The sequence below is a fragment of the Longispora albida DSM 44784 genome (genome assembly GCF_000379825.1).
GTDB lineage: Bacteria > Actinomycetota > Actinomycetes > Mycobacteriales > Micromonosporaceae > Longispora > Longispora albida.
In genome coordinates, this window is record NZ_KB903813.1 from 645,368 (window position 1) to 702,905 (window position 57,538).

The 57,538-nt window shown below is 70.5% G+C and carries 52 protein-coding genes (2 of these 52 cut by a window edge); 37 read left to right on the forward strand and 15 right to left on the reverse strand.

All coding sequences use genetic code 11. The annotated features are described in order from the left end of the window. On the forward strand, positions 1-259 hold the 3' portion of the coding sequence (locus tag A3G1_RS0103140) for an iron chaperone (protein ID WP_018348009.1). The gene continues 182 nt to the left of window position 1, outside the view; only the last 259 of its 441 coding nucleotides appear in the window; the start codon falls outside the window, past its left edge; the stop codon is at positions 257-259. Between the two features lie 69 nt (positions 260-328). Here A3G1_RS0103140 and A3G1_RS0103145 read toward each other — a convergent pair whose 3' ends face one another. Continuing rightward, on the reverse strand, positions 329-2,566 hold the full coding sequence (locus A3G1_RS0103145) for an ATP-binding protein (RefSeq protein ID WP_245563425.1): 2,238 nt from the start codon (positions 2,564-2,566) through the stop codon (positions 329-331). 165 nt (positions 2,567-2,731) lie between these two features. Between A3G1_RS0103145 and A3G1_RS0103150 the strand changes: the two genes are divergently transcribed. Continuing rightward, complete coding sequence (locus tag A3G1_RS0103150; protein WP_018348011.1) at positions 2,732-3,187, forward strand: carboxymuconolactone decarboxylase family protein; 456 nt, start codon at positions 2,732-2,734, stop codon at positions 3,185-3,187. Between the two features lie 16 nt (positions 3,188-3,203). After that, on the forward strand, positions 3,204-3,674 hold the full coding sequence (locus tag A3G1_RS0103155; RefSeq protein ID WP_245563426.1) for an iron chaperone: 471 nt from the start codon (positions 3,204-3,206) through the stop codon (positions 3,672-3,674). A 6-nt stretch (positions 3,675-3,680) separates the two neighbouring features. On the opposite strand, the gene A3G1_RS0103160 is transcribed toward A3G1_RS0103155, so the two are convergent. Next, a complete protein-coding gene (locus A3G1_RS0103160; RefSeq protein ID WP_018348013.1) occupies positions 3,681-4,286 on the reverse strand; it encodes a response regulator transcription factor in 606 nt (201 codons plus the stop codon). Positions 4,287-4,363: 77 nt separating this feature from the next. On the opposite strand from A3G1_RS0103160, the gene A3G1_RS38045 reads away from it, so the two are divergent. The 6 genes from A3G1_RS38045 to A3G1_RS0103190 all read left to right on the forward strand — a co-directional run bounded on the left by A3G1_RS38045 (position 4,364) and on the right by A3G1_RS0103190 (position 10,685). Continuing rightward, the gene (locus A3G1_RS38045; protein ID WP_018348014.1) at positions 4,364-6,178 is read left to right on the forward strand and encodes a sensor histidine kinase; all 1,815 of its coding nucleotides are present in this window, start codon (positions 4,364-4,366) and stop codon (positions 6,176-6,178) included. A 46-nt stretch (positions 6,179-6,224) separates the two neighbouring features. Beyond that, entirely contained in the window at positions 6,225-6,515 is a 291-nt protein-coding gene (locus tag A3G1_RS0103170) for a hypothetical protein (protein ID WP_018348015.1), read from the forward strand. Positions 6,516-6,621: 106 nt separating this feature from the next. Beyond that, positions 6,622-7,089 carry a carboxymuconolactone decarboxylase family protein gene (locus tag A3G1_RS0103175; RefSeq protein ID WP_018348016.1) on the forward strand — a complete coding sequence of 156 codons (468 nt, stop codon included), beginning with the start codon at positions 6,622-6,624 and terminating at the stop codon, positions 7,087-7,089. 87 nt (positions 7,090-7,176) lie between these two features. Next, positions 7,177-8,586 carry an ATP-binding protein gene (locus tag A3G1_RS0103180; protein WP_018348017.1) on the forward strand — a complete coding sequence of 470 codons (1,410 nt, stop codon included), beginning with the start codon at positions 7,177-7,179 and terminating at the stop codon, positions 8,584-8,586. Between the two features lie 68 nt (positions 8,587-8,654). Further along, positions 8,655-9,149 carry an acyl-CoA thioesterase gene (locus A3G1_RS0103185; RefSeq protein ID WP_018348018.1) on the forward strand — a complete coding sequence of 165 codons (495 nt, stop codon included), beginning with the start codon at positions 8,655-8,657 and terminating at the stop codon, positions 9,147-9,149. A gap of 18 nt (positions 9,150-9,167) precedes the next feature. Further along, complete coding sequence (locus A3G1_RS0103190; RefSeq protein ID WP_157640872.1) at positions 9,168-10,685, forward strand: hypothetical protein; 1,518 nt, start codon at positions 9,168-9,170, stop codon at positions 10,683-10,685. Here A3G1_RS0103190 and A3G1_RS0103195 read toward each other — a convergent pair. Next, entirely contained in the window at positions 10,669-11,406 is a 738-nt protein-coding gene (locus A3G1_RS0103195) for a TIGR03089 family protein (RefSeq protein WP_018348020.1), read from the reverse strand. The genes A3G1_RS0103190 and A3G1_RS0103195 overlap by 17 nt on opposite strands. Positions 11,407-11,524: 118 nt before the next feature. On the opposite strand from A3G1_RS0103195, the gene A3G1_RS0103200 reads away from it, so the two are divergent. The 4 genes from A3G1_RS0103200 to A3G1_RS0103215 all read left to right on the forward strand — a co-directional run bounded on the left by A3G1_RS0103200 (position 11,525) and on the right by A3G1_RS0103215 (position 15,488). Beyond that, the gene (locus tag A3G1_RS0103200; RefSeq protein ID WP_018348021.1) at positions 11,525-12,283 is read left to right on the forward strand and encodes a CoA transferase subunit A; all 759 of its coding nucleotides are present in this window, start codon (positions 11,525-11,527) and stop codon (positions 12,281-12,283) included. Between the two features lie 15 nt (positions 12,284-12,298). Next, positions 12,299-12,928 carry a CoA transferase subunit B gene (locus tag A3G1_RS0103205; RefSeq protein ID WP_018348022.1) on the forward strand — a complete coding sequence of 210 codons (630 nt, stop codon included), beginning with the start codon at positions 12,299-12,301 and terminating at the stop codon, positions 12,926-12,928. 237 nt (positions 12,929-13,165) lie between these two features. Continuing rightward, entirely contained in the window at positions 13,166-14,287 is a 1,122-nt protein-coding gene (locus A3G1_RS0103210; RefSeq protein WP_018348023.1) for a glycosyltransferase family 4 protein, read from the forward strand. 124 nt (positions 14,288-14,411) lie between these two features. Then, complete coding sequence (locus A3G1_RS0103215) at positions 14,412-15,488, forward strand: mannose-1-phosphate guanylyltransferase (protein WP_018348024.1); 1,077 nt, start codon at positions 14,412-14,414, stop codon at positions 15,486-15,488. Here A3G1_RS0103215 and A3G1_RS0103220 read toward each other — a convergent pair. Then, positions 15,457-15,750: a hypothetical protein gene (locus A3G1_RS0103220; protein ID WP_018348025.1), complete on the reverse strand. Its 294-nt coding sequence runs from the start codon at positions 15,748-15,750 to the stop codon at positions 15,457-15,459. The two genes, A3G1_RS0103215 and A3G1_RS0103220, sit on opposite strands and share 32 nt — an antisense overlap. A 292-nt stretch (positions 15,751-16,042) precedes the next feature. On the opposite strand from A3G1_RS0103220, the gene A3G1_RS0103225 reads away from it, so the two are divergent. Next, positions 16,043-16,618 carry a Uma2 family endonuclease gene (locus A3G1_RS0103225; RefSeq protein WP_026211764.1) on the forward strand — a complete coding sequence of 192 codons (576 nt, stop codon included), beginning with the start codon at positions 16,043-16,045 and terminating at the stop codon, positions 16,616-16,618. An 8-nt stretch (positions 16,619-16,626) separates the two neighbouring features. On the opposite strand, the gene A3G1_RS0103230 is transcribed toward A3G1_RS0103225, so the two are convergent. Genes A3G1_RS0103230 through cofD form a run of 3 tightly spaced genes read right to left on the reverse strand, consistent with a single transcriptional unit; the run spans position 16,627 to position 19,345 of the window. Continuing rightward, positions 16,627-17,148 carry an NUDIX hydrolase gene (locus tag A3G1_RS0103230; RefSeq protein ID WP_018348027.1) on the reverse strand — a complete coding sequence of 174 codons (522 nt, stop codon included), beginning with the start codon at positions 17,146-17,148 and terminating at the stop codon, positions 16,627-16,629. Next, positions 17,145-18,443: a coenzyme F420-0:L-glutamate ligase gene (locus tag A3G1_RS0103235; protein ID WP_018348028.1), complete on the reverse strand. Its 1,299-nt coding sequence runs from the start codon at positions 18,441-18,443 to the stop codon at positions 17,145-17,147. Before A3G1_RS0103235 ends, A3G1_RS0103230 begins: the two co-directional genes overlap by 4 nt. Beyond that, positions 18,437-19,345 carry a 2-phospho-L-lactate transferase gene (gene cofD, locus A3G1_RS0103240; protein ID WP_211216203.1) on the reverse strand — a complete coding sequence of 303 codons (909 nt, stop codon included), beginning with the start codon at positions 19,343-19,345 and terminating at the stop codon, positions 18,437-18,439. The genes A3G1_RS0103235 and cofD overlap by 7 nt, the downstream gene beginning before the upstream one ends. Before the next feature lie 81 nt (positions 19,346-19,426). On the opposite strand from cofD, the gene A3G1_RS0103245 reads away from it, so the two are divergent. From A3G1_RS0103245 to A3G1_RS0103255, 3 genes are all read left to right on the forward strand, one after another. Then, positions 19,427-20,512: a hypothetical protein gene (locus A3G1_RS0103245; protein WP_018348030.1), complete on the forward strand. Its 1,086-nt coding sequence runs from the start codon at positions 19,427-19,429 to the stop codon at positions 20,510-20,512. Between the two features lie 179 nt (positions 20,513-20,691). Next, positions 20,692-23,157 carry a bifunctional FO biosynthesis protein CofGH gene (locus A3G1_RS0103250; RefSeq protein ID WP_026211767.1) on the forward strand — a complete coding sequence of 822 codons (2,466 nt, stop codon included), beginning with the start codon at positions 20,692-20,694 and terminating at the stop codon, positions 23,155-23,157. A 350-nt stretch (positions 23,158-23,507) separates the two neighbouring features. After that, a complete protein-coding gene (locus tag A3G1_RS0103255) occupies positions 23,508-23,765 on the forward strand; it encodes a WhiB family transcriptional regulator (RefSeq protein ID WP_026211768.1) in 258 nt (85 codons plus the stop codon). 4 nt (positions 23,766-23,769) lie between these two features. On the opposite strand, the gene A3G1_RS0103260 is transcribed toward A3G1_RS0103255, so the two are convergent. Continuing rightward, positions 23,770-24,135 carry a metallopeptidase family protein gene (locus tag A3G1_RS0103260; protein ID WP_018348033.1) on the reverse strand — a complete coding sequence of 122 codons (366 nt, stop codon included), beginning with the start codon at positions 24,133-24,135 and terminating at the stop codon, positions 23,770-23,772. Between the two features lie 280 nt (positions 24,136-24,415). On the opposite strand from A3G1_RS0103260, the gene A3G1_RS0103265 reads away from it, so the two are divergent. From A3G1_RS0103265 to A3G1_RS0103345, 17 genes are all read left to right on the forward strand, one after another. Beyond that, entirely contained in the window at positions 24,416-24,787 is a 372-nt protein-coding gene (locus A3G1_RS0103265; RefSeq protein WP_026211770.1) for a DUF3499 domain-containing protein, read from the forward strand. 217 nt (positions 24,788-25,004) lie between these two features. Further along, on the forward strand, positions 25,005-27,275 hold the full coding sequence (locus A3G1_RS0103270; protein ID WP_026211771.1) for a hypothetical protein: 2,271 nt from the start codon (positions 25,005-25,007) through the stop codon (positions 27,273-27,275). Between the two features lie 66 nt (positions 27,276-27,341). Beyond that, a complete protein-coding gene (locus A3G1_RS32905) occupies positions 27,342-27,998 on the forward strand; it encodes a GNAT family N-acetyltransferase (protein WP_018348036.1) in 657 nt (218 codons plus the stop codon). Between the two features lie 20 nt (positions 27,999-28,018). Next, positions 28,019-29,416 carry an aldehyde dehydrogenase family protein gene (locus A3G1_RS0103280; RefSeq protein WP_018348037.1) on the forward strand — a complete coding sequence of 466 codons (1,398 nt, stop codon included), beginning with the start codon at positions 28,019-28,021 and terminating at the stop codon, positions 29,414-29,416. Positions 29,417-29,482: 66 nt separating this feature from the next. After that, the gene (locus tag A3G1_RS0103285; protein ID WP_040477536.1) at positions 29,483-30,859 is read left to right on the forward strand and encodes a phosphomannomutase/phosphoglucomutase; all 1,377 of its coding nucleotides are present in this window, start codon (positions 29,483-29,485) and stop codon (positions 30,857-30,859) included. Between the two features lie 53 nt (positions 30,860-30,912). Beyond that, positions 30,913-31,107: a Trm112 family protein gene (locus tag A3G1_RS0103290; protein ID WP_018348039.1), complete on the forward strand. Its 195-nt coding sequence runs from the start codon at positions 30,913-30,915 to the stop codon at positions 31,105-31,107. After that, the gene (locus tag A3G1_RS0103295; RefSeq protein ID WP_018348040.1) at positions 31,104-32,300 is read left to right on the forward strand and encodes an SIS domain-containing protein; all 1,197 of its coding nucleotides are present in this window, start codon (positions 31,104-31,106) and stop codon (positions 32,298-32,300) included. Before A3G1_RS0103290 ends, A3G1_RS0103295 begins: the two co-directional genes overlap by 4 nt. Before the next feature lie 34 nt (positions 32,301-32,334). Beyond that, positions 32,335-33,264: a cation diffusion facilitator family transporter gene (locus tag A3G1_RS0103300; protein ID WP_018348041.1), complete on the forward strand. Its 930-nt coding sequence runs from the start codon at positions 32,335-32,337 to the stop codon at positions 33,262-33,264. A 12-nt stretch (positions 33,265-33,276) separates the two neighbouring features. Further along, the gene (gene manA / locus A3G1_RS0103305; protein ID WP_026211773.1) at positions 33,277-34,365 is read left to right on the forward strand and encodes a mannose-6-phosphate isomerase, class I; all 1,089 of its coding nucleotides are present in this window, start codon (positions 33,277-33,279) and stop codon (positions 34,363-34,365) included. Between the two features lie 524 nt (positions 34,366-34,889). Beyond that, on the forward strand, positions 34,890-35,426 hold the full coding sequence (locus A3G1_RS38050) for an NUDIX domain-containing protein (RefSeq protein ID WP_018348043.1): 537 nt from the start codon (positions 34,890-34,892) through the stop codon (positions 35,424-35,426). 40 nt (positions 35,427-35,466) lie between these two features. After that, positions 35,467-36,912 carry an adenosylhomocysteinase gene (gene ahcY, locus A3G1_RS0103315; RefSeq protein WP_018348044.1) on the forward strand — a complete coding sequence of 482 codons (1,446 nt, stop codon included), beginning with the start codon at positions 35,467-35,469 and terminating at the stop codon, positions 36,910-36,912. A 108-nt stretch (positions 36,913-37,020) separates the two neighbouring features. Next, on the forward strand, positions 37,021-38,391 hold the full coding sequence (locus tag A3G1_RS0103320; protein ID WP_018348045.1) for a CBM96 family carbohydrate-binding protein: 1,371 nt from the start codon (positions 37,021-37,023) through the stop codon (positions 38,389-38,391). Positions 38,392-38,498: 107 nt separating this feature from the next. Next, complete coding sequence (efeU, locus tag A3G1_RS0103325; protein WP_425411365.1) at positions 38,499-39,335, forward strand: iron uptake transporter permease EfeU; 837 nt, start codon at positions 38,499-38,501, stop codon at positions 39,333-39,335. Beyond that, positions 39,332-40,462, forward strand: a complete 1,131-nt coding sequence (gene efeO, locus A3G1_RS0103330; RefSeq protein ID WP_018348047.1) for an iron uptake system protein EfeO — start codon at positions 39,332-39,334, stop codon at positions 40,460-40,462. Before efeU ends, efeO begins: the two co-directional genes overlap by 4 nt. After that, on the forward strand, positions 40,459-41,709 hold the full coding sequence (gene efeB, locus A3G1_RS0103335) for an iron uptake transporter deferrochelatase/peroxidase subunit (RefSeq protein ID WP_018348048.1): 1,251 nt from the start codon (positions 40,459-40,461) through the stop codon (positions 41,707-41,709). The genes efeO and efeB overlap by 4 nt, the downstream gene beginning before the upstream one ends. A 236-nt stretch (positions 41,710-41,945) precedes the next feature. After that, the gene (locus A3G1_RS0103340; protein WP_018348049.1) at positions 41,946-44,450 is read left to right on the forward strand and encodes an FG-GAP repeat domain-containing protein; all 2,505 of its coding nucleotides are present in this window, start codon (positions 41,946-41,948) and stop codon (positions 44,448-44,450) included. A 49-nt stretch (positions 44,451-44,499) separates the two neighbouring features. Beyond that, positions 44,500-45,930, forward strand: a complete 1,431-nt coding sequence (locus A3G1_RS0103345) for an FG-GAP repeat domain-containing protein (RefSeq protein ID WP_083936710.1) — start codon at positions 44,500-44,502, stop codon at positions 45,928-45,930. 61 nt (positions 45,931-45,991) lie between these two features. Here the strand turns inward: A3G1_RS0103345 and A3G1_RS0103350 are convergent, their stop codons facing one another. Further along, a complete protein-coding gene (locus tag A3G1_RS0103350) occupies positions 45,992-46,987 on the reverse strand; it encodes a stage II sporulation protein M (RefSeq protein ID WP_018348051.1) in 996 nt (331 codons plus the stop codon). Between the two features lie 22 nt (positions 46,988-47,009). Here A3G1_RS0103350 and A3G1_RS0103355 point away from each other — a divergent pair, with 22 nt between their 5' ends. The 3 genes from A3G1_RS0103355 (at position 47,010) to A3G1_RS0103365 (ending at position 51,816) form a co-directional block, all read left to right on the forward strand. Beyond that, complete coding sequence (locus A3G1_RS0103355) at positions 47,010-47,882, forward strand: RDD family protein (protein ID WP_018348052.1); 873 nt, start codon at positions 47,010-47,012, stop codon at positions 47,880-47,882. Between the two features lie 122 nt (positions 47,883-48,004). Beyond that, on the forward strand, positions 48,005-51,217 hold the full coding sequence (locus A3G1_RS0103360; protein ID WP_018348053.1) for a lamin tail domain-containing protein: 3,213 nt from the start codon (positions 48,005-48,007) through the stop codon (positions 51,215-51,217). 92 nt (positions 51,218-51,309) lie between these two features. Then, the gene (locus tag A3G1_RS0103365; RefSeq protein ID WP_018348054.1) at positions 51,310-51,816 is read left to right on the forward strand and encodes a GNAT family N-acetyltransferase; all 507 of its coding nucleotides are present in this window, start codon (positions 51,310-51,312) and stop codon (positions 51,814-51,816) included. Between the two features lie 45 nt (positions 51,817-51,861). Here A3G1_RS0103365 and A3G1_RS0103370 read toward each other — a convergent pair whose 3' ends face one another. From A3G1_RS0103370 to A3G1_RS0103395, 6 genes are all read right to left on the reverse strand, one after another. Then, on the reverse strand, positions 51,862-53,157 hold the full coding sequence (locus A3G1_RS0103370) for a DUF58 domain-containing protein (protein ID WP_018348055.1): 1,296 nt from the start codon (positions 53,155-53,157) through the stop codon (positions 51,862-51,864). Further along, the gene (locus tag A3G1_RS0103375) at positions 53,154-54,206 is read right to left on the reverse strand and encodes an AAA family ATPase (RefSeq protein WP_245563428.1); all 1,053 of its coding nucleotides are present in this window, start codon (positions 54,204-54,206) and stop codon (positions 53,154-53,156) included. The genes A3G1_RS0103370 and A3G1_RS0103375 overlap by 4 nt, the downstream gene beginning before the upstream one ends. Before the next feature lie 8 nt (positions 54,207-54,214). Further along, entirely contained in the window at positions 54,215-55,666 is a 1,452-nt protein-coding gene (locus A3G1_RS41300) for a DUF4350 domain-containing protein (protein WP_018348057.1), read from the reverse strand. Continuing rightward, entirely contained in the window at positions 55,663-56,229 is a 567-nt protein-coding gene (locus tag A3G1_RS0103385) for a DUF4129 domain-containing protein (protein WP_026211775.1), read from the reverse strand. The genes A3G1_RS41300 and A3G1_RS0103385 overlap by 4 nt, the downstream gene beginning before the upstream one ends. Next, positions 56,226-56,993 (reverse strand): hypothetical protein, encoded by a 768-nt coding sequence (locus tag A3G1_RS0103390; RefSeq protein ID WP_018348059.1) that lies wholly within the window; start codon positions 56,991-56,993, stop codon positions 56,226-56,228. The genes A3G1_RS0103385 and A3G1_RS0103390 overlap by 4 nt, the downstream gene beginning before the upstream one ends. A gap of 135 nt (positions 56,994-57,128) precedes the next feature. Then, positions 57,129-57,538, reverse strand: the 3' portion of a protein-coding gene (locus tag A3G1_RS0103395; protein WP_018348060.1) for a FadR/GntR family transcriptional regulator. It continues 247 nt past the right edge of the window; only the last 410 of its 657 coding nucleotides appear in the window; its start codon lies beyond the right edge, outside the window; the stop codon is at positions 57,129-57,131.

Below are 57,538 nucleotides of genomic sequence, written 5' to 3' on the forward strand. Positions count from 1 at the left end.
GCACGCCATCATCAGGGCCAGCGCGCCCGAGCTGACCCCGAGGCTCTGGTACGGCATGCCGGCGTACACGAAGAACGACAAGATCGTGTGCCACTTCCAGCCCGCCGAGAAGTTCAACACGCGGTACGCCACCTTCCAGTTCAGCGACGTGGCCAACCTGGACGACGGCGCGATCTGGGCGACGTCCTTCGCGGTACCCGAGCTGAACGCCGAGGTGGAGACCCGGATCGCCGCGCTGCTGAAGCAGGCCGTCGCCTAGCCTCGCGCTTCGTCACCGGAACGGGAAAGGCCGCCTGGGGTCCACGATGGACCTGGGCGGCCTTCCGGCTTATCCGGCGAGCAGTGCCGTGCGGGCCTCGGCCGCGAGCCGTTCGTCGTTCGGCCGGCCGAGCTTCCTGGCCAGGTCGATCGTGCGGTCGAGCAGGGCCAGCGCCTCGCAGGTCAGCCCGGCGGCCCGGCAGGTCTCCGCGTACGTGTGCAGGAAGTTGATCTCCAGCTGCGCCTCGGCCAGCTGCTCGATCAGCTCCAGTGCCCGCCGGTGGTGAACGAGTGCCTCGTCGAGCGCGCCCATGACGCGCAGCGCCACGCCGAAGTAGTTGTGGCACCACGCCTGGTTGTGCGCCAGCTCGGCCAGCTCCAGTGCCTCGGCGAACAGCTTCCGCGACTCGGCCTCGTCCTCCCCGGCCAGCGCCACGCCCAGCGTGACCAGCCCGGTGATCCTGGCCGGCCCCGCAGCCAGCGCGACGGCCTGCCTGGCGATCGTGGCGGCCTCCTGTGGCTCCCCGAGGTGGAGTGTCACCCAGCCGTCGAAGGCCAGCGCCTGTGACTGCCCACCACGGTTCCCGGTCTGCCCGAAGAGTTCTTCCGCCCGGCGGAACTGGGCCTGGGCCTGCGTGAACTCACCGAGGTCCCGGAGCGCGAAACCGGTACGCAGTGCCAGCCCGCCCGCGAGTTCGGCGTCGGCTGCCGGGTCGGCCCGCGCGGCCAGCTCGTACGCCCGGAGCGCGTCGGTGAGCCGGCCGGCGGCGGCGTGCGCGAACCCGAGGTCGGCGAGCAGCGCGGCCCGTTCCTGGTCCCGGCCGAGCCGTCCGGCCGCCGCAGCCCCGGCTTCGAGCATGCGTACCTGGTCGTCGGTGCCCCTCCGCCGGAAGAACCACGCGCGCATCGCCGGCGGCAGCCCCGCGACGACCTCGTCAGCGCCGAGCCGGACGGCGGCGTCGAAGCACGCGATCAGGTTCGGGTACTCGGTGTCGAACCACGCCACAGCCTGCGCCGGGTCGCCCGGAACCCGGTCGGCCCTGCCCCACGGGAGCGTCCGGTCGTGGGCGACGGCCAGTGTCAGGTAGTGGTCCAGTACCCGGCGGACGGCCGCCTCGGTCTGCGGTTCCTCCTCGGCCGCGAGGTCGGCGGCGTAGCGCCGGATCAGGTCGTGCAGCCGGTACCTGCCGGGCGGCGACTCCTGGGCCAGGTGAGCGTCGACGAGCTCTTCCAGTACCGAATGGACAGTCCCTTCCCGCATGCCGGTGAGGGCGACGGCGGCCGCCGCGTCGAAGTCTGCCCCCGGGAGCACTCCCAGCAGGCGGAACATCCGGCGCTGCTCGGAGTCGAGCTGCCTGAGCGACATGCCGAACACGGCGTCGAACCGGCTGGTGTCGCCGCCGAGCCGCTCGGCGAGGATCGCGATCGTCCAGCCTGGACGGTGCCGCAGCCGCGCGCCGGCCATCCGCAGCGCGAGCGGGAGGCCGCCGCACTGGTCGAGTACGCGTGACGCGCCGTCCTCGTCTCCCAGGCTCACACCGGCCGCCCGGCCGAACAGCTCGGCGGCCTCGGCGGGGGACAGCGGCTCCAGGGACACCGGCGGGACGCCGTCGAGGTCGACGAACCGGTTCCGGCTGGTGACCAGCACGGCGGACTTCCCAGCCCCCGGCAGCAACTGGCGGACCTGTTCGGCCTCCGCGGCGTTGTCCAGCACCACGAGTGCCTGCTTGCGGGACAGCTCCGACCGCCACAACGCCGCCCGCTCGGCCGTACTGGCCGGAGGATGCTCGACCCCCAGCGCCCCCAGCAGCCGGCCCAGCGCCACCGAAGGCTCCAGCGGCTCCTGCCCGGGGGTGAACCCGAGGAGGTCAAGGTAGAGGCCACCGTCGGGATAGGACGGTGCGAGCCGGTGCGCGACGTGCACGGCGAGGCTCGTCTTGCCGACCCCGCCCATCCCGTCGACGACCACGGCCCCGGCCGACCTGAGGAGCTCGGCGACGCGGGCAGCCTCCGCCTCGCGGCCGGTGAAGTCGGCGATGTCGGCGGGCAGGTCGTTGCGGCGTGGGGCCGGCGCGGCTCCCGCCTGCATCGCCTCCGTCCACAGTGGCCGGAGCGGCCGGGGGTCCCGGCTCACGGCCCGGCACAGCGCGACCACGGCCTCCCACGGCGGCACCAGCTGCCCCGTCATGTACCGCGACAGCGAGGAACTGCTCAGGCCGGTCTGCCGGGCCAGCGCGCGCAGGCTGAGCCCGCTCAGTTCCCTGATCCGGGTGAGCTGTCCGACGAGGCGTTCCGGTGCGGTCGACACCCGGGACACGGTACCCGTCCCACCGTCACAGCACGGAACGTTGCCGTGTTCGCCCAGCCAGGCGGCCCGGGGCTGTCCCACGGTGTCCCGCGCGCGGTGCGGCAGGTGTCCCGCCGGTGGTGTCGTGGTTCCAGCGAGCGAGAAGCGAAGAAGAGGAGCGAGAAGATGCCCACCAAGCGCATGCCGAACCCCGCCAGCCTGGTCCCCGGCGCGATGGAAGGCCTGATGGCCGTCAACAAGGCCCTCGCGGGCTCCGGGGTCGGCGGCAAACTGCTGGCGCTGACCCACCTGCGGGTCAGCCAGATCAACGGCTGCGGGCCGTGCGTGGCCGGCGGTGCGTCGCAGGCCCGCAAGCACGGCGCCACCGACCAGCAGCTCGACACGGTCGCCGCCTGGCGCGAGACGCCGTGGTTCAGCGAGGAGGAGCGCGCGGCGCTCGCGCTGGCCGAGGCGGTCACGCGGCTCGCCGACCAGCACGACGCGGTACCCGACTCGGTGTGGGACATGGCCGCGAAGCACTTCGACCAGGAGGAACTGGCCGGGCTGCTGCTCGGCATCGCCGTCACCAACGCCTTCAACCGGCTCAACGTGTCGACCCGTCAGCAGGCGGGCACCTGGTAGCCGCCGGCTGCCTAGCATGAGAACTGACCCTGCCGGGAGAGGAGCCAGGCTGATGGCCGAGCAGAAGTACGACGGTTTCGACGCCGAGGAACGCGCGGCGATGAAAGAACGCGCCAAGGAGCTCAAGGCCCAGAAACGCCCGCGCGGCGGCAAAGCGGACGGCGAGGCCGACCTCCTGGCGAAGGTCGCCGAGATGGAGGACTCCGACCGGATGATCGCAGAGAAACTGCACGCGATCGTCCAGGCCGTGGCTCCGGAGCTCGGCGCGAAGACCTGGTACGGCATGCCGGCCTACACCTCGGGCGGCAAGGTCCTCTGCTTCTTCCAGCCGGCGAAGAAGTTCGGCACCCGGTACGCGACGCTCGGCTTCAACGACATCGCGAACCTCGACGACGGCACCATGTTCCCGACCGTGTGGGCGATCACGGAGATGAACGCGGCCAGCGAGGCCCGGATCGCCGAGTTGATCAGGCAGGCCGTCAGCTAGCCGAGGTCACAGCCAGCCCGACTCGGTGGCGATCCGGACCGCGTCGACCCGGCTGCGGGCCCCGAGCTTCGTCACCGCGGCCGCGAGGTAGTTCCTGACGGTCCCGTAGGACAGGCTGACCTGGCTGGCGATCTCCTTGGGGTCCGCGCCCGCCGCGTACCGGCGCAGCACCTCGCTCTCCCGGTCGGTCAGCGGGTTCGCCGGGCTCTGGAGGGCGGCGAAGGCCAGGGTCGAGTCGAGTACCCGGCCACCGGCCGCCACGGTCCGCACCGCCGCGATCAGCTCCTGCCTCGGCGTGTCCTTGAGGAGGAAGCCGGTCGCGCCGGCCTCGGTGGCGCGCCGCAGGTTCACCGGGCTGGCCAGTGCCGTCAGGATGAGTACCCGGCAGTCCGGGTGGCTCTGGCGGAGCTGGGCTGTCGCGGTGAGGCCGTCCATGCCGGGGAGTTCGATGTCGACGATGGCCACGTCGGCCCGGGCGCTGCGGGCCGTGGCGGCGACGGTGTCACCCCGGTCCAGCGAGGCGACGATCTCCATGTCGTCCTCCAGGGCCAGCGAGGCCTCGAGGGTCTCGCGCAGGAGCCGCATGTCCTCGGCCACCAGTACCCTGATCATGTGATCTTGCTCCTTCAGCTCCGGCCAGAGCGTGATCCTACTTGTCATGATCACTTCGCGCGTGTGCAATCAGCCACGTGCACCTGGTACCACGGCTGAGCGGCTACGCCTTCCTCGCCCTGTTCGTCCTGTCGACTGTGTCCGGTGCCCAGCACTGGGTGGTACCGCTGGTCTGCGCCGCCCAGGCCGCCGTCCTCGTCCTGGCCCAGCGGCACGGGTACCGGCTCTGGCTGCTCGCCGCGCAGGTACTCCTCGCGTACACGCCAGCCGTGTTCGACCCGTTGGCCCCGAACCTCGACTGCCTCCTGGCCGCGACCGTGCTGTGGTGCGTACCGGGCCGCTGGCGCTGGCCAGCCTTCCTCGTCGCCGCCGGTCTGTCCGAAGTGGCGCACGGCTGGCCCGCCGGCTCCGAGCCCGGGGTCTCCGCCGTGACCACGGCAGCGATCGGCCTGGTCATGTACAGCTTCCTGCGCCTGCCGCAGCTCGTGGACAGGCTGGAGGCGACCCGGGAGGATCTCGCCCGGATGACCCTCGACCAGGAACGCATGCGGGCCGCGTCCCGCATCCGTGCCGCGATGGGCGACGACCTCGACGCGGTGGCCGGCCTGCTCCGTGACGCGCGAGCGAAACTCCCCAGGGAACAGGAACACGCACGGGCAGCCGTCGTCGAAGCGGGCCAGGCCGTCCGGCAGATGATCGAGACCGTCCGGTCCACGGCCGCCACGCACGGCACCGACGCCCCGAAACCCCGCGACAGCGAACCCGTCGCCAGGCTCGCCCCGCAGTTGTCGCTCTTCGCACTGGTCGCCAGCCTGGCAACCTGGATCTCCCGCCAGGCCATCGAGAACCCGGGCTACTGGCTCCCCATCTCCCTCGGCGGCACCGCGATGGCCGTCATGCTCCTGGTCCAGCTCCACTGGCCACGGCTCGCGATGCCGATGCTCCTCGGCCAGACAGCCGTCGCACTGCTCCCGCTGCCGTGGCTCGGGGCGACCTGGTGCACATGGCTCATCCTGCTGGCAGCCGCGTACCTGCTGGCGCAGCGGGGCGTGTGGTCCGTGGTCGCGGCTGTCGCTCTGGTCGCGCTGCGCGCCGGGTACACGGAAGAATCCGCGCAGCTCGAAAGAGCTGGCTGGGTGATCCTGGCCATGCAGGCGACGCTGGTCCTGTTCGGCCTGGCCAGGTTCTGGCAGCTCACCGTGCAGATGAACCGGTCGCGCGCCGAACTCGCCGAGCTGACCGTCCGCGCCGAGCGTGCCCGGCTGTCCCGCGACATCCACGACCTGCTCGGCCTGAGCCTGTCCGTGCTCGCGCTCAAGGCCGACCTCATCGCCGAACTCGTCCTCCGGGACCCGGCCAAGGCGGCCGCCCAGCTCGACGAGTCACTGCGGATCGCGGCCGGGGCGACGTTCGAGGCACGCGCGATGGTGGACGACTCCACCGTCGCCTCCCTGAACCGCGAACTCCTGTCGGCACGCACAGCCCTCGCCCAGCAGGGCATCGCCGTCCACATCGTCTCCGACGACCTGCCTGCCCGGCCCAGCGCCATCCTCGTACCCGTCGTGCGGGAAGCGGTCACGAACATCCTCCGGCACAGCGCGGCCACCCGGGTCCAGATCGAGTGCCGCCGCCGCGAAGCCTCCCTCTACCTGCGGATCAGCAACGACGCGGCCCGCCCGTCGACCAGGCAATCCGGACAGGGTCTCCGCAACATCCGCTCCCGCGTCGCCGAGGCCGGCGGCTACCTGGACACCAGTACCCGCGACGGTGACTTCGTCCTCGAAGCCCGCATACCCCTCGACGCAGGCGCGGCCAGTGCAGATTGCACACCGCCGGACGTGCACAGCGCACCACCAGCTCGTGCGCCACGCACTACCAGCGGCAACGCCTGACTGTGAGGCTTTCCGGTGTTCCCGAGACACCGAGAGGACCCCTGCCATGCCCGTCATCCGCGTGCACAACTACCGGGTCGAGGACAGCCAGCTGGAGGCACTGCTGGCACAGCGCGCCGCGCTGATCGATGGCATCCGCCGGGGCAACCCCGGCCTGACGGAAACACGCCTCACCCGGCTTGAGGACGGCACGTACTGCGACACGTGGCGCTGGGAGTCGGCTGAGCAGATGCTGGCCGCGATCAGCGCGTCGCAGGGCTTCCCGCTCGTGGCGCAGACCCTGGCCCTGACCAGCGAGGCGACCGCCCAGACCGGCGAGGTCATCGACGAGCGCTGAGCCGTGCCCGGCGCGTGACCCAGGACACATCCCGGGCTGTCACATCGCGGCCCCGGCACGCGTCGAACCAGTGAAAGCACAGAACAGCACACACCAAGGAGCCACAATGGACCCCCGCTTCAGCTACTACGCCAACCCGGTCGGCCAGAAGTTCCTCAAGTACATCAACTCGGCCGGGAAGGTGATCGGTGACTCGACGCTGCCGCACGCCATCCAGGAACTCGTGAAGATCCGGGCCAGCCAGATCAACGGCTGCGGCTTCTGCCTCGACATGCACACCAAGGACGCGGCCCACGCCGGGGAGACCTCCCTCCGGATCAACCTGATCGCCGCGTGGCGCGAGGCCACCGTCTTCACCGACGCCGAGCGCGCGGCCCTCGAACTGACCGAGCAGGCCACCCGGATCGCCGACGGCCCCGGTGTCTCCGACGAGGTGTGGGGCAACGCGGCCAAGCACTTCGACGAGGACCAGCTCGCCGCGCTCGTCTCCCTGATCGCCCTGATCAACGCGTACAACCGGGCCAACGTCCTGGTCCGCCAGCCGGCCGGCGGCTACCAGCCCGGCCAGTGGTGACCCCGGCCCCTCACTTCCACCAGAGATAGTTTCACTCGTGGTAGTACCACCAGCGATACCATCTTCGGTGGAAGTAAGGGGGCTGGCATGTTCGAATTCATCGGACGGCAGCGTGAGCTGCGCATATTCGGCGATCTGGTCGCCAGGATCCGGGACGGGATCGGCGGCCGGGCGCCGGGTGAATGCCTGCTGATCGGGGGCAGGCGGCGGATCGGGAAGTCCAGCCTGGTGGAGGAGTATCTCCGCCAGTCCGGTTTGCCCCGGTTGTTCTTCACCGCCGCCCAGGGCGGCGATCCGCTCGCAGACCTCGCGGACGCCGTCGCCGAATCGACGCTGCCGGGCAGGACGGCCTTCCAGGAAGATCCACCTGGTACCTGGGCCGCAGCGTTCCGCCGGCTCGCGGAGGCCCTTCCCGACGACGAGGTCAGCGTCGTCGTGATCGACGAGGTGCCGTACCTGATGGACGACGCCAAGGTCTTCGAGTCCAACCTCCAGCGGGCCTGGGACCGCGAGCTCAGCCGCAAGCCGGTGCTGCTGCTGCTCGTCGGGTCCGATCTGTCCATGATGGAGGCGCTGAACACGTACGACCGGCCGTTCCACCAGCGCGGCAGGGAAATGGTGATCGGGCCGCTCAATCCGGCGGAGATCGGCTCGATGCTCGGGCTGGAGCCCGCTGCTGCCTTCGACGCGGCGCTGATCACCGGCGGGCTGCCGCTGATCTGCGCGGAGTGGACGCCGGGACAGGACGTGTGGGGATTCCTGACCTCCGCGCTGTCCAACCCGGTATCCGCGCTGCTGGTCTCCGCCGAGCGCTCGCTCGCCGCCGAGGTCCCGGCCCAGGCGCAGGCTCGCGAGGTCCTGAGCGCCATCGGCAGCGGGGAGCGTACCTTCACCAACATCGCGAGAGCTGCGGGCGGGGTCGCGCACACCTCGCTGAGCCGGGCCATCGAGGTGCTGGTGGCGAAGCGGATCGTGGCTGCGGAGCTGCCGCTGGCCACGAAGCCGTCCAAGGAACGCCGGTACCGGATCGCCGATCCCTACCTTCGCTTCTGGCTCACGTTCATCGCCCCGCACATGGCGGAGATCGAGCGGATGAGCGGGGACGTGACGGTGGAGCGGGTCCGCCGGTCGTGGACGAGCTGGCGCGGCCGTGCAGTGGAGCCGCTGGTCCGGGAGGCGCTCGCCCGTATCCTCCCCGCGCACGGGATTCCCGCAGCTCCCGTGGTCGGCGGTTACTGGACCCGGAGCAACGACGTGGAGATCGACATCGTGGGGGCCGACCGGGAGCCGATCGCGCGGGAGTACCTCTTCCTCGGCTCGGTGAAGTGGCTGGAGAACTCGCCTTTCGACGGGCACGACCTCGCCTCGCTCGCGAAGGCCCGCTCGGCGCTGACCGCCGATCCCGTACCGCTCGTCGCGGTCGCCAGGTCCGGCGTCACGTGTGCGCCGGACGCTCATTTCGGCCCGGCGGAACTCATCACCGGCTGGACGGCCTAGCCGCTGGCCGGGCCTGGTGAGCCAAATCATCAGTCCCTCCCGGCCGGCCGGTGGAAGACTCTGCACTCATGACAGGTGTACCGACTTCGTACTCCCGGGTGACGCTCAGCCGGATCATGAACCAGGCCGACGTGAACCTCTACGGCACCGTCCACGGTGGCGTCATCATGAAGTTCATCGACGACGCGGCCGGTGCGGCAGCTGCCCGGCACGCCGGCGGGAACGCCGTGACGGCCTCGATCGACGAGATCGTGCTGTCCATCCCGGTCAGGGTCGGTGACCTGGTGCACGCGAAGGCCCAGGTCAACTGGGTCGGCCGGACCAGCATGGAGATCGGCGTCCGGGTGCTGGCCGAGCGGTGGAACGAGGCGGGGACGGAGCCGCTGCCGGTCGCCACGGCGTACCTGGTGTTCGTGCACGTGGACGCCGAGGGCAAGCCGCAGCCGATCCGGCCGGTGATCATCGAGGACGCCGTGGACGCCCAGCGGCAGCGCGAGGCCGAGATCCGCCGGGAGCACCGGCTGTCGCGCCGGGAAGCGATCAAAGCGTCCCGCGAGGGCTGAGGTGGTTCACTCGGGGGCATGGGTTCCGTAATGGACCGGCGGGGCGTGCTGGTCACGGTCGGCGCGGTCACGGGGGTGGCTGTCCTGCTGGTCGCCGGCTGCCTGGTCCTGCTGCCCGGCTCGGGCGGGGATCTCGCGGCGCAGGTGGCGCGGGCTGACTTCGCCGCGCGGTGGGGGCTGCGGCCACTCGACTTCTCCTGGTACGGCGGGGACAACCAGTTCGGCTACAGCCTGACGACGGGGCTGCTCGGCGGGGTCTTCGGTGTCACAGCGGTCGCCGTCGTGTCCACAGTGGTGGCGTCGGCGGCGTTCACGTACCTGCTGATCCGGTACGACGTGCGGCGGCCGCTGCTCGGTGGCCTGCTCGGTGCCGCGGCCCTCGCGGGGAACATGGTCAGCGGCCGGATCACGTTCGCGGTCGGCGCGGCCTTCGGGCTGCTCGCCTTCTGCGTCCTGCCGCGCCGCTGGCTGGCCGTCGTCCTCGCAGCCCTGGCGACGTGGAGCAGCCCGGTCGCCGGGCTCTTCGTCGGGCTCGCCGGAGCCGCACTGTTCCTGGTCGCGGAGTCCAGGAAGGACGGGCTCGCGCTCGGGATCAGCTCGGCCGTCGCCTTCCTGCCGATGGCCGTCATGTTCGGCAACGGCGGCCACCAGCCGTACTCCTCGCAGGAGTTCTGGTGGGATCTGCTGCTCGCCGCGTCCGTGCTGCTCTTCGTTCCGCGCCGGTACCGGGCGTTGCAGATCGGGGTGCTGCTCACGGTCGTGCTGATCGCCGGGTCGTTCGTGACCGACTCGCCGATCGGGGGCAACGCTCGGCGCGTCCCGCTGCTGTTCGCGGCGCCGATCGTCGCGGCTGTGGCCGAGCTGCGGTGGCGGTACCTGGCGGTTCCGCTGGCTGTGGCGTGTTGGTGGCAGTACCAGTTCGTGGACACGCGGCACGGGTTCGGTGAGGCGGCGCAGTCGTTCTACGCCCCGCTCGTCGCCGAGTTGGGGAGCCGGGGGCCGATCGGCCGGGTCGAGGTCGTGCCGACGACCACGCACTGGGAGTCGGTGTGGGTCGCCCCGCACGTGCCGCTCGCCCGTGGCTGGAACAGGCAGCTCGACCGGCGGCGCAACTGGCTGTTCTACGCGGGGCCGATGACCTCGGCCCAGTACCACCAATGGCTGAAGGACCAGGCAGTGTCCTATGTGGCCATCGCGCCCGGCGCGGCACCCGACTATCCGGCGATCTCCGAGGCCGCACTGGTCAACGGCGGCCAGCCCTATCTGCGCGAGGTCTGGCGCAACGAGAACTGGCGGCTCTACGCCGTCGAGGGCACGCAGCCCTTCGTCCAGGGCGCCGAGCTGACAGCCTCCGACGGCGGCGGGGTCACCTTCTCGATGAAAACCCCAGGTCAAACCCTCATCAAGGTGTACTGGTCACGCTGGCTCACGGCTGAGGGCGCAACCCTGAGCCGGGCTGAGGGCGGCTGGACACTCGCGACGGTGACCCGCCCGGGCAGTTACCGCCTGACCAGCAGCGTCACAGCCGCCTGGTGACCTTCTCCGACTCGGCCCGCGCGTCGAGCTTCGCCGGATCGGCGTTACGGCACAGCACCACCGACGCCCCGGCGGCCAGCGGGGCCAGCAGCCAGTCGAGCGGGCGGCGCGGCTCGGCGATCAGGACCCGGTCCTCGCTGGTCAGCCCGAGCGAGGCGGCGTGCTCGTAAGCCTTCTCCGTCAGCTCAGCGTGGCTCAGCGCACCGCCGCCGGGCAGGCCGGTCAGCGCCGGATGCGCCGGGTCGGCCTGCGGCCCGGAGTAGAAGTCGCCGTGCTTGCGGACTTCGAGGACGTAGTCGGAGACGGAGTCCGGGGCGTCGCGCAGCGGCATCGCCATCGGGGCCAGCGAGAGCCCGTAGGTCTCCGGCGCGCTGATCTCGTCCAGCCGGTCCATCGCGCAGAACGCGACCTCGGCCCGGACCAGCTCGCCCGGCCCGCCGCCCGGACGGCCGTGGTGCACGGCCAGCCCGGCCTTCCAGCAGCCGAGCAGCACGGCGGCGGTCTGCCAGTGCGGGGGCAGCGCGATGGCCGCCGCGTCCTCCCCGCCCAGGCCCAGCTCGTCGACCAGCAGGTTCGCGGTCTTCGACACCCAGTTGTCCAGGGTGACCGCCGACAGTTCCGTGCGCTCACCCGAGGCGTCGTCGTAGAAGGTGAGCAGCGGCTGGGCCGGGTTCGTGGCGAGGATCGCGGCCAGCAGGCCAGCCGGGGTACGAGCGGTCATGCCTCTCACCTTATGCGCTCCCGATTCCTGAACGATCCCTCAGCCAGGCCTTGCCGGCCACCGTGCTCCTAGTAACGTGTGCCCTCGATGCTGGGAGTCTCATCGAGGAGTACGCACCATGAACAAGACTGTCGCCAGCCCGGCTGAGGCCGTGGCCGACATCCCGGACGGCGCGTCGCTCGCCGTCGGCGGGTTCGGACTGTGTGGTATCCCGAGCAACCTGATCCAGGCGCTGCTCGACTCCGGGGTCTCCGGCCTGCGGACGGTCTCCAACAACTGCGGTGTCGACGACTGGGGCCTCGGCATCCTGCTCGCCGAGAAGCGGATCGCGCGGACGATCGGCTCGTACGTCGGTGAGAACAAGGAGTTCGCCCGGCAGTACCTGTCCGGAGAGCTCGAGGTCGAGCTGGTCCCGCAGGGCACACTGGCCGAGCGGCTGCGGGCCGGCGGCTCCGGCATTCCCGGCTTCTACACCCCGGCCGGCGTCGGCACGCAGGTCGCCGACGGTGGGCTGCCGTGGCGGTACAACGCCGACGGCTCGGTGGCCGTGGCCTCCCCGGCCAAGGAGGTCAAGGAGTTCGGCGGCAAGCCGTACGTGCTGGAAGAGGGCATCGTCACCGACTTCGCCCTGGTACGCGCCGCCAAGGGTGACACGCACGGCAACCTGGTGTTCCACTCCAGCGCCCGCAACTTCAACCCGCTGTGCGCGATGGCCGGCCGGATCACCGTCGCCGAGGTCGAGGAACTGGTCGAGCCGGGCGAGCTCGACCCGGACGCCATCCACCTGCCCGGCATCTTCGTCCAGCGCGTCGTCGCCGTCGGCGCTGGCGAGAAGCGCATCGAACGGCTCACCACGCGTCAGCGGACCAACGGCTAGAAGGGCTGATCACCAATGGCACTCACCCGTGACGAGATGGCAGCCCGTGCCGCCAGGGAGCTGGCCGACGGCCAGTACGTCAACCTGGGCATCGGCCTGCCGACCCTCATCCCGAACTACCTCCCCGAGGGCATCCACGTCGTCCTCCACTCCGAGAACGGCATCCTCGGCACCGGCCCGTACCCGTACGAGGGCGAGGAGGACCCGGATCTGATCAACGCCGGCAAGGAGACCGTGACGATCACGCCGGGCTCGGCGTACTTCGACTCGGCGCTGTCCTTCGGCATGATCCGCGGCGGGCACGTCGACGTGGCGATCCTCGGCGCCATGCAGGTCTCCGCGACCGGTGACCTGGCCAACTGGATGGTCCCCGGCAAGATGGTCAAGGGCATGGGCGGCGCGATGGACCTCGTGCACGGCGCCCGCCGCGTGATCGTCCTCATGGAACACGTCGCCAAGGACGGCTCGCACAAGATCGTGGACGAGTGCACCCTGCCGTACACCGGCAGGCAGGTCGTCCAGCGGATCATCACCGACCTCGCTGTCCTGGACATCACGGACGAGGGCCTGCGGCTCGTCGAGGCGGCCCCTGGCGTGTCCGTCGACGACATCCGCGCCGCCACCGGCCCGGAGATCCTGGTCTAGGGACTGTCCTGCCGCTCGCACTCTCAGGCTCGCCGCGACCTCGGCAAGACCGGCAGGACACGCCCTGGTCCATAGTGGTACCCGCGCGGGCTCATCCGCGCGGGTCCGCCAGGGCAGCCACCGGTGGCCTGCGAGGCACAAGAAGATGTCGAGTTGGCGACGGGCCATCCCGCATCCTGAAGCCGGGGGCGAAACGGGCGTAGGCTCGGGGCGTTACCCCACGCGAAGGAGGGTGTTGTGCCCAGGGTTCTCGTCGACGCGACCAGCGTCCCGGCCGACCGGGGCGGGGTCGGCAGGTATCTCGACGGCCTGCTGGGTGCGCTGGCAGGCCTCGACGCCGAGCTCGCGGTGGTGAGCCAGCGCAGCGACACCGAGCGTTACGCCCGGCTGCTGCCGAAGGCCGAGATCATCGCAGCCCCCTCGGCCGTCAACCACCGGCCAGCCAGGCTCGCCTGGGAGCAGACCGGCCTGCCGCTGCTCGCACAGCAGGTCAGGGCGCAGGTCCTGCACGCGCCGTTCTACACCTGCCCGCTGCGCGCGCCCTGCCCGGTCACGGTCACGGTGCACGACGCGACGTTCTTCACCGAGCCGGAGCACTACGACAAGTCCCGGCGGACGTTCTTCCGCAGCGCGATCAAGACCTCGATGCGCAGGGCGGCCAGGGTCATCGTGCCCAGCAAGGCCACCCGCGACGAGCTGATCCGGCTGCTGGACGCCGACCCGACCCGGATCGACGTCGCCTACCACGGCGTCGACACCACGGCCTTCTACCCGCCGCCCGCCGACGAGCAGGCCAGGGTGCGCGCCCGGCTGGGGCTGGGCGGCACGCAGTACGTGGCCTTCCTCGGCGCCAAGGAGCCCCGGAAGAACGTGCCGAACCTGATCCGTGGCTGGGTGGCCGCCGTCTCCGGGCGTACCGACCCGCCGGCCCTGGTGATCGCCGGCGGCTCCGGCCACGACGACGAGATCGACCGGGCGGCCGCCGAGGTCCCGGCGCACCTGCGGCTGCTCCGCCCGGGGTATCTGCGGTACGCGGACCTCCCCGGGTACCTGGGCGGGGCGATCGTCGCCGCCTACCCCTCGCACGGCGAGGGCTTCGGCCTGCCGATCCTGGAGGCGATGGCGTGCGGGGCTCCCGTGCTGACCACGCCCCGGCTGTCGCTGCCGGAGGTGGGCGGGGAGGCCGTCGCGTACACGGGAGAAGAGGCCGCCGTCATCGGCACCGACCTGGCGGCACTGCTGGACGACCCGGACCGCAGGAAGCGGCTGTCCGCGGCCGGGCAGCTCCGGGCGAAGGAGTTCACCTGGGCGTCCAGCGCCGAGGTGCACCTCGCCGCCTGGAACCGCGTCGCCTCCTGAGCCGGGTTCCGGCCGGACACTCCGAAGCCCCAACCTGGCAGATACACCCCCTGGCCTGCGCATATCGGCGTCCCGGCCAGGGGCGGGTGGCACGATCCGGAACCCGGGCGTCAATAATGGCCAGATGGTGTACTCGGTGATCCTGGCCGGCGGTGCTGGCACCCGGCTGTGGCCGCTGTCCCGTGCTGGCCACCCGAAGTTCCTGCACGCCCTGACCGGTACCGACCGCTCGCTGCTCCAGGCGACCGTCGACCGGTCGGCTCCGCTCGCCCCGATGAGCCGGACCTACGTCGTGACCGGTGCCTCGCACGCCGTGCTGGTCGCCCGGCAGCTGCCTGCCGTCCCGGAGGGCAACATCCTGGTCGAGCCCTCGCCCCGGGACTCCTGCGCCGCGGTGGGCCTCGCGGCGGCCGTGATCGCCCAGCGCGATCCGTCGGCCGTGATGGCCGTCTTCTCCGCCGACCACCTGATCAAGGACGAGGACAAGTTCCGGTCGGTCGTGCAGGCCGCGGTGCACAGCGCCGAGCAGGGGTACCTGGTCACGATCGGCATCACCCCGACCCGCCCGGAGCCGGCGTTCGGCCACCTCAAGGTCGGGCCGGCCATCGGCGGCAAGGCCAGCATGGTCGAGGAGTTCAAGGAGAAGCCGCCGTACGACGTGGCTGTCGCGTACACCGACTCCGGCGAGTACCTGTGGAACGCCGGGATGTTCGTCTTCCGGGCCGCCGACTTCCTCGCCGAGCTGGCCAGGCAGAAGCCGGCCCTGCACGAGGGCCTGAGCCGGATCGCCGAGGTGTGGGACGAGCCGGCCCGCGACGACACGTTCGCCGGGCTGTGGCCGCAGCTCGAGAAGATCTCGATCGACTACGCCGTGATGGAGGGTGCGGCCGCAGCTGGCCGGGTCGCCACCGTGCCCGGCGACTTCGGCTGGAGCGACGTCGGCGACTTCCACTCGCTCGCCGAGTCCCTGCCCTGCGACGAGAACGGGAATCTCCAGCTCGGCGGCGAGGTCGTCACCCGCGATGTCCGTAACTCCGTCCTCGTGCCGGCCGGCGGGCGGCTGATCGCCGTGATCGGCGCGGAGAACATGGTGGTCGTGGACACCGCGGATGCCGTGCTCGTCTGCCCGCGTGACCGTACCCAGGAGGTCAAGCAGCTCGTCGACGAGCTCAAGGAGCGGGGCAGCGGCCAATACGTGTGACCCAGCCAGCTCCGCCCCGGCTGAGCAGGTAGTCGCGGGCCGGGTCCAGGGGCAGGCCGCCGGTCAGCCGGTAGGTGTGCCCCGGCTCCGACCAGCCGCCCCCGGTGACCGTCCAGCTCGTCCCGTCGTGGCGGAGGACATAGGTCTCGCCGGGGACCATCCAGTACGTGCAGAGCCCGTCGCCTTCGTCGGCGCCCTCGTCGTGCAGGCACAAGCCGGTGATCGCGTGCAGTCCGTCGGCTTCGTGCGTCGTGAGAATCATGCGTGCCCTCCCAGTAGCCGCCTTGCTGTCAGGGAGACGACTGTCGGGTTTCTGCATGACACGATTTTTCGCGGCGTATTGCTCCTTGATCGTCGATCTAGCGGCTATGCGGGCCAAAAAGAGCTACTTTCGCGCTAGAAACGGCGATCATGGGGCTAACACGCTTTCTGGGGCCTGTGTCCGGACCGCGTAGCATCGGCATCGGCGTCATCCGCCGCTGCGCACCCAGACAGCGTCCGGTTCTCCTCTAGCCTTGTCGCACCGGCAACTCACCAGCAAAGGCAGAGATCCCATGTCAGGTTCAACGGCAGTGCCCTGGTGGCACAGGCATCCGCCTGGTGAGTGGTTCGCGGAGTATCTGAGGGACCTTCCGCCTGGGCGCGTCGACCTGATCGACGGAGTTGTCTACGTGACCCCTCAGAACGAGTGGCATTCCACCCTGAACCGGCTGCTGCTCAACGCGCTGTCAGCCCTCTGCCCAGAGGACCTGCACGTCACGCACGAGAAGAGCCTGGCCATCGGCCCCAAGACCCGGCCGGAGCCCGACCTGATCGTCACCCGGGTGGAGCCGTTCATCGCCGATCCTGACCGCTCCGTCGTCATGCCCTCCGACGTGCTGCTCGCGGTGGAGACGGTTTCGCCGGAGTCCGAGGACCGGGATCGCGCGACGAAGAAGGCGCTGTATGCCCAGGTCGGCATCCCGCACATGTGGCTCGTCGAGCGCGGGGAGGACCGCCGCCCGTTCGTCCGCGTGCTGACCCTGTCAGAGGGTGCCTACCGGGAGGCGGGCGTGTTCACCGATCAGCTCACCGTGCCACTCCCGTTCCCGATCACAGTGGACCTGGCGGCGATCACACCCCGCTTCTAGGACAGGCCCTAGCCCTCGAGATCCCTGGCTTTCCGGATCGCCGGTTCCACCAGGCATTCGGTCGAGCTGGTCAGCGGGGTGGGCAGTGCGTCCACCGGGAACCAGGCGAGCTGGTCCGACTCGTCGCTGCACACCGCGACCGCGCCGGGCGGGGCGATCACGGCGTAGCGGATGTCGTGGTGGTAGGAGCCGCCCTGGCAGCTGACCGGGTGGATGTCCCAGTGGATCGGGCCGGGCAGGAGCCGCAGGCCCTCGATGCCGCTCTCCTCGGTGGCCTCGCGGAGTGCGGCCCCGGCGAGCGTACGGTCACCGGGTTCGCAGTGGCCGCCGAGCTGGCACCAGGTCTTGAACTTGCCGTGCAGGCACAGCAGTACCTGGCTCAGGTCGTGGGACAGGATCAGCGCTGAGGCGGTGACGTGACCCGGTACGTGCTCGCGGGTCAGGGCGACCGGCCCGGCTTCGAGCAGCTCCAGCGTCTCCTTCGCCTCCAGGGCGCGGTAGGCGTCGAGGGCGTCTTCGTAGAGGCTCATCGGGTCACCAGGTATTCCTCGGGGTCGCGGGCCGGGCGGGGGCTGGCGGCCTCCGCCGGGTATCCGATCGCGACGGAGCCCATCGGGTGCCAGTCAGCCGGCAGGTCCAGCACGGTGCGGACGACGTCGGCGCAGAACATCGTCGAGGATACCCAGCACGAGCCGAGGCCCTGCGCGGCGAGGCTGATCAGCAGGCTCTGCACGCCGGCGCCCATCGCGACGTGGAACATGGTCCGCTCGGCGTCGGACCGGCGCGCGTCGGGGTAGGTGTGCGCGGCGTCCATGACCAGGCAGGGCACGACCAGCTCGGGGGCTTCCCAGAGCAGGTCGCCGCGCCGCAGCCGGCGTTCGATCTGCTCCGGCGTGAAGCCGTCGCCCGCCAGGTCGGCGGCCCAGGCCTCACGCATCGCGGTCAGCAGGGCCTGGCGCCGCTCACTGACCAGCACGTAACGCCAGGGTGTGGAGTGGTGCGGGGCCGGCGCGGTCAGTGCGTCACTCACCGCCTGCCGGATCAGGTCGTGCGGCACCGGCTCTTCTTTTCTGAAGGTACGGTGTGAGCGCCGGGCAGTCACTGCCGAGCGCTGTGCCTCCCCGGTACCGAGGCGGAACAGGTCGTGTTCGGCGTCCCTGACCAGCACCTCGGTGACGCCAGGCCCGTCGGTGTATGACAGTCCTCTGACGACGGCCACCGGTACCTGGTCGACCTTGCCCTTGACCAGCTCGGCGGCTGCGGCCAGCTCGTCGGCGACCGCCATCTGGGTCACGTGCAGCTCGTTGCCGTACGCGTCGGTCTCGCCCCGGTGGTCGCGGAGCGGGTGGATGCCGGCCGAGCCGATCGCGAAGTCGGCCAGCCCGTTGCGCCACGGCCGCCCCATCGTGTCCGTGACGACCACGGCGACGTCCAGCCCGCGCTTCGCCAGGCCGGCCCGGAGGGCGCGGGCTGAGGCGTCCGGGTCCTGCGGCAGCAGTACCATCGTCGATCTGTCCACGTTGGACTCGTCGATGCCGGCGTTGTTCATCACGAAGCCGTGGTGCGTCTGCACGATCTTGATCTTGGCGCGCCGGGCGACCATCCGGGCCGTCTCCGCGGCCAGGATCTCGGCCTTGATCGCCTCGCGCTCGGGGCCGTCCAGTGGCACCTGGACGAGCCGCCCCTCGGCCTTGCTGACAATCTTGCTGGTCACGACGAGGATGTCCCCGTCCGCCAGCCAGGGGGCCGCGTCACCGATGAGCGCGGCGAGGTCGGCGTCCGGTGTGACGTCACCGATCCCTGTGACTGGCAGGATCTCTAGCATCGGACCGCAGCCTCCACCATCGCGACCGTCGCGGCCTCGTCCGTCATCCACAGGGGAGCGTTGACCACCTTCACGCCCTCGATCGAGGCGGTGTCGCCCGAGTCGATCAGCCAGGCCGTCAGGAAGTCCGCGTAGAGCCCGCCGACCGCCTCCGCCGTGACCGGCACACCCAGCACGGCGAGGCACTTGTCGGCCATGCCGCGTACCGGGCTGCCGCCGATGATGGGGGAGATGCCGACGACCCGCCGGCCGCGCAGGGCCTCACGAATCCCCGGTACCGCCAGGATCGGGGCAATCGACACGACTGGGTTGGACGGTGCGACCAGGATCACATCGGCACTCGCCAGGGCATCGAGTACACCGGGGGCCGGCCTGGCCTCCGCGGCACCTGTGAACACGAAGCTCTCGGTCGGGATCTCGGCGCGGTGCCGGATCCACCACTCCTGGAAATGCACGGCCTGACCTGAGCAGATGGCATGCGTCTCGACCCGCTGGTCGGTCGCGGGGAGCATGGTGACGCCGGGCTGCCAGCGCTCGTTCAGCCGGGCGGTGACGGCCGACAGCGGCACGCCGGCCGTGAGCATCCTGGTCCGGACGAGGTGCGTGGCGATGTCCTTGTCACCGAGGCCGAACCAGTCGGGACCCGCGCCGTACGCCGCCAGCTCCTCCTTGACCCGCCAGCTCTCGCCGGCCCGGCCCCAGCCGCGTTCGGTGTCGTTGCCGCCACCCAGCGTGTACATGATGGAGTCGAGATCGGGGCAGATCCGCAGGCCGTGCATGGTCACGTCGTCGCCGACATTGACGATCGCGGTTACCTCCGCGTCGTGGGCCGCAGCCCAGGCACGCACCCCGAGCAGGAACCTCGCCCCGCCGATCCCCCCAGCCAATACCGCAATCCGCATGGTAGGCATCCTTGCGTACCGGCTATCGCCCCTGGCGCGGGCCTACTAGGCTCGGCGGCAGCAAACTCTGGAGGAGGCGCTGTGTCCACCCCGACCGCAGCCGAAGAGAAGTCGGCAGCAGAAGTCACCAAGCCCTACCGGCAGATCGCAGCTCTCGTGCTGCTCGCGGTCGCTGGCCTACACCTCTTGCTGGGCGTCTTCGGGCTCCTGGTCGTCACGGAAGGCTGGGCGGACACCTTCACCAGCCGGGCGTTCAGCGGCTTCGGTGACTTCGTGTCGCTGCTGGTCATCGCGCTGCCGTTCGTGGCCGTGCTGATCGCCACGCACGTCAAGCCCGTCACAGAGAACGCGAAGGTCGTCACGCTCGTCGCCCTGATCGAGTACGCGGTGGCGCTGCTGTTCGGCCTGATCACCCTGGTGCTCGGCACGATCCACGCGCTCGACGTCTCCGGGTCGTACAGCGAGGTCACCGGGACCACGGTGGGCGACACGCTCTCGGTGATCTACCAGGTCTTCGGCCGGCTCGCGTCGCTGGCGCTGCTCGGGTTCGCGGCGTTCCTCGTGTTCCGGGTGTACTCCGGCGTGTACGTGGTGCCGAAGCCCGCCGCTCCGGCCCAGGCCCAGTACCCGGGCTACGCCCAGCAGTATGCGCAGCCGCAGCAGGGCGGCTACGCCCCGCAGCAGCCGTACGGCCAGCCGCAGCAGCAGGGTTACCAGCAGCAGGCCGCCCCGGCCCAGCAGCAGGCCCTGCAGCAGCCCTACGGCCAGCCGCAGCAGCCGGGCTACGGTGCCCAGCAGCCGTACGGCCAGCCGCAGCAGGCCCAGCAGCCGCAGCCGGGCCAGTACGGCCAGTCCACGCAGATCTTCACCCCGCAGGGCCAGCCACAGGCCCCGCAGACCCCGCCGGCCGGCAGCTCGCCGTTCGCCAGCTACGCGGCGCCCACCTCGGCCCCGCCGAGCCCGTCGTCGGCCCCGCCGGCCCAGCAGGGCTACAACCCGCAGCAGCCGCCGACCTCGGCCTGGCCAGCGGCCCCGGCCCAGCCGGACCCGCAGGCCACGCCGCCCGGCGGCGTGTTCAACCCGCAGCAGCCGGAGCAGCACACCCAGCTGCTCCCGCCGGGCCAGAGCCCCCAGAACCCCCAGGGCGGCCAGCACCACCAGCAGTAGGTTGTGCCGACCCGCTGAGAACGAATCCGGACTGCGCGAAACGGCTTCCCACGTACAACACCGGTACGAGGGAAGCCGTTTCGCTTGCCAGATCCGCCCCCAGCGGGCCACCTCGCCTTAGACCAAGATCAAACCCAAGATTCTGGGCCTTCTTTACTCGGGAGTAAGGTGGCGGGGTGATGAGTGACGGGATGCGGCGGGCGCTGCGCCGGGTCCGGGACGGCCGGGCCATCGATCAGGCAGAGGCCGCCGTGCTGCTGGGGGCCCGTGGCGAGGCGCTGGGGGAGCTGCTGGCAGCCGCCGGACAGGTCCGCGACGCCGGGCTGCTCGCGGCCGGGCGGCCGGGTGTCGTCACGTACTCGAAGAAGGTCTTCATCCCGTTGACCCGGCTCTGCCGGGACCGCTGTCACTACTGCACGTTCGCCACGGTGCCGCACCGGCTGCCCGCCCCGTTCCTGGAGAAGGACGAGGTGCTGGCCATCGCCCGGTCGGGCGCCGCGCTGGGCTGCAAGGAAGCGCTCTTCACGCTGGGCGACCGGCCGGAGGACCGCTGGGATGCCGCCAGGGTCTGGCTGGACGAGCGCGGGTACGACTCGACGATCGACTACGTCCGGGCCTGCGCCATCGCGGTACTGGAAGAGACTGGTCTCCTGCCGCACCTCAACCCCGGCGTGCTCTCCTGGGCTGATCTGCAGCGGCTGAAGCCCGTGGCGCCCAGCATGGGCATGATGCTGGAAACCACGGCGACGCGGCTGTGGTCGGAGCCCGGTGGCCCGCACTACGGTTCGCCGGACAAGGAGCCCGCCGTGCGGCTGCGGGTGCTGGAGGACGCTGGCCGGGTCGGGGTCCCGTTCACGACCGGCATCCTGATCGGCATCGGCGAGGATCTGGCGGAGCGGGCCGAGTCGCTGTTCGCCATCCGCCGGATCGCGCGCGAGTACGGGCACATCCAGGAAGTCATCGTGCAGAACTTCCGCGCCAAGCCCGACACGGCGATGCGCGGCATGCCGGACGCCGAGGCGGAGGAGCTGGCGGCCGCCGTGGCCGTCGCCCGGCTCGTGCTCGGCCCGCAGGCGCGCATCCAGGCCCCGCCGAACCTGATCGGTGACGAGTTCTCCCTGCTGCTCGCGGCCGGGATCGACGACTGGGGTGGCGTCTCGCCGCTCACGCCGGACCACGTGAACCCTGAGCGGCCCTGGCCACACCTCGACGAGCTGGCCGCCCGGTCGGCCGACGCCGGTTTCACGCTCACCGAGCGGCTCACGATCTACCCGCCGTACATCAGGGAGGGGTGGCTCGACCCGCGCCTCGGCGGGCACGTGGCCGCGCTCGCCCTCCCGAGTGGCCTCGCGGACCCGGAGGCGTACCCGGCGGGGCTCGCCTGGCAGGAGCCGGACGGCGGCTGGGAGTCGGCGGGCCGGACCGACCTGCACTCCGCTGTGGACACCGAGGGCCGGACGGGTGACCGCCGTTCCGACTTCGACGACGTGTACGGGGACTGGGCGACCGTGGCTGCCCACGCCGGTGGCGAGCTGTCGGCCGGCGGGGACCTGCGGAAGGCGCTGGATCTGGCCGGTACCGACCCGGCGGCGCTGCTCGACCACGACGACCTGGCTCTCGCGCTGTTCACGGCTGACGGGCCGGCGCTCGACGAGCTGTGCCGGATCGCCGACGACGTCCGGCGGGACACGGTCGGCGACGACGTCACGTACGTGATCAACCGCAACATCAACTTCTCGAACGTCTGCTACGTCGGCTGCCGGTTCTGCGCCTTCGCCCAGCGGGAGCGGGACGCCGACGCGTACCGGCTCAGCGTCGCCGAGGTCGCCGAGCGGGCGCTGGAGGCGAAGCTCGACGGCGCGACCGAGGTCTGTCTCCAGGGCGGGATCGACCCCAAGCTGCCGAACTCGGTGTACGCGGAGCTGGTCGCCGCGATCAAGGTCAAGGTACCTGGCATGCACGTGCACGCCTTCTCCCCGATGGAGATCGTCACGGCCGCCTCGAAGGCCGGGGTGTCCATCCGGGACTGGCTGGGCTCCCTCAAGGACGCCGGCCTCGACACCATCCCCGGCACGGCAGCCGAGATCCTCGACGACGAGGTCCGCTGGGTCCTCACGAAGGGCAAGTTACCCACCTCGGCGTGGGTAGACGTGGTTTCGACGGCGCACGAGCTGGGCATCCGTAGCTCATGCACCATGATGTACGGCCACGTCGACCACCCCGGCCACTGGCTCGGCCACTTCCGCGTGCTGGCGGGCATCCAGGACCGGACGGGTGGCTTCACCGAGTTCGTCGCGCTGCCTTTCGTGCACGCCAACGCACCCCTGTACCTGGCAGGCATCGCCAGGCCCGGCCCGACGACCCGCGACAACCGTGCCGTGCACGCGATGGCACGCCTGCTCCTGCACGGCCGGATCGCCAACATCCAGTGCTCGTGGGTGAAGCTCGGTGACGAGGGCACGGCGGCCCTGCTGAACGGCGGGTGCAACGACCTCGGCGGGACGCTGATGGAGGAGACGATCAGCCGGATGGCCGGCTCCTCGCACGGCTCGGCGCGTACCGTCGCCCAGTTGCACGGGATCGCCGAGCTGGCCGGGCGCCGGGCTCGTCAGCGGACGACCCTCTACGGGACGCCGGCGGCCTGATCTGCCGGGGTTCCCGGCTGATTTTCCGGGAGCCATTGTGCTCGGCGTGCTCACTGTGCGAAAACTTCCGTATGGCGGGCCGTAACGGATCGGCGGCCGCTTCGTTCATCCCATCGTCCGGGCTGCACTGTGCCCGGAATTGATTCGCCCCTTTTCTGGTACCCCGGAAGTTGGGCCTATTTATCAGGTTCGGCTTGACGACGCACGCATTACACGCGTGTAATTTCTCAGGGGACACTCAATTGTGATCCGGGATAAACGCAGCGAATAGGATCAACTACACAACAGGCCACCCGCGTGGGGGGTACGCACCGGCTGGGACCGGCCGGGGCCGAGAAGGGGGCACGCTGATGGAGGACCAAGAGGTCATGACGGACCTCCTGGGGGACGCACCGGAGTGGCAGGAGCACGCGCTCTGCGCCCAGACCGATCCGGAGGCGTTCTTCCCGGAAAAGGGCGGCTCGACCAGGGAGGCCAAGCGGATCTGCTCGCGCTGCGAGGTCAAGTCCGACTGCCTGGAGTACGCACTGTCGAAGGACGAGCGTTTCGGGATCTGGGGGGGTCTGTCGGAACGCGAGCGCCGCAAGCTCAAGCGCAAGGCGGTATGAGGCTTCAGTTCAGCTCTTCGGGGTCGACGCCCAGCAGATTCGCCAGCTGCTCGATGACCACGTTGCTGATCAGGTCCGCGAGGTCTTCCCGGTCGACGGCCCGGAACTCCAGCGGGCGGCGGTACAGCACGATCCGGGGCGGCACCGGCTGCCGTCCCGGCCGGCCCGGCAGCAGCCGTGCCAGCGGCACCTCGCCGTCCTCCAGGACGTCGGTGTCGTAGACGTTCAGATCCGGCGGCACGTCCTCCACCGCGAACTCGACATTCGCCAGCTCGTCAGCCCAGCGCCGTTCCAGCCCCTCGACGGCGTCCAGGATGAGATCGTCGAAGATGTCCCGCCGGGTCCGGAACAGCGGCACGGAGGCCGGCACCAGGCGGCCCCTCAGGCCTCGGCCCCGCCGATCCCGGTGGTGCCGGGGTGCGCGCGGTGTGCTGTTGGTCGGCGGCGGGCTCGTCACGAGCCCTACACTAGCCGGTCACGCGCAGATCTTGGCGTATCGAGCCGCCGGCGTCACCCGGGCGCCCAATCCATGATCAACTCGGCGGAATCCGGCGCGCCGCTACCCCGTTGCGCGTGAGTGATACCGCCGGGTCGGCGTGTCGTGCCGGTTTGGGGATGACGGGAGCCAGAAGGGGTAGTACCGTGCCGCCGTGAGGTCACCACGGCGTTGCTCCCGTAATGGCTGCCGCAATCAGGCGGTGGCCACGCTGACCTACGTGTACGCCGACTCGACGGCCGTGGTCGGGCCGCTTTCTGGCGTCGCGGAGCCGCACTCCTACGACCTGTGCGAGCAGCATGCCCGGAGCCTCACCGCGCCACGGGGCTGGGATCTGGTCCGGCACGAGGGCGACTTCGAGCTTCCCCCGCCGACCAGCGACGACCTGGTCGCGCTGGCCGAGGCGGTCAGGGAGGCCGGGCGCGGCGAGCAGCAGACCCTCCCGCTTCCCCTGCCGGAGCCCAGTGAGCCTGCGGGCCGTGGCGTCGGCCGCCGAGGGCACCTACGCGTCATCCCCCCTTCTTGACCGTTTGGACCCGGTGTGGACGACGCTGGACTGCGCATGGAGAACGTCCGCATACAACACCGGTATGCGGGCGTTCTCTATGCTTGCCAGCCCCGCCCACACCGGGCCACTTCGGGTTAGATCAAGGGCGAAGAGCTAAGAGCTAAGAGCTAGTTCAACTGCTGTTTGTGCTGCGTACGCCTAGGATTTCATGATCAATTGATCGTGGGCTTGAGTGGTGTTCGTCGATACACTGGCCACTGTGGAGAACGGGTGGCTCGACGCGGTGGAGGCGTATGTCGGTGACACCGGCGACCCTCGGCCCCTGCGGGACTGGCTCGATCGGCACGGGCTCGAGCCGGCCCGGCTCGACCGGATGCCACAGTGGAGCACGATCAAGGCCGAGGCGGTCGGCCGGACCGGCGGCGCCCGGCACACCGACACCCACGTCGACAACTGGGTGGCCAGGGCTGTGCACGCGGCGGCGGCCATCCCAGGCGGCAACGTGGTCCTCACGCTCTACATCGCCGCCGTGTGCGCGGAGGCCCTGGAGCGCAGCTACCACCACGACCGCATCCTCACCGTCATCACGGCCGCCCAGCGCGCTGTCCGGGTCGCCGACGAGATCACGCCGGCCGTGCTGCGCCAGCTCGACTCGCTGCGGTACGAGATCGAGGTCGAGCGGGCGCTGATATGCGCGGCCCCGATGGCGTGCGTCCGGCCGGCCGAGCAGGTGCTCGTGGTCGCCAGGCGGGCCCAGGCCGACGCCACGGCGCTGGCGTCGATCTGCCCCCCGATCGCCAGGTACCTGGGCAGGCTCGCGACCGCGAGGACCGCCTACTACCGGGGCGTCGTCGCCGCTGCCCGCGCCGTGGCCGGCTACGAGGTGAGCGGCCGGGCGGCCCTGCCGAAGCTGCGCCGGGCCATCGAGGTGCTCCGGGAGGCCGAGGGCAGTGACGCCGTGAACCAGACGGCGGACACGAGTGAGCTCCGTGCCCACCGGCGGAGCCTCCAGCGCCTCGCCGACGCGGCCGGGGAGGAGTGGCTGGTCGTCGAGCAGGGCAAGATCGTTTATGTGTACCCGTTCGCGGTGCGCGGCGCGCCCGACGCCCTCGTGGTGCAGGCCGCCCGCCGCCACGGCCGGGGCTGGACGCTGGCCGGGCAGCCCGTGCGGTGGATGCGGGACTTCCTGCCGATCGACGACACCTGGGAGGGCGCGACGCGCAGGCGGTACGACGGCCTGGTCCTGGAGCTACCGGACCTGATCGTCACGACCGCCGACGGCAAGGCCCGCGGCCCGTTCCGCGTGGAGCTGCGCTTCTCGAATCTCGGCAACCACTACCTGCGGGTCGAGACAGCGCTGAACGGTGCCCGGCCCCCGGACCTCTACGAGTACCTGCACCGCGCGGCCCCCGAGCACGGGCTGGAGACGCTCACCGGTGTCGGCGAGCCGGTGAACCTGGCCGGGCACGTCGGCGCCATCCTCCGTCACCTCGGTCAGCGCCTCGTGCTCGCGATCGCCGACGATCCGCAGCTCCGGGACCCGCTGGAGCAGGCCGGCCGCCCGCTGAGCCGGGTCGTGGTCCAGGCCCGCCCCGACCTGTTCCACGTCGTGGTGTCGGTGTGGGACGCCTCGCTGGCCGCGGGGCCGGGTGCGGACGCCCCTCGGGTGAGAGCCGGCGGCGTCGGCGAGCTGCGGCACGCGGTGGGGTGGCCGGTGCTGTGCCACCCGGTACCGGAGGCGACGTACGCCCTCGCCGAATGGTCCCGCTACAGCCCCTCGGCCACCCGGAACGCGCTGCACGGCCTGACACTGGCCAGTGAGCACGTGATGGCGACCCTGAACACGACGGTGCTGGTGATGCTCGGCACGCCCACGTTCATGATCACTCCGCTGGAGACGATGGCGGAGTTCACGGCCTCGCTGGAGGGGCTGATCGGAGCGTGGCGCGGCAGGATCGCCGAGTACCGCAGAAAGCTCGTCGAGGCGATGGACCAGGCCGAACTCGCCGTGGCGACCGGCCGTCAGGACGGGGTGGCCGCGAACCTCCGCGAGATCCAGAACCAGCAGCTCGTCCTGCAGCGGCTGGTCGCCGAGGCCCAGTCCCTCCTCATGCACCTGTTCGGCCCGACCCTGGTCAGCACCGAGGTGCAGCGCGAGATCCTCGACCGGCTGGCCGAGGCGACCGGGGTCAACCGGCTGCGGGCCGACCTGCACGAACAGCTCGACCAGGCCAGCAGCGGCCGGGCGGAGGCCGTGATCGACGCGCTGGCCCGCGTCCACGAGCAGCGGACCCGCGAGGCCGCAGCCCGGCGGGACAACCGGCAGCGGATCGTGGTCGAGGCCTTCGCGTGGGTGTTCGGAGCCGGCAGCCTGAGCGGCGTGATCCAGGTGCTCCAGGACGCGGCCTGGCTCAGCCACGCCGAGTCGGTGCGCTGGTCACTGGGCACACTGGCCCTGGGAGGCGCCGGCTGCGTCCGGGCACTGGTGAGGATGTTCCGGTACTGAAGATCGTGGGACCCCTCATGCTGCTATAGCAGCATGAGGGGTCCCACACCCAGGCAGACTGGGCGGATGGAGATCATCGCCGTGCGCGGGCCTGACCGGCTCATCGACCAGTTCTTCCACGAGGTACTCGCGCCGTCGTTCCCGCCGGACGAGCTGGGCACTGTGGAGGGCCTGAACGACCCGGGACGGCTGGTCCGGCTGGCCGTCGACGCCGGCGGGCAGGTACTGGGCGGCGCGGTGGGGGACTGGGATCCGGACACCCGCGTGCTCCTGCTGTCGTTCCTGGCGATCCGGCCGGGGGTACGGGGCGGCGGGCTCGGCGGAAGGATCCTGGACGACGCGCTGGAGGCCTGGCGGTCCGGGTACGAGCCGTGCGTGATCCTCGCCGAGGTCGAGGACCCGGCCGTCCACAGTGGGAACGAGTCCCACGGCAACCCGGAGGCGCGGCTGCGCTTCTACCGGCGCCGGGGCGCGCGGGCGCTCGACCTGCCGTACTTCCAGCCGGCGCTCGGGCCGGGACACAGCCGGGTACCGGGGCTGCTGCTCATGGTCCTGCACAGCGCGCCGGAGTTCCACACGTCGCCGGATGCCATCGCGGCCGGTCCGCTCCGGTCCTTTCTGGAGAGTTACCAGCTGGAGGAAGAGGGGCAGATCGGTACCGACCCGGACTCCCTGGCCCTGTGGGCGGCCCTGGAACGACCGGGCGGCGTACCGCTGCGCTAGCCCCGGGGGAGAATGGAACCGTGGACGCCTACTGCTTCGTGGCTGGCCGGCGGGCCGTCACCGCCGGAACCCTGGACGTGTTCAGCCCCGGGGACGGAAGGCTCGTCGGCCGCGCCGGCGTACCAGATGAGGATCAGGTCGAAGCGGCGGTGGCTGCCGCTGCGGCGGTGGCCGACGAATATGCCGCCCTGCCCGCCCACGCGCGTGCCGCAGCGCTCGATCACGTCTCGCGGCGGCTCGCTGAGCGGGCCGAGGAGGTCGCCGCGCTGATCTCCGCCGAGAACGGCAAACCGATCAAGTGGGCACGGGTCGAGACAAGTCGCGCGATTTCCACCTTCCGGTGGGCCGCCGAGGAGGCGCGCCGGTTCGGCGGGGAGTTCCAGCGGCTCGACACCGATCCGAACGCGACCGGCAGGGCCGCGCTGATCCGGCGCTTCCCGCGCGGCCCCGTGCTGGGCATCGCGCCCTTCAACTTCCCGCTGAACCTGGTCGCGCACAAGGTCGCGCCCGCCCTGGCTGTCGGCGCGCCGATCATTGTCAAGCCAGCCCCGGCCACCCCGCTGTCCGCGCTGCTGCTCGGCGGCATCCTCGCGGAGACCGAGCTGCCCGAAGGCGCCTGGTCTGTGCTCCCTGTCCCGAACGACCGGATGGAGCCGCTGGTCGCCGACCTCCGGCTGCCGGTCGTGTCCTTCACCGGTTCCGTGCCGGTGGGCTGGTCGATCGCCGAGGCGGTGCCGCGCAAGCACGTGACGCTGGAGCTGGGCGGCAACGCCGCGGCCGTCGTCTGTCCCGACTGGACCGACCTGGAGTTCGCCGCGCAGCGGATCGCGCTGTTCAGCAACTACCAGGCCGGTCAGTCCTGCATCGCCGTCCAGCGCGTGCTGGTCGCCAGATCGGTCTTCGACGATTTCGTACCCCTGCTCAAGGCGGAGATCGCCGCCCTGGACCTCGCCGAGGACGTCGGCCCGGTCATCAACGACGCCGCGGCGGAGCGGATCAGCGGCTGGGTCGCGAAGTCCGGCGGCGAGATCCTGGCCGGCGGCGGGCGGGACGGCAGGCTCGTCGAGCCGACCGTGATCGCCAACCCGGACCCGGCGGCGGAGGTCCTCACCGAGGAGGTTTTCGGGCCGGTGCTCACCGTGCAGGCCTTCGACACCGTGGACGAGGCGTTCGGCATGGTCAACGACTCGGCCTTCGGGCTCCAGGCCGGCGTGTTCACCCGTGACCTGCCGACGGCCTTCGCCGCGCACCGCGCCCTGCGGGTCGGCGGCGTGATCGTCGGAGACGTGCCGAGCTTCCGCGCCGACCAGATGCCCTACGGCGGGCAGAAGGCCTCCGGCACGGGACGGGAGGGGGTGCGCAGCGCGATGGAGGACTACACGGAGCAGCGCGTCCTTGTCCTGGGTGCCCTCGGGTAGGCTGCCCATTCGGTGTAATTCCCGCTGACCCTGAAATTCTCGCTGACCCTGATGGGAGCACTCGCGGTGTCGGATCTGGCCAGCATCGTCAAGGCGTACGACGTCCGGGGGACCGTACCCGACCAGCTCAACCCGGAGGTCGCCCGGGCACTCGGCGCGGCGTTCGTGCAGGTGCTGGCCGCTGACGCCCCGGTGCACCAGATCATCGTCGGGTACGACATGCGCCCGTCGTCGCCCGAGCTGGCCGCGGCCTTCGCGCTCGGCGCCACCGCGCTCGGGGTCGACGTCGTGGACGCCGGCCTGTGTTCCACCGACGAGCTGTACTTCGGCTCCGGCTTCCTCGGCCTGCCGGGGGTCATGCTCACGGCGAGTCACAATCCGGCCCAGTACAACGGGCTGAAGATGTGCCGGTCCGGCGCAAAGCCGATCGGGCAGGACAGCGGGCTCCGGGCGATCCGGGACGCCGCGCAGGCCATCCTGGACAGTGGCGAGTACCCGCAGCTGCACGGCCGCAGCGGCGAGGTCCGCCAGCAGGACCTGCTCGCCGACTACGCCGCCCACCTGCGCAACCTGGTCGACCTGTCGAGGATCCGGCCGCTGAAGGTCGTCGTGGACGCCGGAAACGGCATGGCAGGGCACACCGTCCCCGCCGTGCTGGGCGAGGGCTCCGGCCTGCCGATCGACCTCGTCCCGATGTACTTCGAGCTGGACGGCACGTTCCCCAACCACGAGGCCAACCCGCTGGAGCCCGCCAACCTGGTCGACCTCCAGGCGAAGGTCCGCGAGACCGGTGCCGACATCGGCCTGGCCTTCGACGGCGACGCCGACCGCTGCTTCGTGATCGACGGCTTTGGCGACCCGGTGTCCCCGTCGGCGGTCACCGCGCTGGTCGCCTCCCGCGAGCTGGCCAAGAACCCCGGCGCCACGATCATCCACAACCTGATCACGTCGAAGGCCGTGCCGGAGATCGTCTCGGAACGGGGCGGCATCCCGGTCCGTACCCGGGTCGGGCACTCCTTCATCAAGGAGGAGATGGCCCGCAGCGGTGCCGTCTTCGGCGGCGAGCACTCCGCGCACTACTACTTCCGGAGCTTCTGGGGTGCCGACACCGGCATGCTGGCCGCCATGCACGTCCTCGCGGCGCTCGGCGAGTCCGAGGTGCCGCTGGCCGAGCTGGGCCGGGAGTACGAGCGCTACGTGTCCTCCGGCGAGATCAACTCGACGGTCGCCGACGCGGCCGGCAAGATCGCGCAGCTCGTGTCCGTGTACCACAAGGCGGAGCAGGACACCCTGGACGGACTGACGATCACCTTCGCCGACGGCGCCTGGCTCAACGTCCGCCCCTCGAACACCGAGCCGCTCCTGCGGCTGAACGTCGAAGCACCGACGGCCGAACGGATGGCCGAGGTCCGCGACGAGGCCCTGGCCATCATTCGCGGTTAGTCCCGACCAGGCATCCGCGGTTAGTCCCCGAAAGCAGCTTAAGGAGCCCAGCAATGACGATCGACGCCCAGTTGCTCGAGATCCTCGCCTGCCCGGACACCCACCACGCCCCGCTCAGCCACGACGCGGCCGCCGGGACGCTGACCTGCACCGAGTGCGGCCGGATCTTCCCCATCCGGGACGGCATCCCCGTCCTGCTGCTCGACGAGGCGACCCTGCCCGCCTCCGGTGACGCGGAGCGGTCGTGAACCCGCTCGACGGCACGGCTGGCATCCGCGGCCACCGGCACGTCGACGAGGCGCTGCTGGACGACGCCGAGGCCCTGGCCGCAGCCGACCACAGCGGCATCCTGCGCGCGGTCGCCGGCGCCGGAGCCCAGCTCCGTGAGGTGTCGGCCCTCGCCAACGACGTCGACCTGAGCGGGCTCGCCGAGGAAGGCCGCCCGCGTACCGTCGTGGTGGCCGGAGTCGGCACCGCCGCCCGTACCTGCGACGTGCTGTCCACAGTGGCCGGCCCGCGCTGTCCCGTGCCGATCCTCTCCCACGGTGGCGCGCCCGGCTGGATGAACGCCGCCGACGTCGTGATCGCGGTGTCCGCGTCCGGCCGGAGTCCCGAGGCGCTGGCCGCAGCCGACGCGGCTGCCCGGCGAGGGGCCCGGCTCGTCGCGGTCGGCGCGCCGGACAGCGAGCTCCAGGCTGTCGCGGAGCGGGCCAGGGCACCGTTCATCCCCGTACCGCGCCGTGGCCCCGCGATGGTCAGCCTGTGGGCGCTGACGGTGCCCGTGCTGCTGGCCGGCCGGGCGCTGGGCCTGGTCAGGCTGGCGGAGGCCGACTTCGCCGAGACGGCTGCCCGGCTCGACATGGAGGCCGAGCGCAACCGGCCGAGCGCCGAGTCGTTCACCAATCCGGCCAAGTCGCTCGCGCTGGACCTGGCCAACTCGGTGCCGATCATCTGGGGCTCCTCCGCCCTGGCCACGGCCGGCGCGCGCCGGTTCGCCGACGTGCTGGCCGCCAACGCCAGGTACCCGGCGGTGGCCGACTCGCTGCTGGAGGCCAACCGCGGCCGGGTGGGCCTGCTGGACGGCGTGTTCGGTAACCTGGCCGAGTCGGAAAGGGACATTTTCGCCGACCCGGTCCCGGAGGACACCGACCCGACCCGGCTGCGGATCGTCCTGCTCCGCGACGGCGGGCTCGACACCGAGGACGGCGCCTCCGAGACCCCGGTCATCGACGAGCGCCGGGCCGACGCGGTGGTGGCACTGGCCGAACGGCGTGGCGTGCGGTGTACGGTGCTGACCGCCGAGGGAGGCTCTCCGCTGGAGCGGCTGGCCTCACTGGTCGCGGTGCCGGACTTCGCCTCGATCTACCTCGGTCTCGCACATGGACTCGACCCGCTGGCCGTTCCGGCGGTCTCGGAGATGAAGGAGCTCTCGGCTACATGACCCTCTCGCTGGCCGTACCGGTTGGGAGCAAGGCGTGAGCGCGGAAGGCGGCACCAAGGCCGTCGTCGCCGCGCTCGCGGCCAACCTGGGCATCGCCGTCACCAAGTTCATCGCCTGGGGGCTGACCAGCTCCTCGTCGATGCTCGCCGAGGCGATCCACTCGGTCGCTGACTCCGGCAACCAGGTACTGCTGCTGTTCGGAGGCAAGCGGTCGCAGCGCGCGGCCACCCCTCAGCACCCCTTCGGCTACGGCCGGGAGCGCTACATCTACGCGTTCATCGTGTCGATCGTCCTCTTCAGCGTCGGCGGCCTGTTCGCGCTGTACGAGGCGTACCACAAGTTCCACGAACGTGACGGGATCCACAGCTGGCAGTGGGTGCCGGTGACGGTGCTGTCGGTCGCCATCATCCTGGAGAGCCTGTCGTTCCGGACGGCGATCCTGGAGTCGAACAAGATCCGGGGCAAGGCCTCCTGGAAGGAGTTCGTCCGGCGGGCCCGGGTGCCGGAGCTGCCGGTCATCCTGCTGGAGGACTTCGCGGCCCTGGTCGGCCTGGTCCTGGCGCTGTTCGGCGTGAGCATGACCCTGATCACCGGCGACGGGATCTGGGACGCGATCGGCACCGGGGCGATCGGCCTGCTGCTCGTGGCGGTGGCCGTGGTCCTGGCCGTGGAGACCAAGAGCCTCCTGATCGGCGAGTCGGCGACCGACGAGCACCAGAAGGCGATCGAACAGGCGATCACGGCCGGCGACGAGGTCGAGCGGATCATCCACATGAAGACCCTGCACGTGGGTCCGGAGGAGCTGCTGGTCGCGGTGAAGGTCGGCATCAGGCGCGCCGACTCGGCCGAGCAGATCGCCGCGGGGATCAACGCCGTGGAGGCCAGGATCCGGGCGGCGGTACCCATCGCCCGCGCGATCTACATCGAACCGGACATCTATTCGGCCACCCCCGGGAAGGCATAGACGCACATGACCGTGGAACGGCTCACCGGGGTGATCCGCCCCTACGCATGGGGTTCGCGTACGGCGCTGGCCAGGCTCCAGCGCCGCTCCTCGCCCAGCCCGGCCGCCGAGGCCGAGCTGTGGCTGGGCGCACATCCCGCTGATCCGTCCACAGTGGAAGCCGGCCCGCTCGACCAGGTGATCGCCGCCGACCCGGCAGTGATCCTTGGCGAGCGGGTGGCCGCCGAGTTCGGCTCGCGGCTGCCGTTCCTGCTCAAGGTCCTCGCGGCCGAGGAGCCGCTGTCCCTCCAGGCGCACCCGGACGCGGCCCGCGCCGCGGCCCAGTTCGCCGCGGGCAACGTGAACTACGTCGACGACCAGCACAAGCCGGAGCTGCTCGTCGCGCTCGACGAGTTCGAGACGCTGTGCGGCTTCCGCGACCCCCGGGTGACGGCGGAGCTGCTGGCCGGCGTCCCCGTACTCGCGCCGGTCGTCACGGCGCTGCGCGCGGGTGACCTGCGCGGCGCGCTCACCCTGATCTTCGGCTTCCCGGCCGGGACGGTGGACGAGGTGCTGCGTGGCGGGCTGGCCGAGCCGCAGCAGAGCCTGGCCGCCGACCTGGCCAAGCGGTACCCGGGTGACCGGGGCATGCTGGTCGCCCTCCTGCTCAACCACGTGACCCTGGCCAGGGGCGAGGCGATCTTCATGCCCGCCGGCAACCTGCACTGCTACCTGCGCGGCGTCGGCGTCGAGATCCTGGCCGCCAGCGACAACACCCTGCGCGGCGGGCTGACCCCGAAGCGGGTGGACGTCCCGGAACTGCTCGAGGTGCTCAACTACGAGCCGCTGCTCGACCCGATGGTCCGGCCGGTGACGCTCGCGCCGGGCGTGCGGGCCTGGGAGCTGCCGGTGCGGGAGTTCGCCCTGAGCCACGCCCAGGTCGACGGCACGGACGTCCAGCTGCCCGGCTCCGGGCCGCGCATCCTGCTGTGCGTGGCGGGCGAGGTGACGGCGGGCGGCCTGCTCCTGCGTTCCGGTGAGGCGGCCTTCGCCCCGGCCGGCACGGGTCCTGTCACGGTCACCGGTCAGGGCGAGCTCTTCCAGGGCGCGGTCGCCCCGTAACCAGCGCTCGCAGCGCTTTCCCGGGTCGCTAACGACCTGATCATCATCATGAAACGGACTTTTTCAGGACAGTGCTTGACGCCGCTCCGTGCTGGGTGTGATTATTCAAGTACGCACCGTCACGACTGAGGGGTTCGGGACGTGCGGGGAAATCAAACCGGGGGGAAGTGCGGAGCGGCTGGTACGCCAGCCGCTCCGCACATTCCTTTGGTGTGCCGACCCGCTGAGAGCGACGATGCGCGCGTTGCCCAGAACCCGGCATACAACACCGGTATGCCGGAACCTGGGCGCCTTCGCATCCTCGCTCTCAGCGGGCCACCTCGCGTTAGATCAAGAGCCAGATCAAGAGCCAGATCAAGAGCCAGGGCAAGATCAAGAGCTGGATTTTGTACCTGTGCCGGAGTGCGACACGCCCAGCGGGCGGGAGTGGTTCGCCGGCGCGTCGGGGTTGTGGCCGGGGATGTGGTCCGAAAGGGCACGCGGGGCTTGCGGCATCGCAGCGCTCAGCGAGCTACGGTTCACCCGTGCGTGATGGCTTCTGGATCGAGCCCGGCGTGCCGCTGCCCGATCTCCGGCAGGGTACGGCGCGGCCGTTGCTGGTCGGAGTGGTGGCAGTCTCGGCTGGCCGGGCTTTCTTGCAGCGCAGGCTTGCCGATCATCCGGCGTTCCCTGGCGCGCTCGACGTGATCACTGGTTTCCCGCATCCGGGCGAGTCGATGGTCGGGGCCATCGCCCGGCTGGTCGCGGAGGAGACCGGCTGGCAGATCCGCCGGGTGGTGTCCTGCGCCGGTTTCACCACGTGGAAGACCCCGGCTGGTGAGCTGGTGGAGACGGAGTACGCGGTGGAGGTGGCCGGTTCGCTCAAGCAGCCCCGGTCGGACTGGCCCGTGCGGGACTACTTCACCTGGGCCGGCGACGGTGAGCTGGACGTCTTCGCGGACCTCGGCGAACGCGGGGCATACCTCCGGAATGTGGCGGACCGGGCTTTGCGGGACGTAGCCAACGCCCCGGACCGTCCGATCCCCTTCCCGGGCGAACCGCTCAACCACAGCTACCGGTAGGCTGGGTCTCCTGCGTAGCCGCGCGAACGAGGAGAATCCGATGACGCTCGCCCCGGGTGACCACAAGGTCGCCGATCTGTCCCTGGCCGCCTTCGGCCGCAAGGAGATCCAGCTCGCCGAGCACGAGATGCCCGGCCTGATGGCCATCCGCAGCGAGTACGCAGCTTCCCAGCCGCTGGCTGGTGCCCGGATCGCTGGTTCGCTGCACATGACGGTGCAGACCGCAGTGCTGATCGAGACCCTGGTGGCGCTCGGTGCCGACGTCCGCTGGGTGAGCTGCAACATCTTCTCCACCCAGGACCACGCCGCCGCCGCCGTCGTGGTCGGCCCGGAGGGCACCGCAGACGCCCCGGCCGGCGTTCCCGTGTTCGCCTGGAAGGGCGAGACGCTGGAGGAGTACTGGTGGTGCACCGAGCGGCTCTTCGAGTTCGCCGGCGGCCAGGGCCCGAACATGATCCTCGACGACGGTGGCGACGCCACGCTGCTCGTCCACAAGGGCGTCGAGTTCGAGGCGGCCGGCGCGGTGCCGGCCACCGCTGACAGCGACTCCGAGGAGTACCGGGTCATCCTCGACGTGCTGCGGCGGACGCTCGCGAGCGACCCGAAGAAGTGGACGACGATCGCGGCCGCGATCAAGGGCGTGACCGAGGAGACCACCACCGGCGTCCACCGGCTGTACGAGATGCAGAAGACCGGCTCGCTGCTCTTCCCGGCGATCAACGTCAACGACTCGGTGACCAAGTCGAAGTTCGACAACAAGTACGGCTGCCGCCACTCGCTGATCGACGGGCTGAACCGGGCGACCGACGTGCTGATCGGCGGCAAGGTCGCCGTCGTCTGCGGGTACGGCGACGTGGGCAAGGGCTGCGCCGAGTCGCTGCGCGGCCAGGGCGCCCGGGTCATCGTGACCGAGGTCGACCCGATCTGCGCGCTCCAGGCCGCGATGGACGGCTTCCAGGTCACCGTGCTGGAGGACGTCGTCGAGACCGCCGACATCTTCATCACCACGACCGGCTGCTTCGACGTGATCACCGCCGAGCACATGACGAGGATGAAGCACCAGGCGATCGTCGGCAACATCGGCCACTTCGACAACGAGATCGACATGGCCGGCCTGGCCAAGGTGCCGGGCGTCGTCAAGGACGAGGTCAAGCCGCAGGTGCACACCTGGACCTTCACGGACGGCAAGAAGATCATCGTGCTGTCCGAGGGCCGGCTGCTCAACCTGGGCAACGCGACCGGGCACCCGAGCTTCGTCATGTCCAACTCCTTCGCGAACCAGACGATCGCGCAGATCGAGCTGTTCACGAAGACCGACGAGTACCCGATCGGGGTCTACACCCTGTCGAAGCAGCTCGACGAGAAGGTCGCCCGGCTGCACCTGGCCGCGCTCGGCGTGAAGCTGACCGAGCTGACCAAGCCGCAGGCCGAGTACCTGGGCGTGCCGGTCGAGGGCCCGTACAAGCCGGAGCACTACCGGTACTAGGCGTTCTGTGAAGGCGGGCCATCCTCTGACGTGGAGGGTGGCCCGTTTTCATCTGCCTTTCGCGGGAAACGCCTGATAGGAGCCGATGGGAGTCATAGCCTGACGGCTATGCGTAGAACCCTCCTCGGTACCGTCGCGGTGGTGGCACTGGCCGCCGCCGGCCTGGCGGTCGCGGAGCTGCCCGCAGCGGCCGCGACGGCCACGTTCACCTCTTCCGCCGACACGTACGTGTCCAACGACGCCCCGGCCGCCAACTACGGCACGGCCGGGCAGCTGAGCGTGGACAACTCGCCGGTCCGGCGGGTGTTCGTCAAGTTCTCGGTGTCCGGCCTGACCCAGCCGGTGACCGGGGCCAGGCTCCGCATCCACGTGGACGACATCAGCAACGGTGGCTCCGGCACCGGCGGCACCTTCAAGGCCATGACGAACACGTCCTGGTCGGAGAGTGGCGTGACGTGGAACGCCCAGCCGGCGATCGACGGGGCCACGGTCGGCTCGCTCGGCTCGGTGTCGCGCAACACCTGGTACGAGATCAACGTCGGCTCGGTCGTGCGGGGCAACGGCACGTTCAGCTTCGGCGCGACGTCCGCGAGCACCGACGGCGCTTACTACGACTCGCGGGAGACCGGCGCGACCGCCCCGCAGCTCGTGATCACGACCGGCACGGCACCGGCGCCCGGTGACCCGGTGCTGGTCGGCGCCGGTGACATCGCCACGTGCGGCGGGGCCGGTGACGAGGCGACCGCCGACCTGCTCGACGGCATCCCGGGCACCGTGTTCACGGCTGGCGACAACGTGTACACCAACGGCACGAGCACGGAGTTCAGCAACTGCTACGGCCCGAGCTGGGGCCGGCACAAGGCCAGGACCCGCCCCGCGCCGGGCAACCACGACTACAACACGAGTGGCGCGACCGGGTACTACGGCTACTTCGGAGCGAGCGCCGGCGACCCGTCGAAGGGTTACTACTCCTACAACCTCGGCAACTGGCACATCGTCGTCATCAACTCGAACTGCTCGGCGATCGGCGGCTGCCAGGCCGGCTCGGCTCAGGAGCGATGGCTGCGCGCCGACCTGGCCGCGAGCACCAGGCCGTGTACCGCGGCGATCTGGCATCAGCCACTGTGGACGTCCGGCGCGAGCCACGGCCCGAAAACCGCGATGCGCCCGATCACGCAGGCGCTGTACGACCACAACGCCGACGTGATCCTGACCGGGCACAACCACCAGTACGAGCGCTTCGCCCCGCAGAACCCGGGCGGCCAGCTCGACACGGCCCGGGGCATCCGGAGCTTCGTGGTCGGCACGGGCGGCGCGAGTCACTACGGCTTCGGCACGATCCAGCCCAACAGCGAGGTGCGCAACTCGACCACCTATGGGGTACTCAAGCTGACGCTGCACTCGAACAGCTTCGATTGGGAGTTCGTCCCGGAAGCTGGCCGGACGTTCAGTGATTCCGGCAACACCGCTTGCCATTAAGGCTGCGTAAGGGGGTCGCGCCATAAGGGTGCGACCCCCTTTTCCTGTCCCGGAGCCGGGGGCTAAGGTGTGGCTGCCCTTAGTAAGGCGTGCCTAGCCATATGGAGATGCTGGTGAATGCGATCCTGCCGAGTTACCTGATCGGCCTCCGGGAGGGGCTCGAAGGTGTGCTCGTGGTGAGCATTCTGGTCGCGTACCTGGTGAAGGCCGGCCGCCGGGACAAGCTCCCGCTGATCTGGGCCGGGGTCGGCGCCGCCGTCGTGCTGTCGGTCGTGGCGGGCGCCTCGCTGGAGTACGCGAAGATCGCCCTTGGCTCTGACCGGGAGCTCTTCGAGGCGGTGACCTCGGTCGTCGCCGTCGGCTTCGTCACCTGGATGATCTTCTGGATGCGGCGCACCGCCCGGAGCATCAAGGGCGAGCTGCACGCCAGGCTGGACGAGGCGCTGAAGCTCGGCACCTTCGCGGTCGTGACGATGGCCTTCCTGTCCGTCGCCCGCGAGGGGCTGGAGACCGCGCTGTTCTTCATCGCCGCGGCTCGCGGCGCTGGCGACGAGGCCGGGCCGCTGACGGGCATCATCGCCGGCCTGCTGACCTCCGTGGTCCTGGGCTTCCTCCTGTACCGCGCCGCGGTGCGGATCAACCTCGGCAGGTTCTTCCAGTGGACCGGCGTCCTGCTGGTCTTCGTCGCGGCCGGCATCCTCAAGTACGGCATGCACGACTTCCAGGAGGCCGGAGTCCTCGGCGGCCTGAACGACCACGCCTTCGACCTCAGCGGCTGGTACGACCCAGCCTCCTGGTATGCGGCCCTGATCGAGGGCCTGTTCAACCTGACCGCGCAGCCGACCGTCGTCGAGATGGCGGCCTGGGCGGCATATCTCGTCCCCGTGCTGGCCTACTTCTGCTGGCCCGCGCCGCGCACCACACCCCAAGGAGCCAGCTCGTGAAGCGTTTGACCGTCCTGGGCCTGGCGGCCCTCGTCGCCGCCGGCACCGGAGCCCTGGCGGGCTGCACCTCGGAGGACAAGCCTGCCGCCAAGGGTGATGGCAAGATCGCGATTGCCGCCACCGACACCGAGTGCAAGGTCGCCAAGCTGGACCTGGCGGCGGGCACGCACACCTTCGCGGTGAAGAACGCCGGCAAGAAGGTCACCGAGTTCTACGTGTTCGCGACCGGTGACCGGGTGGTGGGCGAGGTCGAGAACATCGCGCCGGGGCTGACCCGTGACCTGATCGTCGAGCTGCCGGCCGGCACGTACGAGACGGCGTGCAAGCCCGGCATGATCGGCAAGGGCATCCGCAGCAGCCTCAAGGTGAGCGGCGAGTCCAAGCCGCTGACCAACGACGCGAAGCTGGCGGCGGCGACCGAGAGCTACCAGCGGTACGTGAAGAGCCAGACCGCCGCGCTGATCGACAAGACCACAGAGTTCGTGACGGCGGTCAAGGCCGGCGACGCGGAGAAAGCCAAGGCACTCTTCCCGGTGGCCCGCACGTACTGGGAGCGGATCGAGCCGGTGGCCGAGATCTTCGGCGACCTCGACCCGGCGATCGACGGCCGCGAGGACTCGCTGGAACCGGGCCAGGAGTTCACCGGCTTCCACAAGCTGGAGAAGGACCTGTGGGAGACCAAGGACATCTCGAAGTCCGGGCCGACCGCCGACAAGCTCCTCGCCGACGTGAAGCTGATCGTCGAGAAGGCCAACAGCGAGAAGCTGTCCCCGCTCCAGCTCGCCAACGGCGCCAAGGAACTCCTGGACGAGGTCGCCACCGGCAAGATCACGGGTGAGGAGGACCGGTACTCGCACACCGACCTGTGGGACTTCGCCGCCAACCTCGAAGGCTCCAAGGCCGCGATCGCCGCGCTCCGCCCGGTACTCGACGAGAAGGACCCGGTCCTGGCCAAGACCCTCGACGAGCAGTTCGCGGCGGCCCAGGCCGAGCTGGACAAGCACCGCAAGGGCGATGGCTGGAAGTTCCACAACGAACTGTCCCAGGCCGACCTGAAGGCCCTGTCCGACGCGATCAACGCCCTCGGTGAGCCGGTGAGCAAGGTGGCTGGAGTGGTGGTCAAATGACGGACGAGGCCAGCAAGGGCGGTACGAGCAGGCGGGCACTGCTCGGGGCCGGCGCTGCGGGCGTGGCCGGGGTGGCCGCTGGCGTGGCCGGCGCCCAGTTCCTCGGCGAGACCAAGCCGGCCGCCGCCGGGCCGTCGATCGACCAGGCCGTGCCGTTCTACGGCGAGCACCAGGCCGGCATCGTCACCCCGGCACAGGACCGGCTGCACTTCGCGGCCTTCGACGTGACCACGAAGAAGCGCGAGGACGTGATCTGGCTGCTCAAGGAGTGGACCAAGGCAGCGGCCCGGATGACGGCCGGCCGCGACGCCGGCCCGCTCGGCGCGACCGGCGGCCGGGGCGAGGCCCCGCCGGACGACACCGGCGAGGCGCTGGGCCTGCCGGCCTCCGGCCTGACCCTGACCATCGGCTTCGGGCCGGGCATGTTCGCCGAGGGCCGGTTCGGCCTGGCCGGTAGGAAGCCGGCCGCGCTGGAGGACATCCCGCACCTGCCGGGCGACGCGATCGACGCCGCCATCTCCGGCGGCGACATCTGCGTCCAGGCCTGCGCCTACGACCCGCAGGTCGCGGTGCACGCCATCCGTAACCTGGCCAGGATCGGCTTCGGCAAGGTCACGATGCGCTGGTCGCAGCTCGGATTCGGCCGCACGTCCTCCACCTCGCGCGAGCAGGAGACGCCCCGCAACCTGATGGGCTTCAAGGACGGCACCCGCAACCTGAAGGCCGAGGACAAGGCCGTCAGCACCCAGCTGTGGGCGCAGCCCGGCGACGGCCAGGCCTGGATGGCCGGCGGGTCCTATGTGGTCACCCGCAAGATCCGGATGCACATCGAGACGTGGGACCGCACCTCGCTCGACGAGCAGGAACAGATCATGGGCCGGCACAAGGGCAACGGCGCGCCGCTCGGCCAGAAGGAAGAGTTCGACGAGCCGGACCTGAAGAAGGAAGACATCGCGGTCGAGGCGCACATCCGCCTCGCGCACCCCGACTCGCACGGCGGGGCGATGCTGCTGCGGCGCGGGTACAACTACGTCGACGGCTCCGACAAGCTCGGGCGGCTCGACGCCGGGCTGTTCTTCATCGCCTACCAGCGGGACCCGCGCAAGCAGTTCGTGCCGATCCAGCGGGCACTCGGGCAGAAGGACGTGCTGAACGAGTACATCAAGCACGTGTCCAGCGCGGTGTTCGCCTGCCCGCCGGGCGTGAAGGACGACAAGGGTTACTGGGGCGAGGGGCTGTTCGCCTAGCTCGTGTGTGCTGAGGAGCCGGCCTGGAAGTGGCAGGCCACTCCGGCACCGTGGATCAGCCGGATGTTCTAGCCGGCAGTAGTACGACCGGCCCGGGTCCCGTGGGGGATCCGGGCCGTTTCGTCCCCGGTGTGAGGATGCGGCTGAGAGCGGGCTCACGATGGGTACCAAGGTCAAAAAGGGGTTTGACCTGGTCTTCTATGGTGGCTCGATTTGTGAGTCAACACGGGGGCACGATGAAGGTACTCAGTTTCGCGGTGGTGGCTGCCCTGCTGGGCGGCGCGACCCTCGCCGTTCCGGCAGTCGCGAGCGCGGCACCGGCCGGCACGCAGGTGCTGTATGTGTCGCCGGAGCAGGGCTGCGCGCCAGGCGGCAACGGTACGAAGGAAAAGCCCTTCTGCGGCCTCCAGGCAGCGGCGGACGTGGTGGAGCCGGGCCAGACGATCCGGCTCGCGGCAGGTACCCACAGCGGCAAGGTCACACTGTCCCGCTCAGGCACGGCTGATGCGCCTGTCGTCCTGGAAAAGGAACCGGCTGCCGCAGCTGGCTCGGTCATCCTGTCGGCAGCCGAGGGGCTGAGCGTCACCTTCGCTCGTGGCGCACACGACATCCACTTCAGGGGAATCACGTTCGATGGCCAGATTCCGGGGCCTGGGATCGTGTTCACCGGGGCAGCCGGTGTCATGGTCGATCAAGCATCCTTCCGGCATCCGCTCGCGATCGAGGATGCCAGCCGGATCACGATCCAGCGCAGCACTCTCCAGCGTGGCGTGCGCGTCGGCGGAGGTGCCGCCGACGTCGTGATCTCGACCAACCGCCTGCTACAGAGCTATTTTTCCGACGATGCGCGCCCAGTGACCGTGGACGGGGCGGCTCGCACGGCGATCACAGGGAACACGATCGACACCGGGAAGGCGATCGGCGTCGCCAACGCGGCCGACACCGTCATCGTCAACAACTACGTGAGTTCTTCCTCGTGGGATGCCCAGGTAGTGGTCGATCAGGTCAGCGCGCCGAGCACCAAGGCGCATCACAACGCCCTCTACAGTCATGGCTCCGAATGGGACGTCTTGTACTCCTGGGCGGGCAGGGCTTACAAGAAGCTTGCCGAGTTCCAGCAGGCGACGGACCAGGGTGCCGCCGACTATGTCGGCGCGTGGAGGGAGATGGACGAGGCGCTCGTCGACTCCGCGGATCCTGCGGTTCCTGGCGCGCTGACCACGGATATTCACGGCAACAGTCGCATCAAGTTCCCTGGAAAGTCCGGCGGCCATGCGGCCGGCCACGACCGGGGTGCCACCGAACTGGTGCCGACCGCGAAGAACCCGGCTCACGGGCAGCTGAGCCTGGTCAACGGTGAGCCGATGACCGTAGAACTGAAGTCGGTCAAATTTGGCGTGAACTGGGGCGGCTCCAAGCTGACCGGGACCTACCACTGGGGCGATGGCGAAACCTCCACGGTTTCCGTCATGCTGCCGCAGAAGACCGTGTACGACGTCAAGCTCTCCGGCGGGTCCTACTGGAGTGCCAATGAGGGCTGGCTGCCGAACGCGCTTCACCGGTACGCCAAGCCTGGCCAGTACCTCGTGAAGATCAGCTACACCATCGAGGGCTCCGGCACCGTGTACTCGGCCGTCCTGAACGACGGCCTGCCCCTCGCCGTTCCCGGTAGCCAGGTCGAGGCCAGCACCGGGACCAGCCGCCTTCGTGCCGACTTCAACGGTGACGGCTACGACGACCTCGTCACGTGGGGCCCCGACTGGACCTACGGGATGGGCGACTACACGCTCAACGTGCAACTCGGCAAGGAGGGCAGGTTCGAGCCGGCCAGTACTTACCGGAGCCTGGGCGTCGACGCCGCACTGGCGAGAGGCATCAAGTTCCTGACCGCCGGTGACTACGACGGCGATGGCCGGGCCGAGTTGGGAGTGTTCGTCGAGTCGGGTTCCGGGGCGGTCAGCTTCTACACGCTCAAGTACGACGACATCTACCGGTTCGGCAAGAAGGACGACGGGAAGAACGGCGCTGTGCTGCGCTGGCAGGCCCCGCAGTGGGGTACCGGCACGAAGTTCCTGTCCTCCGGTGACTTCAACGGTGACGGCAAGACGGACATCGCGATGTTCTACCAGTACAGCGGCAGCCACGTTGGCGTGTTCACGTTGAAGGGCAGCGCGGACGGCTCGCTGGGTGGCTTCGATCAGCAGTGGAACGCCCCGAACTGGGGCGGCGGCACGACTTCGGTGTCATCGGGTGACTTCGACGGCGACGGTAACTCCGAGCTGGCCTTGTTCTACTCCTACGGTGGCAGCCACGTTTCGGTGTTCACTGTGGACAATGGCGCAGTCGCCCAGCGGTGGAACGCGCCGTACTGGGGTGGTGGTACCAAGTTCGTGCAGGCGGGTAACTTCACCGACGCGAAGAAGACCGATCTGGCGTTGTTCTACGACTACGGCGACGGTCACGTGACCGCGTTCAAGCTGACCGGCGGGCTGTCGAGCCTGGGCACGATCTGGGACGGGCCGCGCTGGGGCCGGGGCACGGAGTTCCTGGCCGCCGGCCGGTACACGACGAAGACCGGGCGTGACGACCTCGCCCTGCTCTACAACTACGGCGGCCGGACGGATCCCAGCCCAGCGAACTGGACGTTGTTCACGATCAGCCCGGAGGCGAACGGCGGCCACGGCTCGCCGACGTCGAGGTGGCAGGCCAAGCCGCAGCCGTGGATCAACCGGATGTTCTAGGGCGCTGTGAACCCTGACCGCGAAAATCTCATCTTTACGGGGGCATGTCATGAAGGCAATCAGATCGGTGGTCGCGGCCACGCTATTGGCGGCGGTACTCGTGCCGTCGGCGGCTCACGCGGCACCAGCCGACGGGCTCGCAACATTTTCCGAGCTCAGCCTCAACCAGGTTGAGACGCCGGATCGGCTGACGTTCACGGCCTCGGCGCGGTACTCGGTGCCGCAGGGCGGCGTCAAGCTGCTGGCGACTTTCGACTGGGGCGACGGCGAGACAACGACGACCTCCGTCTACTTGCCGGCCCTGGTGTCCGGCAAGGCCAACGAGGGTGTCGTGCAGGCCTCGGCACACAGGTACGAGGCGCCAGGCGAGATCATGGTCACGGCGAGCTTCGTCGTTGATGGCTCGGGTCCGTACGCGGCTACCCCGCTGGAGAGGTATGTCCCTACGGCTCGGGCTGTCTCGCCGTCTCAGGTGGCCGACAACAGCGATGTCCGGGCGGACTTCAACGGCGACGGATACGACGATGTCGTGACCAGCGGATTTGACCTGCGCATGGGCAAAGAAGGCGGCCTTGCGGAGCCGGTGACCGCCTGGGACCCCCACTTCTCGTGGAGCCCCGGCATGAAGCACTTCACCGCCGGTGACTACAACGGTGACGGCCGGGCCGAGCTGGGCATCCTGCGCGACGAGAACCTCGGCTACGTCGGGTTCTACACCCTGACTTTCAACACCGCCACCGGCACTTTCGACAAGCCCAAGCTTCAGTGGGAGGCTCCGCAGTGGGGGAGTGGCACGAAGTTCGTGTCCTCCGGGGACTTCGACGGCGACGGTCGCAGTGACCTGGCCCTGTTCTACCAGTACGACAGCACGCACATCGGTGTCTTCAAGGCGATCGCCAAAGGTGACGGTTCGTTCCACGGCCTGCTGTGGATGTGGGATGCCCCGCTCTGGGGTGGCGGCACGAAGTCGGTGTCGGCCGGTGACTACGACGGCGACGGCAAGGCAGAACTCGCGCTGTTCTACCACTACGGGGGCAGCCACGTCGCAGTGTTCACTCTGGACGGTCAGGGTCGGCTGAATCAGCGGTGGAACGCCCCTTACTGGGGTGGTGGCACCAAGTTCGTCCAGACCGGCAACTTCGCCGGCGCGAAGAACTCCGACCTGGCGCTGTTCTACGACTATGGCAACGGGCACGTCACCACGTTCTCGCTGGGTGACGGTCCGGCTGGCCCGCTGTCCAGCCTGGGCACGATCTGGGACGCCCCGGTCTGGAGCAAAGGCACGGAGCAGATGGCTGCCGGCAGGTACAGCGCGAAGGCCGGCCGTGACGACCTCGTTCTGCTGCATGCCGACCAGAAGGACATGGTCTCCGTCGACTGGCGGATGCTGATGATCAGCCCCGACGCAGCCAGCGGGTATCGCGACCCGAAGACTGTCTGGCAGGCCGCGAAGTGGCATTGGATCAGTGCGATGTTCTAAGCACCACAAGTGAAGCGCCCCCGGGGACTCGAGTCCCCGGGGGCGCTTTCTCATACCAGAACTACACCAGGACGTCCTCCGCTGACCGGGACTCCGCAAGCACGTCGCCCGTCTCTCCCGCCGCCGCACCCCGCGCGCCGAGAACGAGGACATACGCGAGGAACGCCGCCCAGACCACGAAGCCGATCAGGATGCGGACGGCGGTCGGGAAGGGCGACGGGGTCACGAACGCCTCGACGAGCGCGCTGACGAACAGGACGAGAACGAGTCCCAGCGCGACGGTCACGCCGGAGCGGGCGGCCTCGGCGAGGGCTCCCGCTCGAGTGCGGCCCGTACCGGGGGCGATCCACGCCCAGCCGATGCGCAGGCCGACGCCCGCCGCGAGGAACACGGCGGTCAGTTCGAGGAGCCCGTGCGGGGCGATCAGGCCGAAGAACAGGTCGGCCCGGCCGTGCCCGATCATGATGCCGCCGACGGTACCGATGCCGACCAGGTTCTGGAACAGGACGTAGACGACCGGGACGATCAGTACCCCGGCCGCGAGGGACACCGCCGCGATCCAGGCGTTGTTCGTCCACACCCGGAAGGCGAAGTCCTGGGCGGCGTGCTCGGAGTAGTACGACTCGAAGTCGTGGTTGACCAGCTTGTCCGCGCCCGACTCCGACATGAAGGCCTGCTGGACCTCCGGGTGGGCCGCGACGTAGTACATCATCGCCAGCGCCAGGCCGGTGAAGACGAGGGAGACGGCGAGCCACCACCACCGGGCCTTGTAGGCCGCGACCGGGAAGGTCACGGTGAAGAACCGGCCAGCTTCCGGCCAGGAGAACTTGCGGGTTGGCGTGAGCGCGCCGCGCGCCTCCAGCACGATCCGGGACAGCCGGGAGATCAGCGCCGGGTCGGGGGTGCGGCTGCGGATCACCGACAGGTGGGTGGTGGTCCGCTGGTAGAGGGCGACCAGTTCGTCGACCTCGGCGGCGCTGAGCCGGCGCCGGGTGGCCAGCCGTTCCAGCCGGCTCCATTCACCACGGTGCTCAGCGACGTAGGCATCGAGATCCACGCCGACAGGGTAGCGTGCACCCGTGCAGGAGAGACTGGTCAGCGGCGAGGCGGTCGAGCTGGACGTCCGGATTGCCCGGATCGGCTCGCGGGTGCTCGCCCAGGTGCTCGACGTGGTGATCCAGAGTGTGCTGGCCCTGCTCGGCGTGCTGACCATCCTGGTGGCGTTCCAGGAGGCGAGCAGGCCGGTGGTCGCCGGCTCGTTCATCGTGCTGGCCGTGATCGTGCTGGTGGTCTATCCGGTCGCGATGCTCCTGATCACCAGGGGCCGGTCGGTCGGCAAGCTCGCTGTCGGGCTGCGCGTCGTCAGGGACGACGGCGGGCCGATCGCCTTCCGGCACGCGCTGACCCGCACACTCGTCGGCGTCGCGGCGGAATGGCCGGGCCTGCCGCCGCTGACCTGGCTGGCGAGCCTGGCGGTGCTGCTGGTCAGCCCGCGCGGCAAGCGGATCGGTGACCTGACGGCCGGCACGATCGTCATCCACGACCGCGAGCCGGCCACGTGGGGCTGGGTGCCGCCGATGCCGCCGCACCTGGCTGGCTGGGCGCGCACGCTCGACATCTCGGGCCTGCCTGCCGACCTGGCGCTGGCCTGCCGTCACTACCTGGCCCGTAACCGGGGGCTGCGTGAGCCCGCCCGCAGCCGGATCGGCATCGCGCTGGCCATGGAGGTCGTCGCCTGCACGACGCCAGCTCCGCCGCCGGGCACGCCGGGCTGGGCGTATCTCGCGGCCGTGCTCGCTGAGCGCAATCGCCGCGCCACGTTCCGGCTTGCTGCCGCGCGTGCGGCCTCTGCCCAGGTCTGGCCAGATTTGGGAGTACGGGGTCCAGCCGCCACCCCTGCTGCCCGGCCCTCGCGCTCCCAGGGCCTCCGACCGGCCGCACCCGGGCTCTGAGCTGGGATTTCCCAGCCCGCACCCAGTCTTCAACTGTCGGACATCCGCAGGGGTTGGCGTCGGCGAGAGCAATGCTCTACCGTCCGGGAGGTCTACCGTGTCCACACTGTGGAGGACCATCCATGCGCCTGCGCCGCCCCCTCGGCGCGGTGACCGTACTCGTCACCGCAGCGTCGTCGCTGCTCGGGCTCGCGGCGCCAGCCGCAGCCGCCCCGGCTGACCTCATCATCTCGGAGTACGTCGAAGGCTCGTCGAACAACAAGGCGATCGAGCTCTACAACGGCACCGGCTCGGCGATCGACCTCGCCGGGTACAGCATCCAGATGTACTTCAACGGTGCCGTCACCCCCGGTGCCACCGTCAACCTGACCGGCTCGGTCGCCTCCGGTGACGTGTTCGTCCTCGCGCACGCCTCGGCGGCCGCCGCGATCCTCGCGCAGGCCGACCAGACCAGCAGCGCGAGCTTCTACAACGGCGACGACGCGATCGTGCTCCGCAAGGGCGGCGCGGTCGTCGACTCGATCGGCCAGGTGGGCACCGACCCCGGTACCGAGTGGGGTACCGGCCTGACCAGCACCGCCGACAACACGCTCCGCCGGACGGCGTTCCCCGACACCGACCCGGCCGACGCCTTCGACCCGGCGGCGCAGTGGTCCGGCTTCGCCGCCGACACCTTCGACGGCCTCGGTTCGCACGCGACGGGCGGCGGCGACCTGCCGGCCGTGCTGACGTGTGGCGGCCCGATCGTCACGCCGCAGGGTTCCGCCGCGACGCGGGACGTGTCGGCGACCGACGCCGACGACACCATCGTCGACCTCGCCGTGACCGGCCCGGCCGGTGTGACCCGGTCGGCGTTCACTCCGGCGACGGCTGACGGCGGCGTGGCCACCGCGACGATCGCCGTGGACGCGACCCTCACCGCCGGCTCGTACCCGGTGACCGTCACGACCACCGACGACGACGGCACCACCGCTACCTGCGGCCTCACGCTCCAGGTGACCACGGTGCTCACCGTCGGCGAGGTGCAGGGCGCGACCACCGACGCCGAGGCAGGCAAGACCGACCGCTCGCCGCTGGCTCCGGCCTCCGGCAACGGCACCAGCTCGACGCTGCACGAGGTGCGGGGCGTCATCACGCAGAAGTCGCTGGCCAAGACCAGCGCCGGCGCGAACCAGTACGGCTTCTACCTCCAGAGCCGTCTCGGCAACACCGACGGCAACGCTGACAGCTCCGACGGCATCTTCGTCTTCATGGGCGGCTTCACCACCCTGATCGGCGGCTACGAGCCGAAGGTCGGCGACGAGGTCGTCGTCCGGGCCCGCGTGTCCGAGTACTTCAACATGACGCAGCTGTCGGGTGCCTCGCTCGTGCGGGTCATCGAGAGCGGGCTCGACGTCAACAACGTCGTCGCGATCTCCGACACGGTGCCGCCGGCCGACCTCGACGCGGCGTACCGGTTCTGGGAGCGGCACGAGGGCGCCCGCATGCGGGTACGCGGCGGCAGCGTCGTCACCGCCGGCCGTGACGTGTTCGGCTCGACGGCCGACTCCGAGATCTGGCTGGTCGACAAGTCCGACCCGCTCGCGACCCGGACCGACCCGTACGCGCGCCGCGTCTTCCGCGACACGCACGCGCTGGACAACGACCCGTCCCAGGGCTTCGACGACGGCAACGGCCAGCGCATCATGCTCGGCACGACGGGCGTGAAGGCCAAGTCCGGCAACGTGAACGAGCTGCTCGCCCCGGCGCGCACGTTCGACCTGCTCGACGGCGACGCGCTCGGCGCGATCTCCTACAGCTTCGAGAAGTACGGCGTGCAGGCGGAGGCTGCGGCCTTCACCGCAGGTACCGACCCGGCCGCCAACCACCCGGTGGTGGCAACCAACCGCAGCGAGCAGTTCGCGGTGTCGACGTACAACGTGGAGAACCTGTACGACTTCCGCGACGACCCGTTCGACGGCTGCGACTTCACCGGCAACACCGGCTGCCCGGGTGTCCGGCCGCCGTTCGACTACGTGCCGGCCACGCAGGCCGAGTACGACGCGCACCTCCAGTCGATCGCCAAGCAGATCATCGGTGACCTGCACTCGCCGGACCTCCTGCTGATCGAGGAGGCCGAGGACCAGGACATCTGCACCGTCGCGAACGGCGCTCTGGTCTGCGGTACCACCGACAACGCCGACGGCAAGGCCGACGGGCTCCAGGAGCTGGCGCTGGCCATCGCGGCCAACGGCGGCCCGGCGTACGACACGGCCTACGACCGGGACGGCGCGGACGCGCGAGGCATCGTCGCCGCGTTCCTGTACCGGACCGACCGGCTCTCGCTGTCCGCCCCGGCCAGCGTGCTGACCGCGACCCCGGGCGTCGAGTACCGCGCGGAGGCGCTGCCGTTCAACGCGCAGGTCTCCAACCCGAAGTCGCTGAACGCCGTCCTCCCGGCCGACGTGGACACCTCGACGGGCAAGGACGGCAACAACGTCTACACCCGCGCCCCGCAGGTCGGCCGGTTCACGGTCGCCGCCGTGCCGGGCGAGTCGGAGACCTTCCAGCTGTGGGCCGTCGCCAACCACTTCTCGTCCACTCCGGACGGCCGGGTGGGCCAGCGGCGGGAGCAGGCCAGGTACGGCGCGCAGATCGTCAAGGCGATCCAGGCGTCCGACCCGGGTGCCCGTGTGCTCTACGGCGGTGACCTGAACGTGTTCCCGCGGCCGGACGACCCGGTACCGGGCGCGGTCACCGACCAGCTCGCCCCGCTGTACGACGCCGGCATGAAGAACCTGTGGGACGTGCTGGCGGCGGAGAACCCCGCCTCGGCGTACTCCTATGTCTTCCAGGGCCAGGCGCAGACGCTGGACCACATCTTCGTCACCCCCTCGCTCTACTCGGACCTGGTCCGGATGCGGGCGGCGCACGTGAACGCCGACTACCCGGCCGAGTTCGACGGAGACGGCATCCGGGGCGTCAGTGACCACGACCCGCAGGTGGCGACGTTCGGCTCCCGGGCGCGGCTGTCCACTGGGGACGCCTCGGTGCTGGAGGGCAACTCCGGTACCTCGAAGCTGACCTTCACCACCTCGGTGTCCCGGCCGGTGTCGGAGGACATGACGGTCTGCGCCGTGTTCGTCGACGGCACGACCTCGTGGGGCTCGGACCACCAGAGCCTCCTGAGCTGCTCGACGCTCACGGCCGGCGCGACCTCGCTGACCTTCACCGTGAACGTGAAGGGCGACAAGCGCAAGGAGGCTGACGAGTGGATGCTGGCCATCGTGGTCGGTGACCTGCGGCTGCGCTACGACCGGATGATCGCGGTCGGCACGATCCTGAACGACGACTAGCACCACGCTGCACACGCCCCGGCCGGGACTCCCGGCCGGGGCGCTTTTTATTTCATGGCGGTGGATGGCCGCCCCTGGCAGCATCCGTGCCCATGGTGATCGTGCGTGACTTCCGGGCCGCTGACGCCCCGGTGCTGTGGACCCTGAGCACCCTGCCGAACATCGGCGCGACGGCCGACCCTGACCGGCCCCTCGCGCTGCCCCCGGCGGCCGAGGCGCCAGCGGCCTTCTCCGACCTGGCCGACATCCCCGGCGAGTTCGACGCCTTCGTGGTCGCCGAGTACGAGGGGCACATCGTCGGCATGGGTGGCTTCGCCCGCAACGACCAGGGCCAGGCGGAGGTGTACCGCGTCCGCGTGCATCCGGCGACCCGGCGGCTCGGGGTCGGCCGGGCCGTGATGGCCGGGCTGGAGTCCCGCGCGGCGGAGCTGGGCCTCACCGAGATGTACCTCGACACCGCCACGAACCAGCCGGAGGCCGTCGCCTTCTACCGTGGACTCGGCTACGAGGAACTGGGCACGGAGACGCGGCCGGAGTGGACGTGGACTCTCGTGTACTTCCGCAAGGTCCTCACCGCGTATTCGTCCACGTCGGACTGAGGTGGGCCGCTCCGGTCCCGGTACAAAATAGTCAAGAATGCGGGTCTAGAGGCGGCCGGTGGCCTTGAGGTGCAGATAGAGATCCGCGACGGCCGGTGCGTACTGGTCGGCAGGGGCGTCGACCACATGGACGCCGTGTTTGCGCAGCACAGCGGCGACGCGGCGGCGTTCGGTGAGGGTGCGCTCGGCCGCTGCCGCCGTGTAGATGTCAGGAACCGTGCTGCGCTGTGCCGCCAGCTGCTCGACCTCCGGGTCGTGGACGGCGGCGAGGATCACGGTGTGCTTGGCGGTGAGGCGGTTCAGGATCGGGAGCAGGCCCTCGCCCAGCGCTCCCGGTTCCAGCGCGGTGAACAGGACGACCAGGGCCCGTTTGCGTTCCCGGCGGAGCACCTCGGCCACGACCAGCCCGAAGTCCGTCTCGACCAGCGCGGGCTCCAGCGGGGCCATCGCCTGCACGATCTTCGGCATCAGGGTCGCCTGGCTCGCGCCCTCCACCGCTGCCCGGACGGCGGTGTCGACCGCCAGGAAGTCCACCCGGTCGTTGGCCCGCGAGGCCAGCGCTGACAACAACAGCGCCGCATCCAGCGCCGAGTCGAGCCGGGGAGCGTCGCCGACCCGGGCTGCCGAGGTCCGTCCGGTGTCGAGGACACACAGGACCCGCCGGTCGCGTTCCGGCCGCCAGGTCCGGACGACCACCGTCTCGCGGCGCGCCGTGCCCCGCCAGTCGATCGACCGGACGTCGTCGCCGACCACGTACTCCCGGAGCGCGTCGAACTCCGTGCCCTGCCCGCGCCCCTTCGTCACGACCGAGCCGTCGAAGACACGCAGCCGGGCCAGCCGTTCCGGCAGGAACTTCCGGGACGTGAAGGGCGGCAGCACGCGGACCGTCCACGGCGCGGCGAGCTTCCTCGACTGCCGGTAGCCGAAGCGCAGCGGCCCGTAGGACCTCACCACCACCTGCTCGGCGAGCCGGTCGCCCCTCCGGGTCGGCTGGAGCGTGTTCTCGCAGGTCAGATGCTCACCCGGCCCGAGAGTGAACACGAACTTGCCCCGCGAGGCCCCCGCCGACGGCGGCCAGACATCGCGCAGCTCGGCCCGCAGGTCACTCAGCCCGGCGTTCGTGACGGTCAGCCAGACCGCCCCCGAGTCACCGAGCCGCAGCTGCCGCACGCCGTCCCTGCCCAGCCTGACTCGCGACAGGGGAGTAGCCGCCAGGACGTCGATCCCCGCGACCAGCAGAACCACCACGATGTACCCGGCCAGCGCCAGCCACGGAGCCGGCCACAGCGGCAGGGTCAGCAGAGCCAGCGCGAGCAGCCCGGCCGGCCGCCAGGTGATCATCGGGGGGTGGGCACGGTCGCCAGCACCGCCTCCAGTACCCCGTCGGCGGTCACGCCCTCCAGCTCCACCTCGGGCCGGACCCGGATCCGGTGCCGGAGCGTCGGCCGGGCCAGCGCCTTCACGTCGTCGGGGGTCACGTAGTCCCGCCCGGCCAGCCACGCCCACGCCTTCGACGTGTTGAGCAGGGCCGTCGAGCCACGCGGCGAGGCGCCCAGCTCCAGCGACGGCGACTGCCGGGTGGCCCGGCACAGGTCGAGCACGTACCCGATGACCTCGTCAGCCACCGCCACCTGCCGGACGGCCTGCCGCGCGACGGCCAGGTCGGCGGCGTTGGCCACCGGCTTGACGTGGCTCAGGTCGCGCGGGTCGAAGCCCTGGTGGTGGGCGCGGAGCACGGCGAACTCGGCGTCGCGGTCGGGCAGCGGCACGTTCAGCTTCAGCAGGAACCGGTCGAGCTGGGCCTCCGGCAGCGGATACGTGCCCTCGTACTCCACCGGGTTCTGGGTGGCGGCCACCACGAACGGGTCCGGCAGCTGCCTGCCCACGCCGTCCACAGAGACCTGACGCTCCTCCATCGCCTCCAGCAGCGAGGACTGCGTCTTCGGCGGCGTCCGGTTGATCTCGTCGGCGAGCAGCAGGTTCGTGAAGACCGGCCCCTCGCGGAACTCGAACCGTGAGCTGTGCGCGTCGTAGATCAGCGAGCCGGTGACATCACCCGGCATCAGGTCCGGGGTGAACTGCACGCGCTTGGTGTCCAGCTCCAGTGCCGCGGCCAGGGTCCGGACGAGCAGCGTCTTCGCCACGCCCGGCACGCCCTCCAGCAGCACGTGACCCCGGCAGAGCAGCGCGATCACGACCCCGGTCACGACCGCGTCCTGCCCGATCACGACCTTGCCGACCTCGGCCCGCAGGCTGTTCAGCGCCTCCCGGGCGCTCTCACTCGTGCCAGCACCGGCGAAACCACTGTCCACCACGCCTCCACCGTTCAGGTCCGCGTTGACGTTCACGTCCACCGTCTCTCCCGCCGTGCCGCCCATATCCCCGCTCATGCCCGTACTCACTGCTTCCCGCCCGGAGCGTCGCTCAGGACGAGCAGTACCAGCCGATCCAGCGCACCCGTCAGCTGCAGCAACTCGGCGTCGCCCCGCGCCTGCCCGTACAGGATCCGGTGCACCTGGTCCTCCGGTACGCGCGACCGCCAGGCGACGGCCGGAACGAGTTCCGCAGGCCCGGCCGAGGCCCGCAACCCGAGTACGGGCAGCATCCGGTGCATGGCTGCCGCCCGCAGCGCGTCGAGCGCCGTGTCCCGGGCCTTGGCGCGGGCGTACAGCCGGCCACGGCCGGTGACCGTCTCCGCCGAGCGCACCACGACCGGCAGCTTCTCCGCGGCAGGTCCGCCCAGCCGCCGGGCCCTGGCCAGCGCGACCAGCAGTGCCGCGAACAGCAACCCGACGGCGATCGCCCACACCCACGGCGGGAAGGCGCCCCACAGTGGATTGGGAGGCTCGCTGGCTTCGGAATTCTCGTCCGGCGGCGGCTTCCTGTCACCGCCACCAGACCCGCCGCCCTCGCCCCGCGCGTCACCGTACGGAACGATGTAGCAGGTCACGGCCGGCTGCGGAGTCGGACCGGTCCGGTCGGGCTCCCGGCACACCTCACGAGGGACCGGCGAGCCACTCGGCAGCGGAGTGCACAGCACGCCCGGGGCCGGGTTCGGGTTCTTCGCGCCGGGCGGGCACGGGTTCTTGTACTTCGACCGGGTCGGCAGCGGCGACTTCGTCGGCTCGGGCTTCGGGATCAGGCTGTGCTGGTCGGCCCACGCGACCTTCCCGTACCTGCTCAGCAAGGCCACGGCCAGCGCAGCGTTGCCGTGCTCGCCGATCCGCTCGTCGAGGAACGGGTCGGCTGCCCCGGCCAGGACCAGCTCGGCGCCGTTCAGCCGCATCGCGTGCAGGCTCCCGCCGTAGCAGGAGACGCCGGGGCCGGTGAAGACGGCGTTCCCGATCGCGACGTCGCCCTCAGGTACCTCCCGGAGCGCGCACTCGCCGCGCGGCACCACCGCCGTCGTCCACCGCCCGCCACCAGCCCTCGGCCGGTCCGTCGCGGCCATCCGGCCGGTGATCTGCCCGAGTGTCCCGGTACCCGGCTCGACGAGGACGACGCGCACGCCGGCCGGCAGCTCGTCCAACCTCTCGGCCTGCTCGGCCGTGAGGTACCCGGGAGCCGGGATGAACAGCGTCGTGTCCCGGCGCAGCGCGGCCCGCATCGCCTGCTCGATCGTGGCGTACCGGTTGACCTCCACGCCGCGCTCGGCCAGCATCCCGCTCAGCGTCTGCCCGGAGAACCGGTGCCCGCCCTCGGGGTCCGCGAAGTCCTCGTCGGACGGCGAAGGCGAGTTCACGAGTCCGAAGACCACGGTGATCACGACAACGACCAGCGCGACGATCAGCGGCGCGAGAATGTTGAGCCGCTTCCACAGCAGCGGCCGTTTCGGCAGTGAGCGCTTCACAACTGCTCTCCCAGCGCCCGCATCCGCTGGTCCATAGCGGCCGTCGCGTCCCGCCCGCCGTACCAGACATCCGAGAAGATGCTGCTGGCCTCCCGCAGCGACGGAGCCGACTGGGGCTGCCGGGTACCGGCCGCCGCCGCGAACTCTGTCACCGTCCACCCGGGCTGGTGCTCGATGACGCCCCGTTCCACGAGCCGCCGCACCATGCCCCGCAGCCGCTCCCGGATCGCCTCCGCGTACCTGCCGGACGCCGCGTACTGGTCAGCCAGCGACAACAGCACGGCGGCAGGCACCTCGGGCACCTCGTCGCTGGCGGCCTGCTCCGGCTTCGGCGCGGCCTCCGGTACGTCCAGGACCTCGGGCTTCGTCTTCCTCCGCCGCCACCGGGGCCGCCACGCGAGCAGCCGGCCGGGCAGCGTGAGCCACGTACGCCACCAGGCGCGCGCCGCCATCACGAACAGCGCGAGCAGCACCAGCAGCACGAAGAGCCCGGCGATGCCACCGGGCACGTGGTCGGCGATCGCGGCGGCCATTTCCGACCACCACCGGGCGAGTCCGGTCACCGCGCCGCCCGCAGGACGGTGTCGGGGGTGGACGTGCGGCCCAGCTCGATGTCCAGGCCCTCGACGCGCATCCTGTTCTCCAGGTGCAGCAGGACGTCGAGGCAGGCCAGCGCCGGGTACGCGATCGCGTTGATCAGCAGCGTCCCTGCCGCCCGGTACCAGCTGCCGTCCAGGTCGAGCATCTCCAGCCCCCAGGCCGCCGCCCCGATGAACGCGAGCCGGATCAGCACCCACGCCCCGTACCCGAGCAGCCGGATCCCGCCGGCCCGCATCCCGCCGGCCGTCACGAGCCGGACCGACCGGCCCAGGCTCCCGAACGGCCCGCACCTGTCGATCACCGCGATCGGCACGGCCAGCCCGAGCAGTGCGTACACCACGAGCCACGGCACACCGCACATCAGCGCCGCCACACCGGTCAGCACGGTCACGAGCACGGTGGTCACGATCGGGGAGGCCAGCGAGCCGGGCACCCCGCCCAGGTCGCGGAGCACCGCACGGCTGGCGAGGATCGCGAGCACGCTGATGGCCAGGCACTCCAGCACCATGCCCAGGGTCAGCAGCAGGAACCGGTCGCCCATGCCCTCGTTGTGCACGAGGAACCGCCGGATCGGCGGGACCGCGTCCCACAGCGGCGTCAGCAGCACCTGCTCGGCCGCCGCGAGCCCCAGCCCGGTCAGCAGCAGCGGCTTCGCCCGGGTACGCAGCAGCTCGGTGGCGGCGTCCAGCAGCTCGCCCACGGAGAGCGGCCGGGTCGGAAGCGCCACGCCACCCCCTCACGCTCAGCCGATCCGAATGGCCCTCATCTTGGCACAGCCCCGCCATCCCTCACTGTCCCGCGACCACCACCCCAAACCAAGATCAAACCCGTTCGGAGGTACCGGGAGAGCCAGGCCCCAGCCTCACTCGGTCAGGAACGCCTGGGCCTCCATCGCCGCCGCCTCGGCGTCTCCGGCGCGGATCGCCTCGACCAGCCGGGTGTGGTCCACGTACACGTCGGGGGTCAGCGCGTGCCCGACCACGTGTTCCAGGCTGGCCCGCAGCGCCGAGCCGAAGTCGGCGTACAGGTCGGCCAGCACCGGGTTGTGCGCGCAGTCCACCACGACCGAGTGCAGGTCGGAGTCCGCCTGGATGAACAGCTCGGCGTCTCCGCTGCGCCAGGCTTCCTCCCGGGCCGCGAGGGCCGCGTCGAGCCGGGTGATGTCCTCGGCTGTCCGGCGCCGGGCGGCGAGCCGGGCCGCCTCCACCTCGAAGGCCCGCCGGACCTCGATCACGTCCCGGTGCTCGGCGTCGGCGACGCGCCGGGCCACCG

Coding starts and splice junctions, on each gene's coding strand:
- A3G1_RS0103360 (WP_018348053.1), top strand. CDS start 48,005: ATGCGCCTGCGCCGCCCCCTCGGCGCGGTGACCGTACTCGTCACCGCA.
- A3G1_RS0103225 (WP_026211764.1), top strand. CDS start 16,043: ATGTCAGGTTCAACGGCAGTGCCCTGGTGGCACAGGCATCCGCCTGGT.
- ahcY (WP_018348044.1), top strand. CDS start 35,467: ATGACGCTCGCCCCGGGTGACCACAAGGTCGCCGATCTGTCCCTGGCC.
- A3G1_RS0103375 (WP_245563428.1), bottom strand. CDS start 54,206: ATGAGCGGGGATATGGGCGGCACGGCGGGAGAGACGGTGGACGTGAAC.
- A3G1_RS0103185 (WP_018348018.1), top strand. CDS start 8,655: ATGACAGGTGTACCGACTTCGTACTCCCGGGTGACGCTCAGCCGGATC.
- efeB (WP_018348048.1), top strand. CDS start 40,459: ATGACGGACGAGGCCAGCAAGGGCGGTACGAGCAGGCGGGCACTGCTC.
- A3G1_RS0103190 (WP_157640872.1), top strand. CDS start 9,168: ATGGGTTCCGTAATGGACCGGCGGGGCGTGCTGGTCACGGTCGGCGCG.
- A3G1_RS0103175 (WP_018348016.1), top strand. CDS start 6,622: ATGGACCCCCGCTTCAGCTACTACGCCAACCCGGTCGGCCAGAAGTTC.
- A3G1_RS0103220 (WP_018348025.1), bottom strand. CDS start 15,750: ATGATTCTCACGACGCACGAAGCCGACGGACTGCACGCGATCACCGGC.
- A3G1_RS0103230 (WP_018348027.1), bottom strand. CDS start 17,148: ATGAGCCTCTACGAAGACGCCCTCGACGCCTACCGCGCCCTGGAGGCG.
- A3G1_RS0103365 (WP_018348054.1), top strand. CDS start 51,310: ATGGTGATCGTGCGTGACTTCCGGGCCGCTGACGCCCCGGTGCTGTGG.
- A3G1_RS0103320 (WP_018348045.1), top strand. CDS start 37,021: ATGCGTAGAACCCTCCTCGGTACCGTCGCGGTGGTGGCACTGGCCGCC.
- A3G1_RS0103195 (WP_018348020.1), bottom strand. CDS start 11,406: ATGACCGCTCGTACCCCGGCTGGCCTGCTGGCCGCGATCCTCGCCACG.
- A3G1_RS0103205 (WP_018348022.1), top strand. CDS start 12,299: ATGGCACTCACCCGTGACGAGATGGCAGCCCGTGCCGCCAGGGAGCTG.
- A3G1_RS0103160 (WP_018348013.1), bottom strand. CDS start 4,286: ATGATCAGGGTACTGGTGGCCGAGGACATGCGGCTCCTGCGCGAGACC.
- A3G1_RS0103290 (WP_018348039.1), top strand. CDS start 30,913: ATGACGATCGACGCCCAGTTGCTCGAGATCCTCGCCTGCCCGGACACC.
- A3G1_RS0103200 (WP_018348021.1), top strand. CDS start 11,525: ATGAACAAGACTGTCGCCAGCCCGGCTGAGGCCGTGGCCGACATCCCG.
- A3G1_RS0103215 (WP_018348024.1), top strand. CDS start 14,412: ATGGTGTACTCGGTGATCCTGGCCGGCGGTGCTGGCACCCGGCTGTGG.
- A3G1_RS0103255 (WP_026211768.1), top strand. CDS start 23,508: ATGGAGGACCAAGAGGTCATGACGGACCTCCTGGGGGACGCACCGGAG.
- efeU (WP_425411365.1), top strand. CDS start 38,499: ATGCTGGTGAATGCGATCCTGCCGAGTTACCTGATCGGCCTCCGGGAG.
- A3G1_RS0103180 (WP_018348017.1), top strand. CDS start 7,177: ATGTTCGAATTCATCGGACGGCAGCGTGAGCTGCGCATATTCGGCGAT.
- A3G1_RS0103250 (WP_026211767.1), top strand. CDS start 20,692: ATGAGTGACGGGATGCGGCGGGCGCTGCGCCGGGTCCGGGACGGCCGG.
- A3G1_RS0103170 (WP_018348015.1), top strand. CDS start 6,225: ATGCCCGTCATCCGCGTGCACAACTACCGGGTCGAGGACAGCCAGCTG.
- A3G1_RS0103150 (WP_018348011.1), top strand. CDS start 2,732: ATGCCCACCAAGCGCATGCCGAACCCCGCCAGCCTGGTCCCCGGCGCG.
- A3G1_RS0103155 (WP_245563426.1), top strand. CDS start 3,204: ATGAGAACTGACCCTGCCGGGAGAGGAGCCAGGCTGATGGCCGAGCAG.
- A3G1_RS32905 (WP_018348036.1), top strand. CDS start 27,342: ATGGAGATCATCGCCGTGCGCGGGCCTGACCGGCTCATCGACCAGTTC.
- A3G1_RS0103345 (WP_083936710.1), top strand. CDS start 44,500: ATGAAGGCAATCAGATCGGTGGTCGCGGCCACGCTATTGGCGGCGGTA.
- cofD (WP_211216203.1), bottom strand. CDS start 19,345: ATGCGGATTGCGGTATTGGCTGGGGGGATCGGCGGGGCGAGGTTCCTG.
- A3G1_RS0103340 (WP_018348049.1), top strand. CDS start 41,946: ATGAAGGTACTCAGTTTCGCGGTGGTGGCTGCCCTGCTGGGCGGCGCG.
- A3G1_RS0103235 (WP_018348028.1), bottom strand. CDS start 18,443: ATGCTAGAGATCCTGCCAGTCACAGGGATCGGTGACGTCACACCGGAC.
- A3G1_RS0103370 (WP_018348055.1), bottom strand. CDS start 53,157: ATGATCACCTGGCGGCCGGCCGGGCTGCTCGCGCTGGCTCTGCTGACC.